The organism is Pelagibacterium lacus (genome assembly GCF_003345525.1).
GTDB lineage: Bacteria > Pseudomonadota > Alphaproteobacteria > Rhizobiales > Devosiaceae > Pelagibacterium > Pelagibacterium lacus.
This window is the reverse complement of sequence record NZ_QQNH01000002.1, coordinates 114,927-171,111: the sequence shown is the minus strand read 5'-3', so window position 1 is coordinate 171,111 and position 56,185 is coordinate 114,927. Positions and strand designations below refer to the sequence as shown.

Annotated in this window: 55 protein-coding genes, 2 tRNA genes and 1 pseudogene (2 of these 58 only partly in view); 22 read left to right on the top strand and 36 right to left on the bottom strand. The window is 64.3% G+C overall.

What is annotated here, in order from left to right; all coding sequences use genetic code 11:
- The 4 genes from DVH29_RS02350 to flaF form a co-directional block, all read left to right on the top strand.
- On the top strand, nt 1–274 hold the 3' end of the coding sequence (locus tag DVH29_RS02350; protein WP_245944859.1) for a flagellin N-terminal helical domain-containing protein. 1,229 nt of this gene lie to the left of the window's left edge; 274 of the gene's 1,503 nt are visible here — the last part of the coding sequence; its start codon lies beyond the left edge, outside the window; the stop codon is at nt 272–274.
- A 174-nt stretch (nt 275–448) separates the two neighbouring features.
- Nucleotides 449–1,750 (top strand): flagellin N-terminal helical domain-containing protein, encoded by a 1,302-nt coding sequence (locus DVH29_RS02345; RefSeq protein ID WP_114644546.1) that lies wholly within the window; start codon nt 449–451, stop codon nt 1,748–1,750.
- A 100-nt stretch (nt 1,751–1,850) separates the two neighbouring features.
- Nucleotides 1,851–2,279: a flagellar biosynthesis repressor FlbT gene (flbT, locus tag DVH29_RS02340; protein ID WP_114644545.1), complete on the top strand. Its 429-nt coding sequence runs from the start codon at nt 1,851–1,853 to the stop codon at nt 2,277–2,279.
- Nucleotides 2,227–2,595 carry a flagellar biosynthesis regulator FlaF gene (flaF, locus tag DVH29_RS02335; protein WP_114644544.1) on the top strand — a complete coding sequence of 123 codons (369 nt, stop codon included), beginning with the start codon at nt 2,227–2,229 and terminating at the stop codon, nt 2,593–2,595. The genes flbT and flaF overlap by 53 nt, the downstream gene beginning before the upstream one ends.
- Nucleotides 2,596–2,616: 21 nt before the next feature.
- Here the strand turns inward: flaF and DVH29_RS02330 are convergent, their stop codons facing one another.
- The 3 genes from DVH29_RS02330 to DVH29_RS02320 all read right to left on the bottom strand — a co-directional run bounded on the left by DVH29_RS02330 (nt 2,617) and on the right by DVH29_RS02320 (nt 7,251).
- Entirely contained in the window at nt 2,617–4,095 is a 1,479-nt protein-coding gene (locus DVH29_RS02330) for a flagellin N-terminal helical domain-containing protein (protein ID WP_114644543.1), read from the bottom strand.
- An 8-nt stretch (nt 4,096–4,103) separates the two neighbouring features.
- The gene (flgK, locus tag DVH29_RS02325; protein ID WP_114644542.1) at nt 4,104–5,891 is read right to left on the bottom strand and encodes a flagellar hook-associated protein FlgK; all 1,788 of its coding nucleotides are present in this window, start codon (nt 5,889–5,891) and stop codon (nt 4,104–4,106) included.
- Nucleotides 5,892–5,955: 64 nt separating this feature from the next.
- Complete coding sequence (locus DVH29_RS02320; protein WP_114644541.1) at nt 5,956–7,251, bottom strand: flagellar hook protein FlgE; 1,296 nt, start codon at nt 7,249–7,251, stop codon at nt 5,956–5,958.
- A 253-nt stretch (nt 7,252–7,504) separates the two neighbouring features.
- Between DVH29_RS02320 and DVH29_RS02315 the strand changes: the two genes are divergently transcribed.
- The 4 genes from DVH29_RS02315 (at nt 7,505) to DVH29_RS02300 (ending at nt 12,362) form a co-directional block, all read left to right on the top strand.
- Nucleotides 7,505–8,386: an ATPase gene (locus DVH29_RS02315; protein WP_114644540.1), complete on the top strand. Its 882-nt coding sequence runs from the start codon at nt 7,505–7,507 to the stop codon at nt 8,384–8,386.
- A gap of 61 nt (nt 8,387–8,447) precedes the next feature.
- Entirely contained in the window at nt 8,448–9,368 is a 921-nt protein-coding gene (locus DVH29_RS02310) for a homoserine O-succinyltransferase (protein ID WP_114644539.1), read from the top strand.
- 520 nt (nt 9,369–9,888) lie between these two features.
- Nucleotides 9,889–11,346 carry a YcjX family GTP-binding protein gene (locus DVH29_RS02305; protein WP_114644538.1) on the top strand — a complete coding sequence of 486 codons (1,458 nt, stop codon included), beginning with the start codon at nt 9,889–9,891 and terminating at the stop codon, nt 11,344–11,346.
- Entirely contained in the window at nt 11,343–12,362 is a 1,020-nt protein-coding gene (locus DVH29_RS02300; RefSeq protein ID WP_114644537.1) for a YcjF family protein, read from the top strand. Before DVH29_RS02305 ends, DVH29_RS02300 begins: the two co-directional genes overlap by 4 nt.
- 50 nt (nt 12,363–12,412) lie before the next feature.
- On the opposite strand, the gene DVH29_RS02295 is transcribed toward DVH29_RS02300, so the two are convergent.
- The 9 genes from DVH29_RS02295 to cysG all read right to left on the bottom strand — a co-directional run bounded on the left by DVH29_RS02295 (nt 12,413) and on the right by cysG (nt 20,638).
- The gene (locus DVH29_RS02295; RefSeq protein ID WP_114644536.1) at nt 12,413–12,730 is read right to left on the bottom strand and encodes a hypothetical protein; all 318 of its coding nucleotides are present in this window, start codon (nt 12,728–12,730) and stop codon (nt 12,413–12,415) included.
- A gap of 95 nt (nt 12,731–12,825) precedes the next feature.
- Nucleotides 12,826–13,512, bottom strand: a complete 687-nt coding sequence (locus DVH29_RS02290; protein WP_114644535.1) for a class I SAM-dependent methyltransferase — start codon at nt 13,510–13,512, stop codon at nt 12,826–12,828.
- Between the two features lie 53 nt (nt 13,513–13,565).
- Nucleotides 13,566–14,180, bottom strand: coding sequence for a LysE family translocator (locus DVH29_RS02285; protein ID WP_114644534.1), 615 nt, complete (start codon nt 14,178–14,180; stop codon nt 13,566–13,568).
- A 22-nt stretch (nt 14,181–14,202) separates the two neighbouring features.
- Nucleotides 14,203–14,532 (bottom strand): 2Fe-2S iron-sulfur cluster-binding protein, encoded by a 330-nt coding sequence (locus tag DVH29_RS02280; RefSeq protein ID WP_114644533.1) that lies wholly within the window; start codon nt 14,530–14,532, stop codon nt 14,203–14,205.
- A gap of 57 nt (nt 14,533–14,589) precedes the next feature.
- Nucleotides 14,590–15,621 (bottom strand): NAD(P)/FAD-dependent oxidoreductase, encoded by a 1,032-nt coding sequence (locus DVH29_RS02275; RefSeq protein WP_114644666.1) that lies wholly within the window; start codon nt 15,619–15,621, stop codon nt 14,590–14,592.
- 123 nt (nt 15,622–15,744) lie between these two features.
- On the bottom strand, nt 15,745–17,049 hold the full coding sequence (locus tag DVH29_RS16330; RefSeq protein WP_158541529.1) for a phosphoadenylyl-sulfate reductase: 1,305 nt from the start codon (nt 17,047–17,049) through the stop codon (nt 15,745–15,747).
- A 203-nt stretch (nt 17,050–17,252) separates the two neighbouring features.
- On the bottom strand, nt 17,253–18,911 hold the full coding sequence (locus tag DVH29_RS02265; protein ID WP_114644532.1) for a nitrite/sulfite reductase: 1,659 nt from the start codon (nt 18,909–18,911) through the stop codon (nt 17,253–17,255).
- Nucleotides 18,898–19,209, bottom strand: a complete 312-nt coding sequence (locus tag DVH29_RS02260; protein WP_114644531.1) for a DUF2849 domain-containing protein — start codon at nt 19,207–19,209, stop codon at nt 18,898–18,900. Before DVH29_RS02260 ends, DVH29_RS02265 begins: the two co-directional genes overlap by 14 nt.
- A gap of 34 nt (nt 19,210–19,243) precedes the next feature.
- The gene (cysG, locus tag DVH29_RS02255; protein ID WP_114644665.1) at nt 19,244–20,638 is read right to left on the bottom strand and encodes a siroheme synthase CysG; all 1,395 of its coding nucleotides are present in this window, start codon (nt 20,636–20,638) and stop codon (nt 19,244–19,246) included.
- A gap of 343 nt (nt 20,639–20,981) precedes the next feature.
- On the opposite strand from cysG, the gene DVH29_RS02250 reads away from it, so the two are divergent.
- Nucleotides 20,982–21,320, top strand: a complete 339-nt coding sequence (locus tag DVH29_RS02250) for a YciI family protein (RefSeq protein WP_114644664.1) — start codon at nt 20,982–20,984, stop codon at nt 21,318–21,320.
- A 19-nt stretch (nt 21,321–21,339) separates the two neighbouring features.
- On the opposite strand, the gene DVH29_RS02245 is transcribed toward DVH29_RS02250, so the two are convergent.
- Together DVH29_RS02245 and DVH29_RS02240 are read right to left on the bottom strand one after the other, a co-directional pair.
- On the bottom strand, nt 21,340–21,819 hold the full coding sequence (locus DVH29_RS02245) for a DUF192 domain-containing protein (RefSeq protein WP_114644663.1): 480 nt from the start codon (nt 21,817–21,819) through the stop codon (nt 21,340–21,342).
- Between the two features lie 30 nt (nt 21,820–21,849).
- Nucleotides 21,850–22,452: a cold-shock protein gene (locus DVH29_RS02240; RefSeq protein ID WP_199562506.1), complete on the bottom strand. Its 603-nt coding sequence runs from the start codon at nt 22,450–22,452 to the stop codon at nt 21,850–21,852.
- A gap of 256 nt (nt 22,453–22,708) precedes the next feature.
- Between DVH29_RS02240 and DVH29_RS02235 the strand changes: the two genes are divergently transcribed.
- From DVH29_RS02235 to DVH29_RS02205, 7 genes are all read left to right on the top strand, one after another.
- Nucleotides 22,709–23,125 (top strand): VOC family protein, encoded by a 417-nt coding sequence (locus DVH29_RS02235; protein ID WP_114644529.1) that lies wholly within the window; start codon nt 22,709–22,711, stop codon nt 23,123–23,125.
- A gap of 111 nt (nt 23,126–23,236) precedes the next feature.
- Nucleotides 23,237–23,701, top strand: a complete 465-nt coding sequence (locus tag DVH29_RS02230) for a YcbK family protein (protein WP_114644528.1) — start codon at nt 23,237–23,239, stop codon at nt 23,699–23,701.
- 105 nt (nt 23,702–23,806) lie between these two features.
- Nucleotides 23,807–23,882, top strand: a tRNA-Glu gene (locus DVH29_RS02225).
- An 86-nt stretch (nt 23,883–23,968) separates the two neighbouring features.
- Nucleotides 23,969–24,043 (top strand) — tRNA-Glu (locus tag DVH29_RS02220).
- Between the two features lie 175 nt (nt 24,044–24,218).
- Nucleotides 24,219–24,674: an MBT domain-containing protein gene (locus DVH29_RS02215; protein ID WP_114644527.1), complete on the top strand. Its 456-nt coding sequence runs from the start codon at nt 24,219–24,221 to the stop codon at nt 24,672–24,674.
- Nucleotides 24,675–24,806: 132 nt separating this feature from the next.
- The gene (locus DVH29_RS02210; RefSeq protein WP_147275982.1) at nt 24,807–25,283 is read left to right on the top strand and encodes a hypothetical protein; all 477 of its coding nucleotides are present in this window, start codon (nt 24,807–24,809) and stop codon (nt 25,281–25,283) included.
- Between the two features lie 137 nt (nt 25,284–25,420).
- The gene (locus DVH29_RS02205) at nt 25,421–26,809 is read left to right on the top strand and encodes a dipeptidase (RefSeq protein WP_114644525.1); all 1,389 of its coding nucleotides are present in this window, start codon (nt 25,421–25,423) and stop codon (nt 26,807–26,809) included.
- Nucleotides 26,810–26,836: 27 nt separating this feature from the next.
- Here the strand turns inward: DVH29_RS02205 and DVH29_RS02200 are convergent, their stop codons facing one another.
- From DVH29_RS02200 to recJ, 6 genes are all read right to left on the bottom strand, one after another.
- On the bottom strand, nt 26,837–27,796 hold the full coding sequence (locus DVH29_RS02200; RefSeq protein WP_158541528.1) for an iron-siderophore ABC transporter substrate-binding protein: 960 nt from the start codon (nt 27,794–27,796) through the stop codon (nt 26,837–26,839).
- 8 nt (nt 27,797–27,804) lie between these two features.
- A complete protein-coding gene (locus DVH29_RS02195) occupies nt 27,805–28,668 on the bottom strand; it encodes an ABC transporter ATP-binding protein (protein ID WP_245944858.1) in 864 nt (287 codons plus the stop codon).
- Nucleotides 28,665–29,717: an iron-enterobactin ABC transporter permease gene (gene fepG / locus DVH29_RS02190; protein ID WP_114644523.1), complete on the bottom strand. Its 1,053-nt coding sequence runs from the start codon at nt 29,715–29,717 to the stop codon at nt 28,665–28,667. The genes DVH29_RS02195 and fepG overlap by 4 nt, the downstream gene beginning before the upstream one ends.
- Nucleotides 29,714–30,763 carry an iron chelate uptake ABC transporter family permease subunit gene (locus tag DVH29_RS02185; RefSeq protein ID WP_114644522.1) on the bottom strand — a complete coding sequence of 350 codons (1,050 nt, stop codon included), beginning with the start codon at nt 30,761–30,763 and terminating at the stop codon, nt 29,714–29,716. Before DVH29_RS02185 ends, fepG begins: the two co-directional genes overlap by 4 nt.
- Nucleotides 30,764–30,851: 88 nt before the next feature.
- Nucleotides 30,852–32,090 (bottom strand): SAM-dependent methyltransferase, encoded by a 1,239-nt coding sequence (locus tag DVH29_RS02180; RefSeq protein ID WP_245944857.1) that lies wholly within the window; start codon nt 32,088–32,090, stop codon nt 30,852–30,854.
- 141 nt (nt 32,091–32,231) lie between these two features.
- Nucleotides 32,232–34,022 (bottom strand): single-stranded-DNA-specific exonuclease RecJ, encoded by a 1,791-nt coding sequence (gene recJ, locus DVH29_RS02175; protein ID WP_114644520.1) that lies wholly within the window; start codon nt 34,020–34,022, stop codon nt 32,232–32,234.
- Between the two features lie 120 nt (nt 34,023–34,142).
- Between recJ and DVH29_RS02170 the strand changes: the two genes are divergently transcribed.
- Together DVH29_RS02170 and DVH29_RS02165 are read left to right on the top strand one after the other, a co-directional pair.
- The gene (locus DVH29_RS02170) at nt 34,143–34,679 is read left to right on the top strand and encodes a hypothetical protein (RefSeq protein WP_114644519.1); all 537 of its coding nucleotides are present in this window, start codon (nt 34,143–34,145) and stop codon (nt 34,677–34,679) included.
- Between the two features lie 201 nt (nt 34,680–34,880).
- Nucleotides 34,881–35,744 (top strand): EamA family transporter, encoded by an 864-nt coding sequence (locus DVH29_RS02165; protein ID WP_114644518.1) that lies wholly within the window; start codon nt 34,881–34,883, stop codon nt 35,742–35,744.
- A gap of 9 nt (nt 35,745–35,753) precedes the next feature.
- Here DVH29_RS02165 and DVH29_RS02160 read toward each other — a convergent pair whose 3' ends face one another.
- From DVH29_RS02160 to argC, 3 genes are all read right to left on the bottom strand, one after another.
- The gene (locus DVH29_RS02160; RefSeq protein WP_114644661.1) at nt 35,754–37,100 is read right to left on the bottom strand and encodes a homoserine dehydrogenase; all 1,347 of its coding nucleotides are present in this window, start codon (nt 37,098–37,100) and stop codon (nt 35,754–35,756) included.
- A 265-nt stretch (nt 37,101–37,365) separates the two neighbouring features.
- A complete protein-coding gene (locus tag DVH29_RS02155) occupies nt 37,366–38,580 on the bottom strand; it encodes an LL-diaminopimelate aminotransferase (RefSeq protein WP_114644517.1) in 1,215 nt (404 codons plus the stop codon).
- Nucleotides 38,581–38,746: 166 nt separating this feature from the next.
- On the bottom strand, nt 38,747–39,799 hold the full coding sequence (gene argC / locus DVH29_RS02150) for an N-acetyl-gamma-glutamyl-phosphate reductase (RefSeq protein WP_114644516.1): 1,053 nt from the start codon (nt 39,797–39,799) through the stop codon (nt 38,747–38,749).
- A gap of 140 nt (nt 39,800–39,939) precedes the next feature.
- On the opposite strand from argC, the gene DVH29_RS02145 reads away from it, so the two are divergent.
- Nucleotides 39,940–41,253: a glycosyltransferase gene (locus tag DVH29_RS02145; RefSeq protein WP_114644515.1), complete on the top strand. Its 1,314-nt coding sequence runs from the start codon at nt 39,940–39,942 to the stop codon at nt 41,251–41,253.
- Between the two features lie 11 nt (nt 41,254–41,264).
- On the opposite strand, the gene DVH29_RS02140 is transcribed toward DVH29_RS02145, so the two are convergent.
- The 7 genes from DVH29_RS02140 to DVH29_RS02110 form a co-directional block, all read right to left on the bottom strand.
- A complete protein-coding gene (locus DVH29_RS02140; RefSeq protein WP_114644514.1) occupies nt 41,265–42,026 on the bottom strand; it encodes an ABC transporter permease in 762 nt (253 codons plus the stop codon).
- On the bottom strand, nt 42,023–42,970 hold the full coding sequence (locus tag DVH29_RS02135) for an ABC transporter ATP-binding protein (protein WP_114644513.1): 948 nt from the start codon (nt 42,968–42,970) through the stop codon (nt 42,023–42,025). The genes DVH29_RS02140 and DVH29_RS02135 overlap by 4 nt, the downstream gene beginning before the upstream one ends.
- A gap of 133 nt (nt 42,971–43,103) precedes the next feature.
- On the bottom strand, nt 43,104–43,709 hold the full coding sequence (locus DVH29_RS02130; RefSeq protein WP_114644512.1) for an NADPH-dependent FMN reductase: 606 nt from the start codon (nt 43,707–43,709) through the stop codon (nt 43,104–43,106).
- A gap of 264 nt (nt 43,710–43,973) precedes the next feature.
- Nucleotides 43,974–44,717 (bottom strand): pyridoxine 5'-phosphate synthase, encoded by a 744-nt coding sequence (locus DVH29_RS02125; protein ID WP_114644511.1) that lies wholly within the window; start codon nt 44,715–44,717, stop codon nt 43,974–43,976.
- 100 nt (nt 44,718–44,817) lie between these two features.
- On the bottom strand, nt 44,818–45,372 hold the full coding sequence (ilvN, locus tag DVH29_RS02120; protein ID WP_114644510.1) for an acetolactate synthase small subunit: 555 nt from the start codon (nt 45,370–45,372) through the stop codon (nt 44,818–44,820).
- Between the two features lie 59 nt (nt 45,373–45,431).
- Entirely contained in the window at nt 45,432–47,192 is a 1,761-nt protein-coding gene (locus DVH29_RS02115; RefSeq protein WP_114644660.1) for an acetolactate synthase 3 large subunit, read from the bottom strand.
- A gap of 316 nt (nt 47,193–47,508) precedes the next feature.
- A complete protein-coding gene (locus tag DVH29_RS02110) occupies nt 47,509–47,778 on the bottom strand; it encodes a YMGG-like glycine zipper-containing protein (protein ID WP_114644509.1) in 270 nt (89 codons plus the stop codon).
- 318 nt (nt 47,779–48,096) lie between these two features.
- On the opposite strand from DVH29_RS02110, the gene DVH29_RS02105 reads away from it, so the two are divergent.
- Nucleotides 48,097–49,497 (top strand): MATE family efflux transporter, encoded by a 1,401-nt coding sequence (locus DVH29_RS02105; protein WP_114644508.1) that lies wholly within the window; start codon nt 48,097–48,099, stop codon nt 49,495–49,497.
- Between the two features lie 22 nt (nt 49,498–49,519).
- Here the strand turns inward: DVH29_RS02105 and pncB are convergent, their stop codons facing one another.
- Together pncB and pncA are read right to left on the bottom strand one after the other, a co-directional pair.
- Nucleotides 49,520–50,833, bottom strand: a complete 1,314-nt coding sequence (gene pncB, locus DVH29_RS02100; RefSeq protein WP_114644507.1) for a nicotinate phosphoribosyltransferase — start codon at nt 50,831–50,833, stop codon at nt 49,520–49,522.
- Nucleotides 50,830–51,429 carry a bifunctional nicotinamidase/pyrazinamidase gene (pncA, locus tag DVH29_RS02095; protein ID WP_114644506.1) on the bottom strand — a complete coding sequence of 200 codons (600 nt, stop codon included), beginning with the start codon at nt 51,427–51,429 and terminating at the stop codon, nt 50,830–50,832. Before pncA ends, pncB begins: the two co-directional genes overlap by 4 nt.
- Nucleotides 51,430–51,572: 143 nt before the next feature.
- Here pncA and DVH29_RS02090 point away from each other — a divergent pair, with 143 nt between their 5' ends.
- Nucleotides 51,573–52,049 (top strand): YbaK/EbsC family protein, encoded by a 477-nt coding sequence (locus DVH29_RS02090; protein ID WP_114644505.1) that lies wholly within the window; start codon nt 51,573–51,575, stop codon nt 52,047–52,049.
- Between the two features lie 60 nt (nt 52,050–52,109).
- On the opposite strand, the gene miaA is transcribed toward DVH29_RS02090, so the two are convergent.
- Nucleotides 52,110–53,039: a tRNA (adenosine(37)-N6)-dimethylallyltransferase MiaA gene (miaA, locus tag DVH29_RS02085; RefSeq protein ID WP_114644504.1), complete on the bottom strand. Its 930-nt coding sequence runs from the start codon at nt 53,037–53,039 to the stop codon at nt 52,110–52,112.
- 11 nt (nt 53,040–53,050) lie between these two features.
- On the opposite strand from miaA, the gene serB reads away from it, so the two are divergent.
- A complete protein-coding gene (serB, locus tag DVH29_RS02080) occupies nt 53,051–53,926 on the top strand; it encodes a phosphoserine phosphatase SerB (protein ID WP_114644503.1) in 876 nt (291 codons plus the stop codon).
- Here serB and DVH29_RS02075 read toward each other — a convergent pair.
- The 3 genes and pseudogenes from DVH29_RS02075 to hflK form a co-directional block, all read right to left on the bottom strand.
- Nucleotides 53,923–54,111, bottom strand: a complete 189-nt coding sequence (locus DVH29_RS02075) for a DUF2065 domain-containing protein (protein ID WP_114644502.1) — start codon at nt 54,109–54,111, stop codon at nt 53,923–53,925. The two genes, serB and DVH29_RS02075, sit on opposite strands and share 4 nt — an antisense overlap.
- A gap of 289 nt (nt 54,112–54,400) precedes the next feature.
- A pseudogene (hflC, locus tag DVH29_RS02070) lies at nt 54,401–55,291 on the bottom strand (protease modulator HflC); the annotation flags it as partial.
- Nucleotides 55,288–56,185 carry the 3' portion of an FtsH protease activity modulator HflK gene (gene hflK / locus DVH29_RS02065; protein ID WP_114644500.1) on the bottom strand. Its footprint extends 215 nt past the window's final position, so only the last 898 of its 1,113 coding nucleotides appear in the window; the start codon falls outside the window, past its right edge; its stop codon occupies nt 55,288–55,290. The gene hflK and the pseudogene hflC, both read right to left, overlap by 4 nt.

Genomic DNA, 56,185 nt, shown 5'->3' with positions numbered 1-56,185 from the left:
CAATGCGGTTCTCGACAAGCTCAAGGGCAGCCTCGACCAGCTCCGCAGCCGCGCCTCCCAGCTCGGCTCGAACCTCTCCGTGGTCAAGAACCGCGAGAACTTCACCAAGGAGATGATCAACACGCTGCAGACCGGCGCCGCCAATCTCACCCTCGCCGACACCAATGAGGAAGGCGCCAACATGCTGGCCCTGCAGACGCGCCAGCAATTGTCCCAGACCGCGCTGTCCCTTGCCAGCCAGGCCGACCAGGCGGTTCTCCGGCTGTTCGGCTGATCGTGAGCAGCTTGCAAGGCGATTGATCAAAGGCGGGCCCGGCCCGCCTTTTTTTGTTGCGCTGGCATTGATGCGAACGATCCATTTAACCAAACTTTAGAGGATATCGCCGCAGTGTCGCATCGGCCGCCTCAGGAAGAGGCGCTGAAATTATGATCCTAGAAAGGGATATAGATGTCCAACATCACGCTTTCGGCTGGCGTCCGCCAGAACCTGCTTTCTCTCCAGAGCACTGCCGATATGATGGCCTCGACGCAGAACCGGCTCGCAACCGGCAAGCGCGTCAACTCCGCCATTGACAACCCGACCAACTTCTTCACTGCCCAGACCCTGAACGGACGCGCCTCCGAACTCAGCAACCTGATGGACTCCATGTCCAATTCGATCAAGACGATCGAAGCGGCCGACAATGGTATCAAGGCCATCACCAAACTGGTCGAAAGCGCCCAGTCCACCGCTCGCCAGGCCTTGCAGAACGCCGAGTCGCAGACGACGATGATCGAAGGCGCGGGCCTGATCACTCCGAGCGGCACCGGCGGCACCTCCAAGGCTCAGGCGGAAAACCAGTCGCTGAGCGCCATCGGTTTCGATACCGGAGACACGCTGACCGTCACCACGTCGAAGGACGGGGTCGATCAGACCTTCACCTTCACCATGGGCACCACGACCAATGCCGATGGCTCGCCTGTGTCGACCGTCAAGGACCTGGTGGGCGCGATCAATGCTTCGGGCGTGGCCAGCGCTTCCGTAACCGACAACGGCAAGTTCAAGCTGACCACCACTTCGGACAAAGAACTCAGCGTTTCCGTGTCCTCGGCCGACGCTTCGGACTCCTCGACCGAAGTCGATGCCGCCGCGGGTCTTGGGCTGACCAATATCACGGCCGGCGACGTGACCCGCACGTTTACCGACGGCGCTGCGGCAGGTGATGCCGACGTCCTCACCCTTGCCAGCACGGCCGCCGGCAGCTCGGTCAATAACGACAAGCTGGTCGCTCAGTTCAACGACATTCTCTCCGAGATCGACAAGCTCGCGGGCGATGCCGACTATAACGGCATCAACCTTCTCAAGTCCGGCAATACCCTGAAGATTGCCTTCAACGAGAAGACCGGCACGGCAAAGTCGGAAATGACGCTGAACGGCATCGACACGACCTCCTCGGGTCTCGACCTGACGGCAGCGACCTCGCTCGATGCGACCGAAGCCGAAAGCCGCCTGGAAAAGCTCTCGGGCGCCCTGCGCACCCTCCGCGAGACCTCGTCCAGCCTCGGCTCCAACCTGTCGACCGTGCAGGCCCGCAAGGACTTCACCAACAACATGATCAACACCCTCGAAACGGGTGCGGACAATCTGGTGCTGGCCGATACCAACAAGGAAGCCGCAAACCTTCTCGCCCTGCAGACCCGTCAGCAGCTGTCCTCGACCGCCCTGTCGATGGCTTCGCAGGCCGATCAGGCCGTGCTGCGTCTGTTCTAAGCGAGCCGCTTCAAGCGATCACGAAAGGGCGGTCTTCGGGCCGCCCTTTTCATTTGCGGCCAGACCCGACATATTCTGGGAAAGTCGGAGGAACAGAATCATGGCGCTGAAAGTCGAGCTCAAGCCGGGAGAAAAGCTTCTGGTCGGCAGTTGCATCGTCACCAATTCCGATCAGCGCACCCGGCTGTTCATCGAGGGCCAGGCGCCGATCCTGCGCGAAAAGGACATCCTCTCCCCCAGCACCGCCGACACCCCCGCCAAGGCCGTCTATCTCGCCGTGCAGATCATGTATGTCGAAGGCGATGTCGAGAAAATCTCCAAGGACTATTTCGAGCTGATCAACCAGGTGATCAAGGCCGCGCCATCGACCCTCCCCTTTGTCGACGCAATCAATAATGAGATATTAACCGGCGATCTCTACAAAGCTCTCAGGGCAGCCAGGAAGCTGATCGACTACGAAAGGGAATTGCTGGGCAATGTACAATCAGGGGGCACTCGCATACCAGAAGACGGCTCAGCAAACCGCTGATCCCCGCACCCTTGAAGCCACGCTTTTGTCGCGTTCGGCTGCGCACCTGCAGGCCATTCGGGACACCTGGCCCGAGCGCCAGAACGAGCTCGAAGTCGAGCTGACCAAAAATCGCAAGATCTGGTCCATCTTCATCCAGTCGGTCACCCGCGAAGACAGTCCCCTCCCCCGGCAGCTGCGGGAGAACATCGCCAATCTCGGCATTTTCATCATGGGCCAGACCTATGAGATGCTGCTGACCCGCGATCCCGCCAAGCTCGATGCGCTGATCGACATCAATCGCCAGATTTCCGCCGGCCTGCGCGGCAAGGGCTGACCCCTCTCGCGCCTTGCTTTGCTATCGCAGATAGTTGACCAGGCTGAGCTGGCTCGCCATGGAGGTGGCCTGATAGCTCGCCTGCAACTGGATCTGCAATTCGAGCAGCATCATCGCCACTTCCTCGCGCGGCGCCACCGAGATATCGGCCAGCATGGTCTCGAGCTGCGCCTCATACTGGGTATGCCGCTGCTTGACCGTATTGACCGTCGAGGCGGCCAGCCCCAGTTCCATGGTGATCAGCTCGATCGATCCGGCCTGCGAATTGTTGCTTTCCGAAAGCCGGTCGCGCTGGATGGCCACCAGCGCGTCATATCTGCGGGCATTGGCGGGATCGAGATCGCTCATATCGTCCGATACGGCGAACACGGCCAGCCCCTTGATCAGTTCGACGAAGCCCTGCTCATTAGCCTGCACGCCATACTGGGCCTTGGTGTTCTCGTCCACATTGGCGCTGACGGCCTGCCGCGGATTGGCGCTCGATTGCCCGCGATACCATTCCGTCGCCCCCGCCGCTTGCGCCTCGCCATTGGCGTTAAAGAACAGATCTGCCGCCTTATAGACCGACGCCGATTTGAGGTCCGTCGCGCCGATGGTGACGAATTCGGCCTTGACGCTGGCCGCGAACGCCGCGGCGGTGTCCTCGGCCGTCCCGCCCAGGGCGAAGCTGTCGGCGGGCATCGGGTCGGTGCCCTCCGCCACCACCGTAAAACTCTTGTGGACCGGGGTATCGCTGTGCGGCAGCGTATAGCTGATGGTGATCATGTCGCCCACCGCCGGCTGGCTGTCGAAGGAGAGCGCGTGCCCGGCTCCGGTCGACTGCGGCACCGCCGCTGGATCGGCGGCGACATCGCTGCGCGAAATGCCAGCCGAGTTGATGGTCACGCCGGCGATCTTGATCCCTGTCCCGTCGGCAAAGCTCCCGGTCAGCGTCACCGTTTCCCCTGCCACGCCGAACCCCATGCCGCCCGGATGGTCCGCATCGCCGACCCCATCCAGCGCGTAGCGGTCGAGGGTGAACTGGCGGAACCCGTCCGGTCCGTTCATCATCTCGTCAAAACTGGCCACCGGCTTGGCGTCCGATCGGTTGCCGCCGAAAATATACTGCCCGGTGATGTCGGTGTTGAGAATATCGATCACCTCCATCAGCAGATTGGTCGCCTGGTTGCGCGAATTGACGAAATTGATCCCGTCCGTGCCATAGGCGCCCGGCACGGCCAGCGCCCGCGCATCGGCCTCGATCTCGTCCAGCCGCTCGAGCCCGTTGGTGTAAAAGCTCATCCGGTTCTCGACGGTGAGGATATTGGCCTGAAAACCCTCGATCCGCCCCAGCCGTGCCCTGAGGCTGAGCTCATGCACCCGGTCGCCGCCCATTTCCGCCAGCGTGTTGTGTCGCTTGCCCGTCGCCAGTTGCAGTTGCAGGTTTTCGAACTGCTTGTTCATCTGCGAGATGGAGCGCAGGTTCTGCGAGATCGGATAGAGGGATTTGTTGACGATCATGGCCGGCCTCACATTCTCAGCAGCGAGTCGATTAGTTCCTGCACGGTCGAAACGACCCGCGCGCTTGCCGCATAGGCATTCTGCAATTGCATGAGCCGCGCCATCTCCTCGTCCACATTGACCCCGTATTCGGCGCTCATGCGGGTGGTGATCGATTGCAGCGTATAACCGGCCGCCGCGTGCTGGCTCTGCGCCTTGGCGACCACATTGCCCTGATGGTTGATCATCTGGCCGATGAGTTCGGTCACCCGCCCCTTGAGCCGCACCCCGCCATCGCTGACGGCGGTGATCTTGTCGGAAACGAAGACCATGCCCTTGAGGCTGGCCAGAAGCTGGTTGGGGCGCGTGGCGTCGCCCAGCGACACGCTGGCATCGTCGCGCACCAGCCCTTCATTGTTGGCGATCAGGGCGGTGTTGACCGAGATTCGTCCGGCGAACCCCTGTTTCTGCCCCCCGCCATCCAGGCCGTTGCTGAACGGGGTATTGTGCGTATCGACGAACAGATTGACTGCCCCGCCCGCCCCGGTGCCCTTGGGCGTCGTGGTCGCCGTCAGCCCGGTGACCGTCGCGCCCGCGCCGACCACCTGCAGCCGGCCGGCGCTCGCCTGGGAGAAATCCACCCCGGGGAACAGCGCGTTGAGTGCGCCCGCCGCCGCATCCAGGTCGCTCAAATCCATGCGGACGATGGTTTCGCCCGCCGCATTGGGCGGCAGCGGCCCGGCCGTGCCTTCGCTCGAATGCACCACGCGATAGCTGTGGGTGCCCGTGCCGTCCGTATAGCTGAAAGTGAAGGAATTGCCCGGCGCGGGATCGTCCAGATCCACCGCGAACCCGCCCGGCACCGCCTCGCCATCGGTGGTGACGGTGTTCATCGCCTGCGCCAGCCCGGCGGCGATCTCGTCCAGCTGATCCTGCATGTTGGGAAGGGTCGTATCGCGCAATTCCAGCAGCGCCGCCAGCCGGCCCGAGCCCAACAGCCCCTTGCCGGTGAGATCGATCTCGAACCCCGAAGGCGTGCGCAGGGTGAGCTGCCCCACCGCCCCGGCTCCGGAATTGAGCGCACCGCCCGAGCGGAAATTGAACTGGGAGGCTTCGACGTCGAGAATGCCGATGCCGGTATCGGTCATCAGCGCGACGCTGCCATCGGCGCGATAGCTGGCCTTGACGTCGATCTTTTCCGAGATCGAGGCCACCAGCCGGTCCCGTTCGTCCATCAGCGACAGCCGCGCCTGCTGGTCCTGGCTCTGGTCCAGTATCCGCACATTGACATCGGCGAGCTGGGTCAGCTCGCGATTGAGCTCGGACACCGAATTGGCGATCTGGCTCTCGGCTTCCTGCCGCATTTCCTGCACGGCGCCGGTGAGCGTATTGAGCTGCTCGACGAGATGCTGGGCCGCGTTGATCACCCCGGCCCGCGTCGTCACGTCATTAGGATTAGTCGCCAGCGCCTGCAGCGCGTTCTCGAACCCGGCATAGAGCGTATCGAGCGAATTGGCGTCTCCCGGCTGGCCCATATGCATCTGCAGCCGGTCGAGAAAGCTGGCGCGGGTCGCGTGGTAGCTCGTTTGCGACACGGCGACGAGATGCTGCTTTTCCAGCGCCTCGGAGAAGGCCCGCGTGAGGGTCGAGGCGCGCACCTGCGCGCTCGTGCCATAGGCGGTTTCCTCGATGACCATGGACTGCCGGTGATAGCCGGGCGTGCCCTTGTTGGCGATATTGCGCGAGACCACGTCGATGCCGCGCTGGCTGGCATTCATGCCGCCCAGGGCATTGGACAGTGTCGAACTCAATCCCATCGCGTGATCTCCAAACCGGGTCGAAAGGCTGCATTTGCAGGCCGGGGCCTAGCGGCCCGCCGCGTCAGCGCACCATGTTGAGCGCTTCCTGCAGCATCTCGTCCGATGTCGAAACGATCCTCGTGCCCGCAGCATAGGCCTGCTGGGTTACGATAAGCTTGGTAAACTCTTCCGAGATGTCGGTATTGGACATTTCCAGCGCTCCCCCGGTCATGCCGGCATCGAGCGAGAAGATCGCCTCTCCCGAAGCCGCCGTCGCCGCATAGACGCCGCCATCCATGCGCTTGAGCTGGTTCTCGGCGTTGAAATTGGCCGTGACGATCTGGTAGAGCTCGATCTGCTTGCCGTTGGAATAGGTCGCCACCACGCGCCCGGAATCGTTGACCGCCACCGAGCTCAGCGTCCCGGCCGGATAGCCGTCCTGGTTGAGGGCCGAAACCGACGCCCGCCCATTGGCGTTGTCATACTGCGTCAGCCCGCCCGCCCCGAAATCGAACTTGACGTTGCCGATCGTCGTGCCATTGACCGTCAGCCCGGCAATATCCACCGACACCGCGTCCCCCGCCCCGATCGCCGTCGCGCTCTGGCGCACCAGCGTCCCGCCCGCATCGAATTCGAATTCCCCGTCCGGCACCGCCGCCCAGGTCTCGGGATCGGCGTTACTCATATAGTAGAGCTGCCAGGTATCGGGGGTGTCGGCGAGCTTGCCCCAGCGCAGCTGCACATTGGCCGCCGCGCCGTTCTCGGCATAGACGGTGATCGCCCCGCCTTCGATGGTCTGCTCGACGAATTCGGGATCGCCCACCCCCGCCACCAGCAACCCCACTTCATCGGGCAGGTTGAGCTGATAGTTCACTTTCTTGGTCGCGCGGGGGTCCAGAAGGCCGTTGTCCACCTTGATTTCCCCCGGCACCGAGCCCGAGACGTTGCCGGTACTCCTATCGACCGGCACGCCCATGAGATAGTACCCGGCGCCGTTGACCAGATAGCCTTCGCGATCGAGCTCGAAATCCCCGCGCCGCGTGAAATACTGGGTGTCGTTGAAAATCGCCTGCCCGTCCGAGGTGCTGGATTTTTGCGCCACCACGAAATAGCCCGACCCGCTCAGCGCCACATGCGTGCCGGTCTGCGAGGTTACGATGTCCCCGCGCACGTCATTGGTCGAGCGCGAATAGCCGAGCACCGCTCCGGGCACCTGCCGCCCCACGGCGGCATCGGGAATGAGGTCGATGAAGCCGGTCTCCATGCGCTTGTAGCCGGTGGTCTGCGAGTTCGCGATATTGCCCGAGATATTCTCCAGCGCGAAGGATTGCGCCGCCATGCCGGTCACCGCCGTCTGCAAGGCCCCATAGATACCCATTGATACTCTCCGTCATCCCGGCGCGCCGAGCACGCACATGTTCGAAAAGATCAAAGCAAGCCGAATGCCAAACCATCAACCATTTGAATTATCTGAATTTTTCCTCCGAAAATCGCCTCTCACCACTTCACGTGCCGGAATCTTTGTCCCTCATGCCGGCAAATTCTGCCGCCCCGCCGTCCTTCCCCCTCTGGACGCCTCCGGTCAATGACTCTAATCAAGCGCTGACCACCGTTATCTCGGGATCTGCCCCATGCTCTTTGCCTCTGCCGACCAGTTCCGTGCCCTGCCCGGCCGCGCCGTCACCGTTTTCGGCATGGCGGGGGTGGGCAAGACGCGGCTGGGCAACATCCTTCGCAAGGCCGACTGGTTTCATTTCTCGGTCGATTTCCGCATCGGCACGCGGCATATGGGCGAATACATCGTCGACAACTTCAAGCGCGAGGCGATGAAGGTGCCCTTCCTCGCCGAATTGCTGCGTTCGGATTCGATCTCCATCGCCTCCAATCTCAGCTTCGACAATCTCGATCCGCTCTCGAGCTATCTCGGAACGCCGGGCAATCCCGCCAAGGGAGGGCTTACCTTCGCCGAATACCAGCGCCGGCAGGAGCAGCACCGCGTCGCCGAGATCTATGCCCTGCTCGACGTCCCCTACTTCATCGGGCGGGCCAAGGATCTCTATGGCTATGACAATTTCCTCTGCGATACCGGGGGCTCGCTGATCGAGGTGCTCGATCCCAACGATCCGGAAGACCCCGTGGTCAAGGCCCTGACCCAGAACACGGCGCTGCTCTATCTGCGCGGCACCGAGGCCGATGCCCAGCGGCTGATCGACCGCTTCAAGTCCAATCCCAAGCCCATGTACTATCCGCCCGATTTCCTCATCGCCAAATGGGAGCAATTCAAGCAGTTGCACGGGCTGCGCCGCGACGACGACGTCGATCCCGACGCCTTCGCCATCTGGGGCTTCGAAGCGCTGCTGCGCGACCGCCTGCCCCGCTACCAGGCCCTGGCCGACAATTTCGGCTATCAGGTCGACGCCGCCGAGCTTTCGGGCGTGCGCGACGAACACGACTTCATGGAGCTCATGTGCAGGGCCATCGCCGATCGCCCGGCGGTGGCCGCAAGCCTCTGAGCCGCTCCTGCAAAAGCGGCAAGCCTGCACTTATATAAGTCTCCATTGAAGGAAGTTTCCCATGCCCATCCGCATCCCAGACCTGCTCCCGGCGCGCCGGACTCTCGAGGACGAGGGCGTCGTGGTGATGGACCAGACCCGCTCCATCCGGCAGGACATCCGTCCGCTCCAGTTCGGGCTGCTCAACCTGATGCCCAACAAGCAGCGCACCGAAACCCAGTTCGCCCGGCTGATCGCCTCCACCCCGCTCCAGATCGATCTCACACTGGTGCGGGTCAGCGATCATCAGTCCAAGAACACGCCCGAGGATTACCTCCAGTCCTTCTATTCCACCTGGGAAGAGGTGAAGACCCGCAAGTTCGACGGCTTCGTGGTCACCGGCGCCCCCATCGCCAACCTGCCCTTCGAGGACGTGCGCTACTGGCCCGAAATGCTCGAGATCATGGATTGGACCCAGACCAACGTCCATCACACCCTGTTCATCTGCTGGGGCGCCCAGGCCGCGCTGCATCATTTCCACGGCGTCGAGCGCTACCGCATGGACGCTAAGGCGTTCGGCGTCTTCCGTCACAAGGTGCTCGACACCCGCCACCCCTTCCTGCGCGGCTTTTCCGACGACCTGGCCGTGCCGGTCTCGCGCTATAACGACATCGACCGGACCACGCTTGGCGCCGACCTCGATATCCTCATCGACAGCGCCGAGGTCGGCATCTGCATGCTGGACGACCGCAAATACCGCGCCGCCTACATGCTCAACCATCTCGAATACGACAACACCTCGCTGGCCGACGAATACAAGCGCGACCTGGAGTCCGGGCTCGACACCCCTCTGCCCCTCAACCTGTTCCCCGACAACGATCCGGCCAAAACCCCGGAAAACCGCTGGCGCAGCCACGCCCATCTGTTGTTCCAGAACTGGATCAACGAAATCTACCAGACAACGCCCTACGACCTGGCCAAGGTCGGCACCGGCGAATGGTAGCTGCCTCCCTCCACACCCCGGAATCACCCTCCCCTTGACGGGGAGGGCTGGGGAGGGGTGGAGGCAGGCGCCAGTGCCGATTGGAAACCCGGGGCCTCCAAGAGCTCGCTCCGCTCGCACCCCCACCCCTAACCCCTCCCCGCAAGGGGCAGGGTGACAGGCTGATGGATGGAAACCGGTCGGTGGCACCATTTTCCCTCCCCTTGAGGGGGAGGGACCAAGGGTGAGGTGGAGCCAGGAGAACAGCGTCAACCGCTCTTTACCGTCGAGCCTTCCCCGCCCGCCACCTCAGTCCCCCTCATCCGTCTCGGACCTTCCGATCCGATCCACCTTCTCCCACCAGGGGAGAAGGGAGTCCCGTGAGGCGGGCGGAGGGCTTTCCTTCTCCCCTGGTGGGAGAAGGTGCCCCGAAGGGGTGGATGAGGGGGGCGCTGAGCTTCCACACCCATCACCCTCCCTCCCCTTCACATTCCCGCGCGCACCTCCTACCTTGTTCTCTGCCCCACCAGGAGACTGCCGCTTGCCCAGCCTGCCCACCACCATCACCGACGAGTTGGGCATAGCCCTGGGCAATCTCGCCGATGCCGCCACCGGCACCGTCACCCCCACCATTCGCCTCGGCGTCACCGGCCTGTCGCGGGCCGGCAAGACCATCTTCATCACCGCCCTCATCCACAATCTGCTCGCCGCCGCCCGCTTGCCCGGCTTCGCGCCCATGGCCGAGGGCCGGCTGATCAGCGCGCGCCTCGCGGAGCACCCCGACAACGCCACGCCCCGCTTCGCCTATGAAGCCCATCTCGAAGCCCTGACCGGCACCCCGCCGGTCTGGCCCGAATCCACCCGCCGCATTTCCCAGCTCAGGCTTTCCCTGCGCTACCAGTCCGGCAATTGGCTCAAATCCCGGTTCGGCCTGCACACGCTCAATCTCGATATCGTCGACTATCCCGGCGAGTGGCTGCTCGACCTGCCCCTGCTCACCCGCAGCTACGCCGAATGGAGCGCCGAGGCGCTGGAACTGGCCGGCCGCCCGGCGCGCGAGGCCGAGGCCCGTCCCTTCCTCGACGCCCTCGCGGCGGCCGACCCCGAGGCCGAAGCCACCGATGCCGCCGCCGAAGCCCTCGCCACCGCCTTCACCCATTATCTGCGCGCCTCCAAGGCCGATGCCCGCGCCCTGTCCACCCTGCCGCCGGGGCGCTTCCTCATGCCCGGCGATCTCGAAGGCTCCCCGGCCCTCACCTTCGCGCCCCTGCCCGCCCCCGCCGCCTCGCCCCGCCATTCGAGCCTCTATGCCATGCTCGAACGCCGCTACGAGGCCTATAAATCGGTCGTCGTGCGCCCCTTCTTCCGCGATCATTTCGCCCGCCTCGACCGCCAGATCGTACTGGTCGATGCCCTGCGCGCCCTCAATTCCGGCCCTGAGGCGGTCGCCGATCTCGAAACTGCCCTCACCGCGGTCCTCGAATGCTTCCGCCAAGGCACGTCCGGCCCGCTTTCGCGCCTCTTCAATCGCAAGATCGATCGCATCCTCTTTGCCGCCACCAAGGCCGACCTGCTGCACCACACCTCCCATGGGCGCCTCGAAGCCATTCTCAACCGGCTGGTCTCCGCCGCCGCGCGCCGGGCCAAATTCCACGGCGCCGAAACCCGCTCCATGGCCATCGCCGCCATCCGCGCCACCCGCGAGGGCTCGGTGAAGCATAACGGCGAAACCCTGCCCACCATCATCGGCACCCCCGAAAGCGGCCAGCGCCTCGGCGACATCACCTATGACGGAAGAACCGAAATCGCCTTGTTTCCCGGCGACTTGCCGGAAAATCCGGATTCATTGTTCAAAAGCGATGAATCGACACCTCAACTCAATTTCCTGCGCTTCCTGCCGCCCACCGTCATGTCTCCCAGCCAGTCGGGCGAGCCGGTCTTCCCCTATATCCGCTTCGATCGCGCGCTCGATTTCCTCATCGGGGACAAGCTGCAATGAGAGAGCCCCGCGCCATACCCACCCGGCCGCGCGATGAACCCATTGCCCCGGCCCGCCCGCCCCGCGCCTTCGAAACCGGCATCGCCGAGGAGAGCCCCGACGTCTTTGAGGCCAGTTCCACCGAACTCGCCAATGCCGATGTCGCACCAGCTCCGAAGCGGCGCGGCGGCTTCTGGCGCGGCCTGGCACTGTGGACCGGCGGCACGCTGATTTCCCTCGGCCTCGGCCTTGCCGCCGAGCGGCTGGTCCGCGACCTCTTTGCCGCCTATGAATGGCTCGGCTGGTTCGGACTTGCCGTCCTCGCCGTGTTCGTCGTGGCGCTGGCCGTCCTCATCCTGCGCGAACTGGTCGGCCTTGCCCGCCTGCGCACCCTCGATCGCCTGCGCGACCGGGCGGCGGCGGCCCTGGTGGCCGACGATCTGGACGCAGCACAAAAGCTCCACGCCGAATTGCAGCAGATCTATGCCGAGCGCGCCGATCTGGCCCGCGCCCGCGAGGGGCTGGCCGCCGATGCGGAGACGATCCTCGACGGCGCCGAGCTGGTCAAGACCGCCGAGCGCGCCCTCATGGCGCCGCTCGACCTGCGGGCCCGCGCCCTCACCGCCGCCAGCGCACGCCGGGTCGCGCTGGTCACCGCCATAGCGCCGCGCGCGGTGATCGATCTGGCCTTCGTGGTCTTCGAAAGTTTCCGCCTCGCCCGCAACATCGCCGATCTTTATGGCGCGCGACCCGGCCTGTTCGGCTTCATCCGCCTTATCGGCGCCATCCTCGCCCATCTGGCGGTGACCGGCGGACTGGTGCTCACCGATGGGGTCGTGGAGCAATTGATCGGACAGGGCGTGGCGGCCAAACTCTCCGCCCGCCTGGGCGAAGGCGTCCTCAACGGCCTGATGACCGTGCGCGTCGGCATCGCGGCGATCAAGGTGGTCCGCCCCCTGCCCCACGCCACGCAGAAATCCCCCGTGGTGGCCGATTTCGTCCCCGAACTGGTCAAGCTCGCCGGCACGCAAAAATAAACCCGCCCCTTGGGGGGGCGGGCATCGAACGACGACGACAGGGGAACGGCTTACCGCTCGATAAAGCCCGCCTCGATGCAATCGTCGCGCGAGACCTGGCTGAAGTCGAAATTCTCGAACGTCACCGGCTGATCGGCACGGGCGGGCGGTTCGCTGTCCGTCCCTGCCTCGAAATCGGCCTGCAACTCATCGCAATAGGACTGCACCGAGGCCGCCTGTTCCGCGGTCAGCGCCAGACCATTGATCATCATGACGCCGTCCTCGATGGACATGGCGGATTCAGCCTCCGTATCCTGCGCAAGGGCGGCACCGCCCAGACCGAGGGCAAAAGCAAGGGCGAGAGGCGAGGCAAGAGATTTGAAGCGCATGATGCGTCTCCTTGGATTTTTGCTTGACTTAGCGGCGCACAGGCCGCTGCTTCGTCAAGTTTGATCCGCCCTAATCGTTCCTGCCGCAGTTTTGATCATTTCGTGGCATAGGCGACCCAGCCGCGGATGCTCAATCCCACATGGATCAGCGTCACACCGGCGAACCCCGCCGCGCGCAGCATTGCCTCGTCATCCTCGGGCGCGAGGATGGTCAGCCGGCTGCCGATGGTGTCTCTCGCCTTTTCCGCCGCCGCTCCTTCCGTCCCGGCAAAGGCCACATGCCGGGCGATCCAGCGCGAGCGCTCCGGCTCGTCCTGCGGAAAGCTGATATGAGCGATGACCAGCGGAGCCCCCGGCTTCAGCCGCCGGCGCAGGGCCTCGAGCGTCGCCAGCCGCGCGTCCCGGTCGATGAAATGGAAAACCAGCAGCGAAACCGCCCCGTCGAACGGCCCGGACGGCGCGTCCGCGATATAGCCCTGCTGCAATCGCACCCTGTCGCGATAGGGTTCCGTGACATGGGCGGCGGTGTCCAGCATATCCGCCGAAGGATCGATCCCGACGAAATGCCAGCCCGCATGCGCCTCGGCCAGCGCCTGCAATTCCAGCCCGCCGCCGGCCCCCAGCACCAGGATCTGTGCCGCGTCGGGCACGCATTCGGCCAGCAGCATGCCGGTCATCCTATGCAGCCCGTCAAGGCCCGGCACCTGCCGCCGCGCGCCCTCGGCATAGCTTTGCGCGTGCGCCGCCCCGAAGGCGGCCCCTTCGGTCTTCTCGCTGCTCATATGTTCGTCCCTGCCATCGGGCAATCCAGAGCAATTCCAGGCGCCGATCGCGCCTACTGCTTGATCACGATATAAGCCGCCGCCCCGGCCATGGCGCCCGCCGCCCCGCGATTGAGAGTCTTGAGCGCGCGCGGATTGCGCAGGAAATCCCGCGCCTTGCTGGCAAGCGCGATATAGGGCAGCGTCACCAGATACAGCACCACGACGGTCGTCACCACCAGCCCGGCGAAACTCTGCACGGTCACCTCGTCGAGCTTCACCACCGTGGGCAGCAGCGCCATGTAGAAGATGATGGTCTTGGGATTGCCCAAGGTCATCGCATAGCCGCCAAGCACCGAGGCGAGAATCCCGTTGCCCTTGCGCGCCTCTACCTTGTCGGGATCGATTCCCGCCCGCCAGAAGCTCCAGGCAAGATAGACCAGGTAAATGGCCCCCGCGATCTTGATCACGACAAAAATGCCCGAAAACGCGGCCGCCACCGCCGCAAGGCCGAGCACGGCCAGCGTCAGATAGGTGAGATCGCCCAAGACCAGCCCGGTGGCGAAAAACACCGCCGGGCGGAAGCCCGAGCCCAGCGCCTTGCCGACACAGGCGGCGATCCCCGGCCCGGGAATGGCCGCGGCGATCGCCAGCGCGATGGCATAGGGAAGAAATTCAAGCACGTCCATGACGCCGCATCCCCCAGAGGCTTTACGCCGCCTCGTCCTGCCGGGCCGAATCCGCCAGCCGCACCCGCAGACCGTCCAGGTCCTCGCGCATCAGGATCTGGCAGGAAAGGCGCGAATTGGCCTCGTAGTCGGGCACCGAATCCAGCATGTCCTCTTCCTCGTCGGTGGGCGGATTGAGCCGCTCCTGCCATTCGGGATCGACGAAGATGTGGCAGGTCGCGCAGGCGCACGACCCGCCGCACTCGGCCTTGATGTTGAGTCCCCAGTCGCGGATCACCTCCATCACCCGCCAGCCCTCGAGCGCTTCGAGCTCATGTTCGATGCCGTTCTGGTCGGTGACGAATATCCGCATGTGAGGTCCTGTGAAATGGCGGCCGCCGGCCCCGTGCCGGGTCGCGGCCGTCTATAGTTAGGCCACGCCGAGCTTCTTTTGAAGATTGGTCGACGAGGTCGTGTACTGGAAAATCACCTTCTGGTCCGGATGTACGATCCGCTTGGCCGCCTGCGCCATCAGCGCGCCCTCGTGGAAACCGGAAAGGATCAGCTTGAGCTTGCCCGGATACCAGTTGATGTCGCCAATGGCAAAAATGCCCGGCACGCTGGTTTCGAACTTTTCCGTATCGACCTTGATCAGCGCGTTGTCGTGCAGGTCCAGCCCCCAGTCGGCGACCGGCCCCAGCTTCATGGTCAGCCCGAAAAAGGGCAGCAGCCGCGTCGCCGGAACCCCGATTTCCCCGCCTGCGGTCTTGAACACCACCTCGCTGAGCTGTCCGTCCTCGCCTTCCAGCCGCGCCAGTTGGCCGGTGATGAAGTTGATCTTGCCCTCTTCCACCAGCGCGCGCATCTTGTTGACGCTGTCCGCATGGCCGCGGAACTGGTCGCGCCGGTGAACGAGGGTCAGCGACCGCGCCAGCGGCTGCAGGTTGAGGGTCCAGTCGAGCGCCGAATCCCCGCCGCCCACGATGACGATGTCCTGGTCGCGGAAATCCTCCATCTTGCGCACGGCATAGAACACCGACTTGCCCTCATAGGCCTCGACATTGTCCACCGGCGGTCGCTTGGGCTGGAACGAGCCGCCGCCCGCCGCGACGACGATGGCCTTGGCCACGAACACCTCGTCGGCATCGGTGGTCACCCGGAAGGCGCCATCGTCGAGCCTTTCGACATTGGTCACCATCTGCGAGAAATGGAATTCCGCGCCGAAAGGGGCGATCTGCTTCATCAGATTGTCCGTCAGCCCCTGCCCCGAGATTTCGGGAAAGGCCGGAATGTCATAGATCGGCTTTTCCGGATAGAGCTCGGCGCACTGCCCGCCGGGCCGGTCGAGAATGTCGATCACATGGCATTTGAGATCCACCAGCCCCAGTTCGAACACGGCAAACAGCCCCACGGGCCCGGCGCCAATGATGACGACATCGGTGACGATTTCATTTCCGCTCATAAACAGGTCCTGGTCTTGGAAACGCATCCGGCGACAGATCGATACCATGTCTACGCCCGGATGCGCATATCTTCGCTTGTATTAACAAAGTCAACGCTTGGAATATATAGCTGAGCCCGACTGTCAAGTATCAGATCGGGCGCTGGCCGTCACCCGGGGCTCCGGGCGGCGCAGGAACGGTCGCGTTCCCGCCGGCACTTCCCGCCGCGCCCCGACCGGCTGGTAGTAATGGGCCACCTCGGCCAGGGCGTTGCTTTCCAGCGCCTTGCGCGTCGCCGCATTGGTCACCACCAGCGCGTCTATGCCGCAGCGGCGCATGAAGGGAATCTGGTCGGTGAGCACGTCCCCGACCCCGCGCAACTCGCCCGCATAGCCGAAGCGCTCACGCAACAGCCGCGCGCTGGAATAGCCGCGCCCATCGGTAAAGGCCGGGAAATTGATCGCGATGGAGGAGAACCGGTCCAGGTCCTCGGCCACGTCCTCCACCCGGTCGCCCGGATCGACCCGCAATCCGATGGGATGCGGGCTGGCGAGGAACACGTCGCGATAGTCGCGGAACACGGCGAGCGGCACATGGGTATAGCGCGCCTCCTCGGCCGTATCGTCCTCGGTCCAGGCCTTCCACGGATCGGTGCGGACCGCGCCGTCCTTAAACAGGGTGAGCGAGGCCTGGCTCACCGGCCGCGCGATGCTGCCGTTAAAATCGAAATGAATGCCGCATTCGCGCTTGTCCCGCCCGCGCCAGCGCCCGGCCCGGGGGTCCTCGCCCTCGGCCACCGCGCTGGTGCACGGCGCGCAACCAATCGATTTGTACCCCGCCTCGTAGAGCGGATGCTGCGGCAAGCCGTGTTTGGCCTTATAGGCCTCGATATCCTCATGGGTGAAATAGGCCAGCGGGTTGACCTTGATGCGGTCGTCGCTGGTCAATTCGAAATGCGGCAGCACCCCGCGCTCCGCCGTCTGGAAACGCTTGCGCCCGGTGACCCAGCCGCCATAGCCGTCCAGCACCCCTTCGAGCGGCTCGGTCTTGCGCAGATAGCAGCAGCTGTCGGGATCGGTTTCCCACAGGGTTCCATCCGGATCGAAGCGCCTGATATCGGCATCGGGGTGCAGAGCGATGACATTGCTCAGCCCCAGATGCGCCTTGAGCGTTTCGACATAGGCCAGCGTCTGCGGGAAGTGCTTGCCCGTCTCGAGGAAATAGACCGGCAGACCCGGATCGACCTTGCTCACCAGATGCAGCAGCACCGCCGAATCCGCCCCGAAGGACGAGACCAGGGCGATCGAGCCGGGCAGCAAGTCCTCCACCGCCTGCTTGAGCACCCCTTCGGCGTCCATCTCGTCATACATGCCGTTGAGCGCCACGATGCCAAGCTGCCGCAGCTTGTCGTGTTTCGGCTCCGCAATGATCGGGCTAGCCAAGGCCATGGGAAGTCTCCTGGTATCGTGTGGCGGGCAGGCTCAGCGCCCCCCTCATCCGCCCCCCCGGGGCACCTTCTCCCACCAGGGGAGAAGGCAAGCCGAGGCTGTGGGACCTTTCGGGGCCTAACAAAAGAGCCCCCTTCTCCCCTGGTGGGAGAAGGGTCGGGGATGAGGGGGGCGCTGCCTCTCGGCCTCCGCCAACGCTCCTGTTACCCATTGCCATACAGCGCCTCCTTGAACGGCGCGTCCCCCAGCCGGCGATAGGCCGCGATGAACGTCTCGCCGGGGTCGCTGCGCTCGGCGATATAGGCATCCACCAGCCGCTCGATCGCATTGGGCACCTCATCGGCCACGAAGCCCGGCCCGAGGATTTTCCCCACCGCCGCGTCTTCGCTGCCGTCGCCGCCCACGGTGATCTGGTAGAGCTCGGTGCCCTTCTTCTCCACGCCCAGGATGCCGATATGGCCCACATGGTGGTGCCCGCAGGCATTGATGCAGCCGGAAATCTTGATCTTGAGCTTGCCGATCTCCCGCGCCCGTTCCGGTGCGGCGAACCGGCGCGAAATATCCTGCGCGATCGGGATGGAGCGGGCATTGGCCAGTGCGCAATAGTCCAGTCCCGGGCAGGTGATCATGTCGGTGATCTCCCCGGCATTGGCATCGGCCAGCCCAGCCGCCGCCAGCCCGTCATAGACCGCCCGCAGATCGGTGAGCGCCACGTGCGGCAGCACCAGGTTCTGCTCGTGGCTCACCCGCAATTCGTCGAAGGAATAGCGTTCCGCGAGGTCCGCCACCGCCTCCATCTGCTCGGCCGTCGCATCCCCCGGCGCCCCGCCGATCGGCTTGAGCGAGATCGTCACCGCGCTGTAGCCGGCCCGCTTGTGCGGAAAGGTGTTGTTTTCGAGAAACCGCCCAAAGGCCGGATCGAGGATTTTCTCGCGCTCCACATCGATGGCCACCACGCCGTGATCGGCATAGTCGGGTTCGGCGAAATAGGCTTCGATCCGGTCGAGCTCTTCCAGCGGCAGGGTCAGGACGCCGCCACGGATTTCCGCGAATTCCTGCTCGACCTGGCCCTTGAAATTCTCCAGCCCCTCCTCATGCACCAGGATCTTGATGCGCGCCTTGAACTTGTTGTCGCGCCGTCCATAGCGATTGTAGACGCGCAGGATCGATTCCAGATAGGCGAGGAGGTGCTCATGGGCCACGAAGCCGTTGATCAGCTTGCCGACCATCGGCGTCCGCCCCAGCCCGCCCCCGACATAGACCGCCCAGCCCACCGCGCCCTCGCGGTTGGTCTGCGCCATCAGCCCGATATCGTGGAACTTCACCGCCGCCCGATCATTCGGCGATCCGGTCATGGCGATCTTGAACTTGCGCGGCAGGTAGATGAATTCCGGATGCAGGCTCGACCATTGCCGGATGATCTCGGCCACCGGGCGCGGATCGATGATCTCGTCGGCCGCCGCCCCGGCGAACTGGTCCACCGTGACATTGCGCACGCAATTGCCCGAGGTCTGGATCGAGTGCATCTCGACGCTGGCCAGGTCGGAGAGGATGGCCGGGACGTCTCTCAGCTTGGGCCAGTTGAACTGGATGTTCTGCCGTGTGGTGAAATGCCCGTAGCCACGGTCATAGGTGCGCGCAACATGCGCCAGCATACGCATTTGCCGCGCACTAAGCGTGCCATAAGGTACCGCAATCCGCAACATATAGGCATGAAGTTGCAGGTAGAGGCCGTTCATCAGCCGCAGGGGCCGGAACTGTTCCTCGGTCAATTCACCCGCGATGCGCCGCCGCACCTGGTCGGAAAACTGGGTCACCCGCTCGCCGACAAAGGCGGCGTCGAACTCGTCATATCGATACATATTCGTCCTCGGCCAGCGTCTGGCGATCAAAAAAGCGTGGCGCTGTAGGGCCTTGGGCCCGGATGCGCTCGCGGATGCGCAAGGGGTGGATCCCCGCTTCGGTCATCTGCACGTCTTCGCTTTCGATGCTGATCACCCGGCCCGTCGCATGGGTGGCGGCGATCGCCGCCTCCAGCGCCTCGGCCTCGTCCTTGCCGAACACCCGGGCCTCCTGCAGCGCCTCGCGCCAATTCCCCCGCGCATCGAGATACACCGCCGCCCCAGAGAGCAATTCATTTCCCGTGAGGATTTTCATCATCGCCTCGCTTCAAACACACCAACGCCGCCAGCCATCACGCCACCCGCGCCGTTTCCGCCACCATGGTCCCGGCGCTGGCCCAGTCTCCTGCCGCCACCGCCTCGCCGATAAGGATCACCGCCGGCCCGTCGACAAAGGCGATCTCGTCGCGCGCCAGCGCCCCCAGCGTGCCGGCGTAAAGCACTCGATCCGCCCGCCCTGCATTGACGACGATGCCCACGGGCATCCGGGCGCCGAGCCCTTGCGCCAGCAGGTCCCGCGCCACCCCGGCGGCGATCGATTTGCCCATATAGAGCCCCAGCGTCATGCCGGCTCTGGCCAGCGCTGCCCAATGGACCAGTTCGGTATTGTCGGCCCCATGTGCCGTGGCCAGCACCATGCCGGGAGATACCTTGCGCAGCGTCACCGGGCTGGCCGTATCGGCGGCCGCCGCCAACGCCGCCGTGACGCCGGGCACCACCTCATAGCCGATCCCTGCCGCTCTGAGCGCCGCGATTTCCTCGCCGGCCCGCCCGAACACCATCGGGTCGCCCGATTTCAGCCGCGCCACCCGCTTGCCCTCGCGCGCCAGCCGCACGATCAGCGTATTGATCTGCGCCTGCGAGAAGGAATGATGCCCCTTGGCCTTGCCGACCGAGATCCGCGCCGCGTCGCGCCGTCCCATCTCGATCACCGCCACCGGCACCAATTGGTCGTGGACGATCACATCGGCCTCCTGCAACAGCCTTAGCGCCCGCAGGGTCAGAAGATCTTCGGCTCCCGGCCCCGCACCGATCAGCCAGACGACGCCACCACCGGCGCCGGCCGCCGCATGCCGGGCGAGCAGCGCCTTGGCCACCTCTCCGCCCCTTCCCTCCGCCAGCGCGTCCTCGATGCCGGGCGCGGTCACCAGTTCCTCGTAATAGCGCCGCCGCGCTGCGCCATGGGGCAGAAGCCGCGTGGCCGTCTCGCGCATGGCGCCGGCCAGACGCGCCACAGCGCCCAGCCGGGGCGACAGCATCGCCTCGATCCGCGCCCGCACCAGCCGTGCCAGGACCGGCGCATCGCCTTCCGTCGAGATGGCGATGGAAAGCGGCGCCCGCTCGACAAGGGCCGGCGTGAAGAAGTCGCAATTTTCGGGAACGTCCACCTCGTTGACCGGCACCCCGGCCGCCCGTGCCAGGGTGCGTGCCCGCGCACCGTCCGGACCGTGATCGGCGATGAAGGCAAGCGCCGCATTGGCGAAGTCTTCCGCCTCCACTGCCCGCCGGTTCAGTTGCACCTCCAGCCCGGAGAAATCCGCCTCGAACTGCGGCGCGAACACGACGATCTCGGCGCTGGTCTTGGCCGCCAGCCGTGCCTTGGCCAGCGCCTCGTCATCGCCCCCGACAATGACGATCCGCTTGCCCTTGACGGCGACCGAAACCGGGAATGTGTTGAGCCGCGCCACGGGAAGGGCCTCATGCAGGATCAATCGGGTGAAAGGTTGGAATGGGCATGAACCTCATGCGGCCTTTCCATGAAACACCTTGGAAAATATGGGGTTTTGGCTACCCCGGCAAGCGCGTGCCGCGCGATCGGAGACATATTTCCCTTGCGCTTTCCGGCATAGAACGCATGGCTGCCGGCCGCCCGGTTTGACGCTATAAAAATTCTGTCCGGCGCCGCCCGCTCAAAATGCCCGGATGCGCATCAGGGTCGGATTTTTCGCGGATCCTGTCGGAATTGGGGCGTGCCCTGCGTCATATTCGGCATGGTGCCCCACAATGCCCGAACCGAGAAAGGAAATGATCATGCCCCAATATCTGGTCGCCATTCATCGTCCCAATGCCTACGATCCTTCCACCGAGGACGAGGCGATGACCGGGGAAATCCGGGCCCTCAACACCGCAATGTCCGCAGCCGGCGTCAGGGTGTTCGTCGGCGGCCTGCGATTGCCCGATACCGCCCGCGCCCTGCGCCCGCAACCGGATGGCGAGGTATTGGTCACCGATGGACCCTATCTCGAAACCAAGGAATATATCGGCGGCTTCTGGGTACTTGAGACCCCCGACCTCGACACCGCGCTCGACTGGGGCCGCAAAGCCGCCCTCGCCTGCCGCGCGCCGGTGGAAGTTCGGCCGTTCTTCTGATCGCAGGGCTGGAAACGGCCTATTGCCTGCCCTGCCCTGCGGCCGTGCCGTCGCCCACCCGCGCGTGCTCCAGCCTGTCCCCGGCCACGATCCCCAGTTCGGCGGCCCGACCGCCGGGGATTTCCAGCACGAAGCGCACCGGCTCGCCAGAGGGAATTGAGGTGGTGTCCATGGGGATCGCATCGGCATGGACGCGAACGATCTCGCCACTATCCTTGATGAACAGCAGGTCGAGCGGGATCAGCGTGTTCTGCATCCAGAAGGCCACCGGACGCTCGTCGAAAAAATCGAACAGCATGCCCGCATCAGGCGCCAGTTCTTCGCGGAACATCAGGCCCCGCGCCCGCTCGGCATCGTCATCGGCGACTTCAACGGTAAAGACGTGCCGCTCTTCGCCCGAAACGATCACCGCCTCCGCCTCGTCCGACTGGGCCGCAACCGGCCCCGCCGCCAGGCCAAGCATCAGGGCAGCGGCACAAACTGACTTGAGGATGTTCATCGCGCGGTCCATTTCACCGTCCGCCCCGCGTCAGTGCGAAGAGGGCGCGTCGCCCCAGCCATCGGGACGGATTTCGGCCACCATGAGGCCCTTCGATCCGTCGCCATAGCGCGCGAGGACGAACTGGCCCGGCCGCAATTCGGTGAAGCCATAACGGCGCAGGGTTTCCATATGCACGAAAATGTCCGGATGTCCTTCGCCGGCCGAGAGGAAGCCGAAACCGCGCACGCGGTTGAACCACTTGACCTCGAGCCGCTCGAGCTTGGAGGTCGGCTCCACCTGCACATGGGTACGCGCGGCGGGCAATTGCGAAGGGTGCCGCGCCGTCGATTCGTCCATGGACACGATGCGGAACGCCTGCAATCCGCCGGGTCGGTTCAGCGCCTCGACGACGATGCGCGCCCCCTCATAGGCCGTCTGGTATCCATCCCGACGCAGGCAGGTGACGTGCAACAGCACATCGGCGCCTCCGGCGTCGGGGATGATGAACCCGAATCCCTTGCCCGCGTCGAACCATTTGATGGTCCCGCTGACTTCGATAACGTCGAAATCGCCACCGGCATCCGGGAACTGACCATCCGCTCCGCGTGACCGCCCGTCCTTGCGAGCTTCCCCCTCGGCGGTGTGTTCCATGCCGGAAGTGTCCTTCGCCCCCATGGTCTACGCCTTTTCAACTCACTGCCGAAAGCGGCAGATACTCTGGATACTATTGCGGCCACTGTGGCCGATTCAAAAGCAAAAGTTAAGAACCCTTCACCATTTTATTGCCCGCTGTTAACCATGACCGGCCCTTTTTCCGGCAATTGGCACCGCCCATGCACGTCTGATACGGTCCCTCCGCACCGCCCGACGGGTGGTGCGCGACCACAAATCAACAGGGAGCCTTGCCGTGAAATATCTGCACACCATGGTGCGCGTATCGGACATCGAGGACAGCCTGCGCTTTTACCGTGACGGGCTCGGACTCGTCGAAGCCCGGCGCACCGAGAACGAAAAGGGCCGCTATACCCTCGTCTTCCTCCACGCCCCAGGCGACGAGAGCGCCCAGGTGGAACTCACTTATAACTGGGATCCCGAGAACTATTCGGGCGGCCGCAATTTCGGCCATCTCGCCTATCGGGTCGACGATATCTATGCCCTATGCCAGCACCTGATGGATATGGGCTACACCATCCACCGTCCGCCGCGCGACGGGCATATGGCCTTCGTCAAATCCCCGGACGGGATTTCGGTGGAACTGCTCCAGGACGGTCATCTCGATCCCAGCGAGCCCTGGGCCTCCATGCCCAACACCGGCACATGGTAAACGGGTAACCGGCAATTAACCACTTTGGTTGACCGGCGGTTAGGCAACCGCCGGTATTTTTATGCCCAAAGGTTTGGGATCGCTCACCCAGAATCGAAGTGGTTTGCCTTCATGCGCACTCTTGCCAGTCTCGTTGTCATGGCCTGCCTGCTTGCGGCCTGCGCGCCCATGGCAATGTTCGCCTCCTCCTCGGGCTCGGCCTATTCCGGCTTGCGGACCGATTGGGGAACATTCGTTTCCAGCGACAACGTCAATGCCCTGTGCCTTTCCCCCAAGCTGCGCCTGCTGATCTGGGATTTCGAAGGACATTTCGGCAAGAAGGTCGTGATGAATTCGGGCTATCGGAACAATTGGCACAACGCCTCGGTGGGCGGGGCGGAAGCCTCCTACCACACCAAATGCATGGCGGCCGATTTCTACGTTCCGGGCATCGAGAAATCCAAGCTCATCGCCTATGCGCGCTCCAACGGGCTGGTCGGCGGGCTGGGCTGCTATCCGGGCCGCAACTTCATCCATGTGGATGTGCGCGACCGCCCGCGCGGCTACAATGGCCCCGTCACCTTCAGCGGTTGCTAAAAAAAGACAATTTTTCGATTTGGGTATTGCGCATCGATCACGCCCCCCCTATACACCCGCTCACCGGTCGGAACGGTTCGGCTTTGCCGAGCTGGGTCGACCAGGGCGCCCTTCGTCTAGCGGTCTAGGACGCCGCCCTTTCACGGCGGAAACACGGGTTCGAGTCCCGTAGGGCGCGCCACTTCTTTCCGGGAAAGACGATCTCGCGCAACCCCGTTGCCACCTTGGCTGCGGCTCGCTATTGTCTCCGGCGACAAACGGTCCTCCGCGCCCTTCGTCTAGCGGTCAGGACGCCGCCCTCTCACGGCGGAAACAGGGGTTCGATTCCCCTAGGGCGCGCCATTTTTTTCAATGATTTGATGGTTTTTTGCCGCCTATGGCGCGGCGGTGGGGTCTGTCCGTGCGCAAATGTAGTGGCCTGCTCATGCTCCTCGCCCTGTCCCTTTCCGGGCCGGCCCTTGCGCAAACACCACCTTCCGGCGCGTCGATGGCGCAATTGTGCATTGCCGGAGGGGCCGTGTCCGTTCTGTTTGCCGGCGAATGGTATCCGGCCCGGGTGCTCGACAGCGCGGATGGTTCCAACACCTGCCTCATCTCGTATGACGGCTATGATGCTTCCTGGGATGAATGGGTGGATGCCAGGCGTCTGCGCGCCGCCGAGGCTCCGACCGAACCGGTTGCGCCCCAGGCCAAGCCCGCGGACCCCGGGCCCGGCGTCTACAATTGTTATGCGATGGAGAGCGGCACGCTTGCCTACACCTATACCGACGTGCGCATCCTCGACAAACGGTCCTATGCGGTGGGCGATGCGACCGGCACTTATACCTTCGACCGGGACGGCGCCATGACGTTCACCGGAGCCCTGGCCAATGCCGCCGGCAAATTCTCGGTCAAATCCACAGGGACGCCCCAGATCGATCTCGCCTTCGATGACGAAGCCAGGGCCTCCATGTCCTGTTCCCTGGCCCGTTGAGAGAAAAACAGTCGGCCAGGCACAAAAGCGGCAATTTGTTCAAATGCGTAAGGTATCCTGCCACGCCTTTGCCCCATTCCCGGCCGATCCCTCCAGTCTCACGATATCGTGATTTCCGGAAGGACGTTGAGAATGAAAGCCATAGTTTTACCCATTGCCGTTGCCTCTTTGCTCGCGCTCGCTGCGTGCAGCGACCAGAATGCCGAAGCGGAGACCAGCGCACCCGCCGCCACCGAGGCTCCCGCGGAAGTTGCCCCGGTCGAAGCTCCTGCGGAAGACACTGTGACGGCGCCCGCCGCCGTTGAGGAAGAAGCCGCCGAAGCGATCGCCGACGAAGTCACCGAAGCCGTTGAGAACACCACGCCGAGCATTCCTTCCGGTGACGCGATGGCCACCAACGCCATGCAGATGATGAGCCCGGAAATGCAGAGCGCGCTGCAGGACCAGATCGCCACCATGAGCGATGAGGAAAAGAGCGCCGCCGTGGCCGAAGCCCGGACCACCGCCGAGGCCGCCGCCCGTCAGCAGGGCCTCGCCGACGATCTCGTCCAGCGTGTGGGCGACGAGGCCGAAGCCGCCGCCCGCCAGATGTTCGGCCTCGCCGACTGATCTGTCGCGGACTGGAAATGAAGGGGCCGCCGATTGCCGATCGGCGGCCCTTTTCGTATCGATCCCGGGTGCTTCCCTTTGCCCGAGAACGGCTCTAGGTTCACTGCCATCATGTCAACGACAACAGGACGTTTCGAATGGCCAATCCCGCCGCTTCGCTCGACGCCGTGCTCTCCCACGTCGATGCCAATATCGACGCCAGCCTCGAGCGGCTGTTCACCCTTTTGCGCATCGCCTCGATCTCGACCGACCCCGCCTATGCCGGGGAATGCCTCAAGGCGGCGGAATGGCTGACCAACGAGCTCAAGGGCCTCGATTTCGATGCCGCGGTCCGGCCCACGGCGGGCCATCCCATGGTGGTCGGGCATCAGCGTGCCGCGGACCGGAACCTGCTGTTCTACGGCCATTACGACGTCCAGCCGGTCGATCCGCTGGAATTGTGGACCAGCGAGCCCTTCGAGCCCCGCATCGCCGAGGAAGACGGCCGCAAGGTGATCCTGGCGCGCGGCGCTTCGGACGACAAGGGCCAGTTGATGACCTTCATCGAGGCGTGCCGGGCCTATAAGGCGGTACGCGGCGCCCTGCCGGTCGGCGTCTCGGTCCTGCTCGAGGGCGAGGAAGAATCCGGCTCGCCCTCCCTCGATGCCTTCCTCACCGCCAATGCCGAGGAGCTCAAATCCGATATCGCGCTGATCTGCGATACCGACATGTGGGACACACGAACCCCCTCGATCATCACCATGCTGCGTGGGCTTGTCGCCGAGAACGTCACCATCGCGGCCGCCAGCCGCGACCTGCATTCGGGCATGTATGGCGGCGCGGCGCGCAATCCCAACCAGGTGCTGGCCGAAATCATCGCCTCCCTGCGCAACCCCGACGGCTCGGTCGCCGTCGAAGGCTTTTACGACGATGTGGAGGAATTGCCCGAAACCGTTGCCGAACAATGGAAGCGCCTGCCCTTCGACGACAAGGCCTATCTCGGCGGGGTCGGGCTTTCCGAGCCGGCGGGTGAAGCCGGCCGCTCGGTGCTCGAACAGATCACCTCGCGCCCGACTTGCGAGATCAACGGCATGTGGGGCGGCTATACCGGCGAGGGGTTCAAGACCGTCATCCCGGCCAAAGCCTCGGCCAAGATTTCCTTCCGCCTCGTTGCCAGCCAGGATCCGCACAAGATCCGCGCCGCCTTCCGCAAGCATGTGGAAGCCCGCGTTCCCGCCGACTGCACCGTGACCTTCCACGAGCACGGCGCCAGCCCGGCTTCGGTGGTTCCCGCCGATGGTCCCCTGCTACAAAAGGCGCTGGGCGCCCTTTCGGACGAATGGGGACGCGAGGCGGCCGTCGCCGGCTCGGGCGGCTCGATCCCCATCGTGGGCGATTTCAAGCGCAAGCTGGGCATGGATTCGCTTCTGATCGGCTTTGCCCAGACCGATGACCGCATCCATTCGCCCAACGAGAAATACAATCTCGAAAGCTATCACCGCGGCATCCGCTCATGGGTCCGCGTGCTCGACGCCCTGGCCGGATAGCCGGAGCGCGAGGGAAGCCGAAGCGCGCTACTCCAGCGCTTCGGCCAGTTGCGGCACGAACTGGTCCATCACCCAGGGCAGCGACAGGGGCGAAGGCGCCGAGAGCGCCAGCGATTGGAAAGCCTCGGGCAGCGCCACGAACCGGCCCGCCGCGATGGGCGCCCAGCGCGCGAACAGCGGATGGGCGAGCGCCGCCTCCACCTCTTGCTCGCTGTTGAACCAGCCGACATAGACATCGGCCTCCAGCGTCCCGATCTGCTCGGCGCTCACCGACTGGTAGAACGTATCCTGGGACAGCGTATCGAGCGCCGGAGCCGGCACCAACCCCAGATCGGCGAGCAACTGCACCCGAGGATCGAACGGCAGGTAGATATCGACCGTATTGGTCTCGACGATCCCCCCGCCCCCGAAAATGAAGGTCGGGCCCTCGATCTGCGGATAGGTGTCCTTGTAGCTCTCCAGACGGTCCTGCGTCTCAGCCACCAGCGCTGCCGCCTCCTGCGGCTGTCCCAGCGCAGCGCCGACGGTTTCCACCACATATTGCCAACTTCCGCTCCACGGGCCGTCCACATAGGCAACCGTGGGCGCGATAGCGGCGAGGCGGGCATAATCGCTGTCGGACAGATCGCTATAGGGCGCGAGGATCACATCGGGATCGAGCGCCAGAATCTGCTCGAAGGGGATGGCCTGGTCGGTGTTGATCAGTTCGGGCAGGCTCTCGCCGCGCGCCTCCAGAGCCTCGACCACCCAGGGCACATAGCCGTTCTCATCCCCGCCCCAGCCCTGGAAGGGGATGGCGACCGGGGTTTCGCCCAGCGCGATCACCGCGTCCTGGGTCATCCACCCGATGGTGACGATGCGCTCCGGCTTGGCCGCGATCACCGTTTCCCCGAACGCATGCTCGAGGGTCACCGGAAAGCCATCCTGGGCAAGGACCGGCGCGGCAGCGCAGAGCGCCAGCACCGGAAGCGTCGCAAATATCCTCATCTCAGTCCTCATTCCTGCAAGACCGGATCGCCGTGGGAGATCGACCCGCGGGGTATGACCATCGGCGTCTTGGCCAGCGGATCGTCGATGATGATGCAGGCGAGGCCGAACACCTCCTCCACCAGTTCGGCGGTGATGATCTCGGCCGGCGCGCCTTCCGCCACGATCGCCCCGTCCCGCATGGCGATGATGTGGCTGGCATAGCGGCACGCATGGTTGAGGTCGTGCAGGACCGCCACCACCGTATGGCCATCGCGCCGGTTGAGCGTCGCCAGCAATTCCAGCAATTCGATCTGGTGCGCGATATCGAGATAGGTCGTGGGCTCGTCCAGCAGCAACATCGGGGTCTGCTGCGCCAGTACCATGGCCACCCAGACCCGCTGGCGCTGTCCGCCGGACAATTCGTCCACCAGCCGGTGCGATAGCGGGGTGATCCTGGTCGCCTCCATGGCGTCGATCACCGCCGCCTCGTCCTCAACCGACCATTGCCGGATGAACTTCTGGTGCGGATAGCGCCCCCGCGCCACCAGATCGGCCACCGTGATGCCCTCGGGCGCGATCGAGGTCTGCGGCAGCAGCCCCAGCCGGCGCGCCACCTCCTTGGCCGGATAGTGCGAAATGGCCTTGCCATCCAGCAGCACCTGTCCCGAGGATGGCTGGATCAGCCGCGACAGCGCCCGCAGCAGCGTCGACTTCCCGCACGCATTGGCCCCGACGATGACAGTGAACCCGCCATCGGGAATATCGACCGAGAGGTCCCGCGAGATCACCCGCTGGTCGTAGCCGAACGTCGCCTTCCGGGCGGAAAGCCGCGTCGTGCCGCCAAGGGCGGTGGGATCGACATGCCTGTTCATCTTGTCCTGTCCGCTCATTGTCTCCGCGCTTCTCGCACCAGCAGCCAGACGAAATAGAGCCCGCCGATCGATACGGTGACCACTCCGACCGGCAATTGCGTGGGCGCGAAGGCGCGCTGCGCGAGAAAATCCGCTGCCGCCAGCATCAGCGCCCCCATGGCCGCCGAAGGAATGAGAGCGACGCCGGCCGCCCCGGTCACCCGCCGCGCGATCTGGGGGGCTGCCAGCGACACGAAGGCGATGGGTCCGGCCACCGCCGTCGCCGTCGCCGTCAGCGCCACTCCGACCACCAATAGCGTCAGGCGTACCGGCTCGACGGTGATCCCCAGCGCCCGGGCTGCGTCGTCGCCCATTTCCAGCTGCTTCATGGGCCGTGCCAGGATGAATGCGAGGGGGATGAGCACGCCCATCACCAGCAGCGTCGGCCAGAGCTTGTCCAGCCCCAACCCGTTGAGCGATCCCGCGCCCCAGACGGCGGCAGCCATGGCGACTTCCAGATCGGCGCGCAGCATCAGCCAGGTGTTGAGCGAGGAGAGCATAGCGCTCATGCCGATGCCGACGATGATCAGCCGGAACCCCTGCACCCCGCGCCGCCAGGCCAGGAGATAGACCGCCAGCGCCGTAACCATACCGCCGAGCAGCGCCCCGCCCGCCACCTGATAATAATTGCCCGAAAAGACGATGATGACGAGCAGCGCCCCGGTATACGCCCCCGAATTGAACCCGATCACATCCGGGCTGCCCAGGGGATTGCGGGTCAGCGACTGGAAGATCGCTCCGCTGATCCCCAGCGCCGCGCCGAAGATCAGCGCCAGCAGCGCGCGCGGCAATCGCCATTCGACGACCACCATGTGGATTCGCCCCTCCGCCTGCCCCACAAGGGCCGAGATCACATCGGTAAGCGCGACGGGATAGTCGCCGCTGGCCAGCGTGAGCAGCATGACGACCAGCGCCAGCGCGGCCATCAGCCCTGAAAGCAGCAGAACCGGCATGTCCAGCCGGAAATTCATCCGCCCGTCCAGCACGCGGACGATCCGGGTCCGGCGTCCGAAATCGATCGCGCTCATAACCCGCTCACCCTGCGTCTGCGGGCCAGCATGATCAGCACCGGCGCGCCGATGAACGCCGTCACGATCGCCACCTGAATTTCCCCCGGCCGCATGACGACGCGCCCGACGATGTCCGAGGCCAGCAGCAATGTGGGCGACAGCACCATGGTATAGGCGAATATCCAGCGCTGGTCCGGCCCCACCACCCACCGCGCCACATGCGGCACCATCAGCCCCACAAAGCCGATCGGGCCTACTGCCGCGGTAGCACCCCCGGCCAGCAGCGTTACGGCGATCACCACCACTACCCGAACCCGCATCACATTGGCGCCCAGCGAGCGCGCCAGATCGTCCCCCAGGGCCACGGCGTTGAGCGGCCGCGCCACCAGCGCGGCGAGCAGCAGGCCAGTGAGAATGAACGGCGCCGTCGTCACCACCGCTTCGTAATTGCCCCCGCTCAGCGCCCCGGCGCTCCAGAACCGCATGCGGTCGAAGGCGGTGGGATTGAGCAGGGTAAGCGCGGTGGAAATCCCACCGAGAATGGCGCCGATGGCGACCCCGGCCAGGGTGAGCGAAACCGGGGTCGCCCCGCGCCGGCCGGAGGAGCCGACGAGATAGACCACCACGGTGGTGACGATGGCGCCGAGAAAGGCGAACCAGATATAGGATTGCAGCGAGGTCATCCCCAGATACCCCACCGCGATCAGGACGAAGAAGCTCGCCCCCGCATTGACCCCCAGAATGCCGGGATCGGCCAGGGGATTGCGGGTCAGCGCCTGGATCAGTGCCCCCGAAATCCCCAGCGCCGCACCGATCATCAACCCCAGCAGCGTGCGCGGCAGGCGCAGGCTCTGGATGATGGCGTGATCGTTGGAATCGTCATAGGCGACCAGCGCGTCGATGACGGTTGGCAGCGGTATGTCGCGCGACCCGACCGCTATGGTGGCGAGAATGATGAGGCCGAGCACCCCCAGCGCGACCAGAAGCCCCGTCGATCGCCTTGCATTGCTTGCAGCAACGCCGGGCCGCTTGGCAGCTTCCACGGTTTCGGCAATGGCGGTCACGGTTTTCGATCGCTCCGATCTGGATCGTCGGCGAGTGAAAACCTAGCTATATTTTATGATTTGTGCGGTCAAGTTAATTAGGCCGCGGTCACGGCTCCACCGGCCGGCGATACTGGTAGATGCCGACATCGATCATGCCTTCGGTGAACCCGGCCTCGCAATAGGAGAGATAATACACCCATTTGCGCTTGAAAGCCTCGTCATAGCCGAGCTTTTCGATGATCGGCCAGCGCTCGAGAAAGGCGTCGCGCCACAGCCGCAGCGTCTTCGCATAGTCGAGGCGGAAATTGTCGATCTGTTCCAGCACCAGCCCGGCCTTTTCCCCCGCTACCCGCATCGCCGTCTTGGTCAAGAGCATGCCGCCGGGAAAGATATAGCGCTGGATGAAATCGGGGCCGGATTTATAGTGGTCGAAATCGGCCTCCTCGATGGTGATCGCCTGGATGGCCGCGGTCCCGCCGGGCTTCAGCCGGTCGTGCACGGTCTGGAAATAGGCGGGCCAGTTCGCCTCCCCCACGGCCTCGATCATCTCGATCGAAGCCACATGGTCGAACGCCCCCCGCGTGTCGCGATAGTCCTCGAAGGCCAGCACGCCGAACCCGTCGAGCCCCAGTTGCGCCAGCCGCTCCCGTCCATAGTTCAACTGCTGCTGCGAAAGCGTGATGCCGCGCACCAGCGCGCCGCGCTTGGTGGCGGTTTCGGCGAACCCGCCCCAGCCGCAGCCGATCTCGAGGATATGGTCGCCACGCTGGATGTCGGCCATCACCATGATGCGCTGGTATTTGGCGCGCTGCGCCTCTTCGAGCGAAATGTCCTGTCCGGCGAAATAGGCCGAGGAATAGGTCATGGTCGGGTCGAGCCATTCGGCATAGAAATCATTGCCGAGATCGTAATGCTCGGCGATGTTCTTCCGGCTGCCCTCGCGCGTATTGGGACGCGACAGATGGTAGGCGAGGTCCTTCGCCGCGCGGCGGAACAGGCCGGGATTGGCCTTGTCGAAAGTCTCCCGGTTTTGCAGGAAGAAGCGGAACAGGGTGGTGAGATCCTTGATCTCGATATCGCCCCGCATATAGGCCTCGGCAAACCCCACGGTGCCGCGCCGCATGGCCGCCTTGATCACCCCGAAATTCTTGAGATGCAGCACCGCGTGCAGTCCGGTGCGCTGGTCGCCCAGCGTCCGGCTGCGGCCGCTCGGCAGGGTGACGGTCAGTGCACCATGCCTGGGAATGCCGATCAGCGCCGCCCCGATCTTTTCGAGCAGCATCGACTTGAACCGCGTGCCAATGCCAGCCGGAAACTCATCACGCTCGAACGCCGTCTGACTCATGGATTATCCTTGCTTCCGCCGCCCCGGGCGCCACGGATCGGCGCCTTCATATTCCGTGCGGAAACCGACTCCCCGCAATTCCGGATCGCTGAAATCGACAACGATCTTAACGGGCTAGCGGGGGGATGCAAGCCCACCTCTCTAGCCGGGCACCGCCGCGTCGATGATCCGCAATTGTACGCTCTCGCGCCCCTGCCAGTTGTCGATGCTGAGCGAGCCGGCCAGATGCAGCCTTTGCCCGTCGCGCGCCTTGAGCAGCGCTTCGCCCAGGGGCGTGGACGCCGCGCGAAACGCGATGGCCTTGAGGTTGGCGCCATCCCCGGCCCCGATCGAGCAGCGCACATGCCCTCCCGTCCCGACGATCTCGGCGAACTTGACCTGATGTGATGGAAAGGCAAAGACCGGCGTGGGATTTCCGGCCCCGAACGGTCCGGCCTTCTCGATCATGTGCACGAAATCGGTCGTCGCCGCCCGCGCCGTCAGCGCCGCATCAATGCGGCAGCCATCGCTCGAGCGCGCCGCCGCAACGTCATCGGTCAGCATATCGATGAGATATTGCCGGAACGGACCCAATTGCCCCGGCCCGATGGTCGCTCCCGCCGCCATGGCGTGCCCGCCGCCCTTGAGGATGATCCCCCCGCTCGCCGCATCGACCACCGCCTTACCCAGATCCACCCTGGGGATCGAGCGTCCGGAGCCTGTCCCCCCGCCTCCGGCCCCAAGCGCGAAGGCGAAGGCCGGGCGCGAGAACCGCTCCTTGAGCCGCGCCGCCACCAGCCCCACAATGCCCTGGTGCCATTCGGACGAGCCTGTCACCAGCACCGCCGGCCCCGGCCCCTCCCCGATCTCCATCTCCGCCGTGGCCACCGCCTGCTCCACCGCCGCCACCTCGATGCGCTGGCGCTCGGCATTGAGCTCATCGAGGCGCTGCGCCAAGGTCAGCGCTTCATATTCGTCCTGCGTCGAGAGCAGCCGCGCGCCCAGTCCCGCATCCCCGATCCGCCCGCCCGCATTGATGCGCGGCCCCAGAAGGAAGCCCAGGTGATAGGGATTGAGCGGTCCGGACACTCGCGCCGCGATGGCGAGGCTCGACAGCCCCACATTCTCCCCGGCCCGCATCACCTCAATGCCCCGCTGCACGAAAGCCCGGTTGAGGCCGGTGAGCGGCACCACGTCGCAAACCGTCGCCAGCGCCACGAGGTCGAGCATGGCCATCAGGTCGGGCAGCGGCCCGATCCCCCGTTGCCGCAGGATGCGATTGGTGGCGACCAGCACCATGAAGGCGACGCCGGTGGCGCACAGATATCCCAGCCCGGAAATGTCGTCGCGCCGGTTGGGATTGACCAGCCCCCGCGCCTCGGGCAGCGTGTCCGGCGCCAGATGGTGGTCCACCACAAGCACTTCGGCCCCGCGTGCCTGCGCATGGACGATGGGGCCATGGCTGACCGTCCCGCAATCGAGCGTCACGATGAGCGTAGCCCCCCGATCCGCCAGCGCGTCCATCGCCCCATTGTTGGGACCATAGCCCTCGAAAATCCGGTCGGGGATGTGGCTGGGCGCCTCGAGGCCGAAATGGGCGAGATAACGCGCCATCAGCGCGACCGCACAGGCGCCGTCCACGTCATAGTCCCCGAAAAGGCCTATGGTTTCCTCGGCCGCGACGGCATCGGCCAACCGTTCGGCCAACCCGTCCATCCCCGCCAATGTCGACGGATCGGGCATCAGTTCGCGAATGGTCGGGGTCATGAAGCGCGCGGCGTCTTCCACCGCCACCCCGCGCCCCGCGATGATGCGGGCGAGGATTTCCGACAGCTCGGTCTGCTGCGCTATGGCTCCGGCCATGCGCGTCGCCGCCGGGTCGAGACGGTCGATCCACCGGCGACCGCATACCGATTGCTCAACATTGAGAAAGGCTTGGACTTCGATTTTCATGACTCGTTCTATATCGGGCCGCCGCGCGAAGATCGATAGCCCGCTGGCCGTCTCATGCGCCGGGGAACGCTCATGCGGCTCTGCCGTTTACCCCGGGAACACAGTTTCGAGGGATTTGATATGATCGTCCGTTTCGCCTTGCCCCTGGCCCTGGTCTCCGTCATCGCGCTCGCTGCCTGCGACAACCGGACCCCAGCCCCCGCCGAGCCCAATCCCGACGCCGGCAACCCCGAATCCTTTGCCGAGCCGGTGGAAGACGAGCCCGTCGACACCGACGAATTGATGTCGCCCCAGGAAATGCAGCAGCGCCGGGAGGAGATCGAGCAGGACGCCCAGCAGACGTTCGAATCGATCATGGAAGAAACCAACCGGGCCGGCGACGATCTCGTCGAAATGGGCAATGAAGCCCTCGACACGCTGACCAACCAGATGTCCTCGGCCTCCAGCGCCATCGCCGTGCAGATCGACGCCCTGGTCGACAACGCGGCCGAATTGCGCGACGAGAACCTCACCGATGAGCAGAAGCTCGAAATCGTCGCCAATGTGCGCAACGCGGCCGAGGAAGCGGCCCGCGCCCTTGGCCAGGACAGCGCCGGGGTCATCCAGGCCGGCAACACCGCCGAGGCCCGCACCCGTGAGGTCCTCGGCCTTCCATAAATCCTGGCTTCCGGCGAGGGCTTGCCCCTCGCCACCCCTTCCGATTAACATCACACAGCCTGTCCATGTGCGGCTAGGGATCCATTTGCAGGACCGAGCGCCGTTATGAGCCGAGACGGCGGACACCCGAGGACGAAAAGACCAGAGGGGATGGAACGGGCGCGATGAGTCGCGTCTGTTGTTCGAAACCCAAGGTCTGCCATGCCGATTTCTGGTCTCTCCCTCGTCCTCCTTGCCGCGTGCTGTCACGCCACCTGGAACCTGTTCGTCAAGCGCATCAATGGCGGTGCCGAACTGATCTGGCTGTTCTCCACCATTTCCAGCCTGCTCTATTTGCCGCTGCTGCTCTGGGTGGTCATCGCCGAGCGCCCTGAATTCGGCCCGCTCCAGATCGGCTTCACCCTCGGCAGCGCCCTGATACACCTAGGCTATTTCCTGATGTTGCAAACCGGATACCGCAAGGGCGACCTGTCGCTGGTCTATCCCGTGGCCCGCGCCACCGGCCCGCTGCTCTCCTCGAGCTTTGCCGTCCTCGTCCTCGGCGAGGTCATGACCCCGCCAATGGCCGTCGGCGCCGCCATCATCGTCTTCGGCGTGCTGATGCTCAGCGGCGGAATCAAGGCAGGGGCCCGTCGCCCCTCTTCCTCTCTAGCCTTCGGACTGTCGACCGGCGTCCTGATCGGCAGCTATACGGTGTGGGACGCCTATGCCGTCTCCATCCTCCTCGTGCCGCCGCTGATCCTCGATTACGCAACCAATATCAGCCGGGCCGTGCTGCTGGCCCCCATCGCCCATCGCCGCCGCGCCCTGGTCCGGCAGCACTGGCGCGATCACCGGGCCGGCGTGCTGGCCATCGCCATCCTCTCGCCCCTCGCCTATATCCTGGTTCTGTATGCCATGACCTTCACCCCGGTCGCCTATGTGGCGCCCACCCGCGAGCTCAGCGTGGTGCTTTCGGTCCTCGCGGGCAGCATCCTTCTGGGCGAGGGCCGGCTCAAATGGCGCCTCGCCTGGGGGCTGGTGATCGTCTGCGGCACGGCCATCCTCGCCCTTTCGGGGGGATGACCGGCCAGATCAGAATTCCTCGATGCGGATCAGTTGCGGCTGTCCCACGATGAACCCGTCCCTGGCGATCCTCTCCAGGGCGTCGCGCACGGCGCTTTCCAGCGTTTCATGGGTGATCAGCACCACGGTGCGCGAATTCTCCTCGGGAACCCCGGGCTCGCTCGCCCGCAAATCGGGCCGCTGGATGACGCTTTCGAGCGAGATATTGCCTTCGCCCATGCGTGTCGCGATCGCCGCCAGCGCTCCCGGCACGTCCTTGGCGTTGAGCCTAATGTAATAGCCGCCCTCGTGAATGCGCATCGGCGCGCGCTGGCACGGGTCGAGCTCAGCCACCGGCACGCCGAGCGGCGGCACATGCCCCCCGCGCGCGAAATCGAGGATGTCGGACAGCACCGACGCCGCGGTCGCCTCGCCCCCCGCCCCCGGCCCGGCCAGCAGCAATTCCTGCACATGGTTGGTTTCCAGCGCCACCGCGTTCAACACGCCATCGACCCCGGCAATGGCGCTCGACTTGCGCACCAGAGTGGGGTGCACACGCTGCTCGATGCCGTCCTCCACCTTGCGGGCCATGCCCAGAAGTTTGATCTTGTAGCCCAGATCGGCCGCCACCTTGATGTCGGCCTGGGTGATGCGCGAAATCCCCTCGACCATCACCTGGTCCGCGGCGATCTCGGTCTCGAAGCACAGGCTGGCCAGGATGGCGAGCTTGTGCGCCGTGTCGAACCCCTCGATATCGAAGGTCGGGTCGGATTCGGCATAACCCAGATCCTGCGCGTCCCGGAGGCACTCCTCAAAGCCGATCCCCTCATTGCCCATGCGGGTGAGGATATAGTTGCAGGTGCCGTTCATGATGCCGTAGACGCGGGTGATCGCCGCCGAACCCAACCCCTCGCGCAGGGTCTTGATCACCGGGATGCCACCCGCCACCGCCGCCTCGAACCCAAGCTGGACATGGCATTTTTCCGCCAGTCCGGCCAGCGCCGTGCCATGGCGCGCCAACAGCGCCTTGTTGGCGGTGACCACCGAGGTCCCGCGTTCGAGCGCCGCCGTCACCGAGGCGAGGGCCGGCCCGTCCTCCCCGCCGATCAGCTCGACATAAAGGTCGATATCCTCGGACTTGGCGAGAGCCACGGGATCGTCGAACCAGGTGAAGCCGGAGATATCCACGCCCCGGTCGCGGGAGCGCGAGCGGGCCGAAACCGCCGTCACCACCACCCGGCGCCCCAGCTTGCGGGCGATAGCCTCGCCGTCTTCGGTCAGGATGCGGATGAGTGCGGCGCCCACCGTGCCGAGCCCGGAAATCCCCACCCGCAGCGGACGACGGTCGTCGCCATTCCCGCTCTCATGGCTGGCCATGGCCTTGGCGATGCGCTCGCGCGTATCGGTGCGCGGCTCGCGCCCGTCCCGCAGGTCGAAGACGAACAGCGGATCGCCGGCGATCTCGCGCCCGAACCGGGTCGGCGACCAGCCCGTCCTGCTCAGAAAGCTCTCCACCGCCGCCCTGAAATTCTCGATATCGCCCATGGCCTCGCGCCTGATCCTGACTGTCTTCGGCACACCTCAATAGGAAATTGCCTACACGGTCAAGAGACCGTGTAGCAACCGGGCAATCGGAGAGTGGTCAGCGCTGGGCGATGAGCACCACATTGTGATGGGTCGCACCGCCGGTCAGGAACTTCTTGATGGCGCGGGCCGCCTGGCGGATGCGCTGTTCGTTCTCGACGAAGGCGAGGCGGATATACTGGTCGCCATATTCGCCGAAGCCCACCCCCGGCGCCACCGCGACACCGGTTTCGCGGATCAGGAGCTTGGCGAATTCGAGGCTGCCCAGATCGGCATACTGAGCCGGAATCGGCGCCCAGGCGAACATGGTGGCCTTCGGCGAGGGGATTTGCCAGCCGGCGCGGCCGAAACTCTCCACCATCACGTCACGGCGATGCTTGTAGATCTTGCGCACCTCCTCGATGCAGGAATCATCGCCATTGAGAGCCGTCGCCGCCGCCACCTGGATCGGGGTGAAGGCGCCATAATCGAGATAGGACTTCACCCGCGCCAGCGCGGCGATCAGCCGCTCATTGCCCACCGCGAACCCCATGCGCCAGCCGGGCATGGAGAAGGTCTTGGACATGGAGGTGAATTCCACCGACACCTCCATCGCCCCGGGGATTTCCAGGATCGAATGCGGCGGCTCGTCATCGAAATAGATTTCGGAATAGGCAAGGTCCGACAGGATGAAGATGCCGTGCTTGCGGCAATAGTCGACCACCTCCTTGTAGAAGTCGAGCGAGGCCACATAGGCGGTCGGGTTGGCCGGGTAGTTGAGGATCAGAGCGATCGGCTTGGGGATCGAGTGGCGCACCGCGCGGTCGAGCGAGCGCAGGAAATCCTCATTGGGGTCGGCGGGCATCGAGCGCACGACGCCGCCGCTCATGATGAAGCCGAAGGAATGGATGGGATAGGTCGGGTTGGGCACCAGCACCACGTCGCCCGGCGCGGTGATCGCCTGGGCCATGTTGGCAAAGCCCTCCTTGGAGCCCAGCGTCGCCACCACCTGCGTGTTGGGATCGAGCTTCACCCCGAAGCGGCGGCCGTAATAGGACGCCTGCGCCTTGCGCAGTCCGGGAATGCCGCGCGAGCTCGAATAACGATGCGTGCGCGGATTGGCCACGGTTTCCTTAAGCTTGTCGACGATGTGCTGCGGGGTCGGCAGGTCGGGATTGCCCATGCCCAGATCGATGATATCGACCCCCTCGGCGCGCGCCTTGGCCTTGATGGGGTTGATGTGCTCGAACACATAGGGCGGCAGGCGGCGGATGCGATGGAATTCTTCGCTCATTTTGTCCTCGTCCGGGATAGCGATCCTATCCCACTGGCCCGCGGCGCAAAGCCCGCGCGGGATGATAAGATTATCGGAGTATCATGGTGTCGAAACTATGAACGGGGCGTCCGCATCGCTGAAAAGACCGGCCGCTCGCCGTGGTTTTTACCGGCCCTGTCGCTGATCACGGGAACAGCGGCAGAGCCTCGATAGCGGTCGCCTCGGGAAAGCCGAAGGCCACGTTGAAGTTTTGCAGCGCCTGCCCCGCGCTGCCCTTGACCAGATTATCGATGGCCGCGATCACGATGACCCGGCCGGAAATGCGGTCGTCGAACACGTTGATGAGACAATAGTTCGACCCGCGCACATGCCCAGTCGAGGGGATGGCGCCCGTCTCGGCGATCTTGACGAAGGGCTCGTCCTCATAGGCGTCGCGCAGCACGGCGCGCACCGCGTCGGCATTGGCGGCCGTGCCCAGCTTCACATGCGCGGTGATCAATTCGCCGCGTGCAATGGGAATGAGGTGGGGCGTGAAATTGACCGCTACCGGCTGTCCCGCCGCAAGGGCCAGTTCCTGCTCGATTTCCGGCGCATGCCGATGCACGCCCACCCCATAGGCCGTGACGCTCTCGCCGGCCTCGGCCATCAGCGTGTTCTGCTTGGGCGCCCGCCCGGCACCGGAGACGCCGGATTTGGCGTCGATGATCAGGTCCTCGGTCGAAATCGCGCCGGACGCGACCAGCGGCAGCAGCGCCAGCAGCGTCGCCGTGGGATAGCATCCCGGACAGGCGATGATGCGCGCCTCGCGGATCGCATCGCGATTGTGTTCGGTCAGCCCATAGGCCGCCACGTCCTGCAACTCCGGGGCGATGTGATCGGCGCCATAGACCGGACCGTAATCGGCGGCATTGCGGAAGCGGAAGTCGGCCCCCATATCGATCACACGAATGGAAGGGTTTTGCCCGATGATCTCAGCCACCAGCTTCTGGCTCGCCCCGTGCGGCAGGCCGCAAAACACCACGTCGATGCCGGAAAAATCCACATCCTCATTGGCGACCAGATCGGGCAGCCCGGCCCAGCCCAGATGGGGATAGACCGAGGCCATGGGCTTTCCCGCATGGGTATTGGCGGTGAGCGCCACGAATTTGAGCCCCGGATGACGGACGCCCAGGCGCAGCAGGTCAGCCCCGGTATATCCGGAAGCACCCAGAAGTGCGGCTGTCTTGGGCGGCTGCATGTGACTTGCTCTCGTTATCCGATTGTGTAAATGACGCGCTATGGGGTCCTCTTACTGCTCTGTATGTGCAAAGTAAATGACCCCTCTTGCCTCCCGGCCGTTCCTTTCGCTCCGGGTTGCGGCAGCCAGTTGAGGTGAAGATGACCAAGCGCATTGCGATGGCCACGATCGGCACGCAAGGTGACGTTCAGCCCTATGTCGCGCTTGCCCGCGCCATGCAGGATCAGGGCTATTCGGTCATCCTGGGCACGACCCGCGATTTCGAATCCATGGTCACCGGCTATGGCATCGAATTCTGGGACCTGGGCGATTCCATCCAGGATTTCGTCAAGCAGTCCCAGTTCGAGCGGGCCATGAGCCAGAGCCTGCTGGTCAACGCCCCTACCCTGCTCAAGCAGGGCCAGCGCATCGTCAATCAGGCGGCGCGGGCCGCCTGGGACATGGCGCAGGGTGCCGACTGCATCATCCTCAACATGAACACCAGCTTTTCCATCGACATCGCCGAAGCGCTCGATATCCCGGCCATCGTCGCCGCCCTGCAGCCGCTCAATTCGACCAGCGAATTCCCGCTCTGCATCTATTACGGCCCCACCTTCGGCAAGACGATCAACCGCCTCACCTATTCGACGATGACCGTGCAGCAAATCTATTACAACCTGCCGCGCAACAAGCTGCGCCGGGAGCTGATGGGGCTCGGTCCGCGCCGCAATGGCGGCTTTTTCAAGGATACCGACGGCACCCCGCTGTGGACGCTCAACGCCTATTCGGAAATCCTCTCCCCCCGCCCGCGCGACTGGCCCAAGACGTCCATCGTCACCGGCTACTGGATGCTGCCCGACAATTCGGGCTGGCAGCCCAGCGCCGAGTTCATGGACTTCCTCGGGGCCGGCCCCCAGCCCATCTATGTCGGCTTCGGCTCCATGCCCTTCGGAGCCGACCGCAACACCGACATCTTGCGCGAAGCCATCGGCATCTGGCCGGGGCGCGTGGTGGTCGGCCGCGGCTGGGGCGGCATCAAGCCCGACGAACTGCCCGCCGATCGGGTCTATGTCATCGACCGCGCGCCCCACGACCAATTGTTCAAGCATGTGAAGGCCGTGGTCCATCACGGCGGCGCCGGCACCACGGCGGCCGGGCTGCATCTGGGCAAGCCCACCTTCATCGTCCCGCAAATGGTCGACCAGCCCTATTGGGGCCGCCGGGTGCACGATCTGGGCTGCGGGCCCAAGCCGGTCCGCCGCCGCAAGCTGACCCCCGAACTGCTGGCCGATGCCCTTTCCCAGCTCGACACCAACGCCGACTACGCCCGCAATGCGGAAAAGATCGGCGAAATGCTGCGCGCCGAGGACGGCACCGGCAAGGCGATCGCCGTCATCGAGCGGGTCATGGCCAATTACACCCCCAAGGGCGTTCGCAAGCCCGCCCTCCTCGCCCAGGACTGGCGGCCGCTTTAGTTCCGTTTATTCTAGCTGCGCAGCTTGTAGCCGGTCTTGAAAATCCAGGTGATGATGGCCAGCGCCACCGCCATGAACACCAGCGTCATCCCGAGGCTGATGGCGATATCCACATCGGCCACGCCGTAAAAGCTCCAGCGGAATCCCGAGACGAGATAGACCACAGGATTGAAAAGCGCCACCGTCTGCCAGGTCTCGGGCAGCATGGAGATCGAGTAGAACGTGCCGCCCAGAAAGGCCAGCGGCGTCACGATCAGCAGGGGAATGAGCTGCAGCTTCTCGAACCCGTCGGCCCAGATGCCGATGATGAAGCCGATCAGCGAGAAGGTCACCGCCGTCAGCACCAGAAAGACCACCATCCACACCGGATGCTGGATATGAATTTCGACGAAGAGATTGGCCGTCACGAGGATGATCAGCGCCAGGATGATCGATTTGGTCGCCGCCGCCCCCACAAAGGAGATCACCGTCTCCACATGCGAGATGGGCGCCGAGAGGATTTCATAGACCGTCCCGGCAAATTTGGGGAAATAGATGGCGAAGGAGGCATTGGAGAGCGATTGCTGCAACAGCGACAGCATGATCAGCCCCGGCACGATGAAGGCGGCATAGCTCACCCCTTCCACCGATTCGATCCGCGAGCCGATGGCCGCCCCGAACACGACGAAATAGAGCGAGGTCGACACCACCGGCGAGATGATCGATTGGGTGACGGTCCGCCACCAGCGCGCCATTTCAAAGGTATAGATGGCCTTGATCGCATAAAAATTCATGTCCGGTCCCTCAGCAGGCCGATAAAGATGTCCTCGAGCGAGGATTGGTGCGTCGAGAGGTCCTTGATGCGCACGCCGCGCGCGTTCAGCGCCGCCATGAGATTGGCGATCCCCGTGCGGTCCGACTGGCTGTCATAGCTGTAGCGCAATTCGTCGCCCGTTTCCGCGAGGGTCAGCCCCATGGCCGCGAGGTCGCCCGGCAGTTCGGCGATCGGCTCCTGCAACTGGATGGCCAGGTATTTCCGGCCCAGCTTGCGCATCAGCTCCGCCTTTTCCTCGACGAGGATGATCTGGCCATTGGAGATCACCCCGATCCGGTCGGCCATCTCCTCGGCTTCCTCGATATAATGGGTGGTGAGGATGATGGTGACGCCCCCTTCGCGCAGTTCGCGCACCACGTTCCACATGTCGCGCCGCAATTCCACGTCCACCCCCGCCGTGGGCTCGTCGAGGAACAGGATGGAGGGCTCATGGCTCAGTGCCTTGGCGATCAGGACGCGCCGCTTCATGCCCCCGGAAAGCGCGATCAGCTTCTCGTTGCGCTTGTCCCAGAGCGAGAGGTCGCGCAGGATCTTTTCGATGACCTTGTCGTTGCGCGGCTTGCCGAACAGGCCGCGGGTGAACGATACCGTCGCCCACACGGTCTCGAATCGGTCGGTGGTGAGTTCCTGCGGCACCAGGCCGATCATCGCGCGCGTCTTGCGGAATTCGGTGAGCACATCATAGCCGCCGACCAGAATCTGGCCGCCTGTCGGCCGCACCAGTCCGCAGATCGTCCCGATCAGCGTGGTCTTGCCCGCTCCGTTCGGGCCGAGCAGCGCGAAGATTTCCCCGCGCCGGATCGTGAGATCGACGCCTCGGAGCGCCTGGAAACCCGTGTCATAGGTCTTGTCCAGACTCGTTATGGAGACCGCGGGAGCGGTGGTCGATGTCTGTATGTTCATGGGATTCGCCCTCCGGCCGGAGCAGCCTATATAGGCGCGATCTGCGCGGTGGCTACCCCTTGGATGCCTCTCGCGGCAAAAAAAGGGCCGCCCCGAAGGACGGCCCTGTTCGAGACTGAAAAGCTGGCCGGGCTTATTCGGCAGCCTGCCGAACGTCGTCCTCGCGCGCCGTCTTGGTGGCGTTGGTCCACCAGACGAGATTGTCGAACATGTCGTTGACGCTGGGTCCGACCGGGCCTTCGATGGCCGACATGGGCTCGTTCTTGCCACCGCCCCAGACGGTGAAGAATTCCGAACCGCTGATATGGACGCCCTGGCGCACGGGAACCATCTGCAACTCTACGTTGATCAGGCGGAGCTGTTCGATGGCACGAGCGGCGCCCACCGAGCCATAGCCCACATAGGCGGCCGGCTTCTTGGTCCACTCCACATAGGCCTGGTCGAGCGCGTTCTTGAGCGCGCCGGTGATCGAACGGTTATACTCGGCAACGATGAAAATATAGCCGTCGAATTCGGCGATCTTCTTCTGCCAGGCGACCGCCTTGGGGTCCTGCGAGGGCACCCAGGCATTGGAGGCCACTTCGTCGAAGAACGGCAGGTCGAAATCGCGCAGGTCGACCAGCTCGTAATCCGCGTCGCCGCGCTGCTGCGCCTTTTCCAGAATCCACTGGGCCGGCTTGTCGGCAAAGCGCGCCGCGCGGGTGGAGGAGATGATGATGCCGATCTTGGGCTTGGACATTTGAGCATTCCCTTTGGGATTGGTTACGAAAGGTAAGTACCGCTTCCATATGTGGCTTTGCCCCTCGACCTCAAGTAGGCACATGGGTGTTAGCAGTTGCCGGCCCGCGCTTCGCACGCGGGAAGACAAGCCCGAAGGCCTCCCAATCAACCTATTGAAAATACTCGTATTTTACCGATATTGCGCGAACGAACTCGACGCTTCACCGTCAATGTTCAACGGAAGCGAACAGTCTTCTTGTGGTGGGGAAACGACGCCTGGGGCCTATTGCTGCAACACGCCGAGATATTTCCGCACGGCCTCGGCAAACCCGAACACCAGCGCATCGGCGGTGATGCCGTGGCCGATCGAGACTTCGTCCACGTCCGGCACGCTGTCCATGAAGGCAGGCAGATTGCTCAGCGTCAGGTCATGGCCCGCATTGACCCCCAGGCTGGCGGCCCGTGCCGCGCGCGCCGTCGCGGCAAGATCGGACAGCGCCTCGACGGCCGCAGTGCTGTTGGCGTAGCACGCGCCATAGGGCCCGGTGTAAAGCTCGACCCGATCAGCTCCCACCTCCCTTGCCGCCGCGATCGCCGCGGGGCTGGCATCGGGATCGCAGAACAGCGAAATCCGCCGCCCCGGCGCCTTGAGATCGGCAATGCTCCGCGCCAGGAGATCGTGCTCAGCGAGGAAGTCCCAGCCATGGTCCGATGTCGCCTGCTCGGGCGCGTCGGGGACCAGGGTCACCTGATGCGGATTGGCCGCCGCCACGAGGTCGAGGAAGGCGCCGCTCGGATACCCCTCCATGTTGAACTCGGCCGCCGGATATTCGGCCCGCAGGAAGTTGACCAGATCGAACACGTCGGAGCGCCGGATATGGCGCTCGTCGGGGCGCGGATGCACGGTGATCCCCACTGCGCCCGCATCGAGCACGATCCGCGCGATCTCCACGACGCTCGGCCAGGGCAGGTTGCGGCGATTGCGCAATTGCGCGACGGCATTGAGATTGACGGAGAGCTTGGTCATGAAAACGCTTGATCGAAACGGTGAAGGGCCATGCGCATGAAACGCACGGCCCTTCATCTAGCGTGAAACGGGTTCGTGGCAAACCCGAACTTTGGTCGCTCTACATACCCTCGGGTCCGCGGGTGATCGCGGCCAGCCCGGTGCGCACCACCTCGACCAGCCCCAGCGGCACCATCAGCGCCACGAACTGCTCGACCTTGGAGGATTTTCCGGTGATCTCGAATACGAAGCTCTCGGTGGTCGCGTCGATCACCTGCGCCCGGAAGGCATCGGCCAGCCGCAGCGCCTCGACGCGGCTATCCCCCGACCCGGCGACCTTGACCAGCGCCAGCTCGCGCTCGATGGCGCTGCCTTCCTGGGTGAGGTCATGGACCTTGTGCACCGGCACCAGCCGCTCGAGTTGCAGCTTGATCTGCGACAGAACCTTCGGCGTTGCCACCGTCACCACCGTGATGCGCGAGCGGTGCTTGTCGTGCTCGGTCTCGCTGACGGTGAGCGAGTCGATATTGAACCCGCGCGCCGAAAACAGCCCCACAACCCGGGCCAGCACGCCGGGCTCGTTATCGACCAGCACCGTCAGGGTCCGCCGCTCCTCGGCCTCGGTCTGCGACGGCATGAAATAGACCGACCCGGTCGGCAGCAAATTTGCGTTCATGACTATTGTCCCTTTTTCAATCCCTTAACCGCGTCACCCCTGGCGAGCGCGGCACATCCCTAAACCAGCACCTTGCCGCGCTCGTCGATGATCGAACCGATATCGGCCGTATCGGGCAGGATCATCTCGTTATGCGGCTTGCCCGAGGGGATCATCGGGAAGCAGTTCTCTTCCTTGCTCACACGGCAATCGAAGATCACCGGCTTTCTGATATTGATCATCTCGTCGATCGCTGAATCGAGTTTGGCCGGATCGGAACACCTTATGCCGTGCCCGCCATAGGCTTCGGCGAGCTTGACGAAATCGGGCAGCGCGTCCGAATAGGAATGCGAATAACGCCCGCCATGCAGCAATTCCTGCCACTGGCGCACCATGCCCATATATTCGTTGTTCAGAATGAAGATCTTGACCGGCAGTTCATACTGCAGCGCCGTGCTCATCTCCTGCATGGTCATCTGCACGCTGGCCTCGCCGGCGATGTCGATGACCAGCGCGTCCGGATGCGCCACCTGCACGCCGATCGCCGCCGGCAGGCCATAGCCCATCGTTCCCAGCCCGCCCGAGGTCATCCAGCGATTGGGCTGATCGAAATGGAAATGCTGCGCCGCCCACATCTGATGCTGGCCCACTTCGGTGGTGATGTAGACGTCGCGGCCCTTGGTCGCCTCATAGAGGCGCTGGATGGCGTGCTGGGGTTTGATGATGGTGTCGGAATTGGTGAAGCCCAGCGAATTGACGCGCCGCCACTTCTCGATCTCCTTCCACCACGGCGCGATGGCCTCGGTGCGCGGCTGGTTGGTCTTGGCCCGCCAGATGCGGATCATCTCCTCCATCACCTGGTTGACGTCGCCCACGATGGGGATATCGACCATGATGTTCTTGTTGATCGAGGAAGGATCGATATCCACATGGATCTTGCGGCTGTCGGGCGAGAAGGCGTCGATGCGCCCGGTGATCCGGTCGTCGAACCGTGCGCCGAGGCAGATCATCAGGTCGCAATCATGCATGGCCATATTGGCTTCATAGGTGCCGTGCATGCCCAGCATGCCCAGCCACTGGCTGCCCGAGGCCGGATAGGCGCCCAGCCCCATCAGCGTCGAGGTGACCGGAAACCCGGTCAGTTCCGCCAACTCGCGCAAGGTCCGGCTGGCCTCGGCTCCCGAATTGATCACCCCGCCGCCGGTATAGAACACCGGCCGCTCGGCCCGCAGCATCAGGTCGACCGCGACCTTGATCGCCTCCAGATCGCCCTCGATCTGCGGCTTGTAGGTGGGATGGCTCGGCCTGGCCTGCGGCTTGTGATAGGTGCCCAGCGCGAACTGGACGTCCTTGGGAATATCGATAACAACCGGCCCCGGTCGGCCCGAGGTCGCGATATAGAAGGCCTCGTGCAGGATGCGCGGCAGGTCCTCGATCGATTTGACCAGGTAATTGTGCTTGGTGCAGTTGCGGGTGATCCCGACCGTGTCGCACTCCTGGAACGCATCCGAGCCGATCAGAGGGGTCGCGACCTGTCCCGAGATGCAGACCAGCGGAATGGAATCGAGCAGCGCGTCGGTCAGCCCGGTCACCGCATTGGTGGCCCCCGGCCCCGAGGTCACCAGCACCACGCCGCATTTGCCGGTCGATCGTGCATAGCCCTCGGCCATATGCGTCGCGCCCTGCTCGTGCCGGACGAGAACGTGCCTGACCTTGTCCTGCTGGAAGATCGCATCATAGATGGGCAGCACCGCACCGCCGGGATACCCGAACATGTGCTCCACGCCCTGATCGATCAACGCCTGGACCACCATTTCGGCGCCGGTCATCTGTTCGGCCATTTCAGCCACTCCCTGCTTCTTCGCTTCGCTCCCGCCGGAAAACGGGACTCTGGAAAATAAAAAAGGCCCCGTTTGGGACCTGGATCAGCGCACCGCAATTGGCATGAGGGTCAGTCCCTCATGTTGCGATGCGCCTGCCTACTACGAGAATAAGTGCCGTCTTCACGGGAAGTCTCCGAATTTAGCCGGTATTGGTAATCGCGGGTACGGCAAGGGTCAAGCCCAAAATCGACAGGGAGCGCGAATCGATGGCCTCGAATCAAAAGAGCCCGCGCCGGGAAAGCACGAGCCCCTTTGTTCAGCCTTGAGCCGGCGCTTAGCTGCGCGGGCAGGCATCCTTGTAGAGAGTGCCGTCGGACGCACGGTAGTAGCACTGGTTCGGCTCACCGGCGACCTGACCCACAAGCGCGCCGGCAACGCCGCCGACCACGCCGCCCACGATCGCGCCCTGGACCGATCCGGTCGTCACGCCACCGATCACCGCACCGGCACCTGCGCCAATGGCAGCGGTTTCCTGGGTGCGGGTACACGCCGAAACGGCCAGAAGGGACGTCATGGCAATACCGATAATCAAAAGTTTCTTCATTTCTCACAAGCCTCCTGCGACTTTAACTCTGGAGTTCCCTCGCGTTAAAATGCGCTTCGCCGCTTTTGGTTCCGCCGCGAGGGGCCCTTGGCCTTACATGTCTCAACCTGAAGCGAAACTGAACGCCGCTGCACTTTCTTAACCTTTTCCATTTCAGGCGCTTTTTCAAGACTCTATCTGCGCGTCCGTTGCGATAGTCGGCCTGTACCGATGGCCAGCACCTATCCGGGCATCAGGCTGACATCGGAGCGATTCGGGTGTATCGAGATCGGTCCGCCGGTATCCGGACCGCGCGGGGGCGTGGGAAGGTCATGGACGATGAACGAACGACAAGCCTTTGGGGCGGCGGGTTGGCAGGCTGAACTGCGCGCCACCTTTGTACTGGCCTGGCCGCTGATCATCGCCCAACTGGCCCAGAATGCGCTGCTGACCACCAATGTCATCATGCTCGGCTGGCTGGGGCCGGAATTTCTCGCCGCTGCGACGCTGGCCACCGCCTTCTATCACCCGCTGATGCTGCTGGGCGGCGGCATCGTCTCCGCCGTCGCGCCGCTCGCCGCCCAGGCCATCGGCGCGCGCCAGATCCGCAATGTGCGCCGCACCGTCCGCCAGGGCCTGTGGGTAACCCTCGTCGTCGCCGCGCTGCTGGTGCCGATCATCTGGCAGATCCGCCACATCCTGCTCGCCACCGGACAGACCGAACGGCTCGCCGAGATGGCCGAGAGCTATTTGCACATCTCGGTCTTCGCGCTCTTTCCGGCCATCGGCATTTTCGTCTTTCGTTCCTTCCTCTCCGCCGTGGGCACCACCACCATCATCCTCGTGGTCACGGTGATCGGCGTCGTGGTCAACGCGGCCGGCAACTATCTCCTCATCTTCGGCAATTTCGGCTTCCCGGCCATGGGGTTGCAGGGTGCAGCGACCATGTATGTCATCGTCAACCTCACCATGTTCCTGGCCTTGCTGGCCTATGTACTGACCCATCGCCGCTATCGCCGCTTCTATATCCTCGCCCGCTTCTGGCGCCCCGACTGGCCGCGCTTCCGCGAGATCTTCCGGGTCGGCACGCCGATCGGGCTCACGCTGATGGCCGAAGTGGGCATGTTCTCGGTGGCCGCCGTATTCATGGGCTGGCTGGGCACCGACGAACTGGCCGCCCATGCGGTGGCGTTGCAATGCGCCTCGCTCACCTTCATGATTCCCCTCGGCCTTGCCGCGGCCACGACGGTGCGGGTCGGCCTCGCCTTCGGGCGCGGCAACGAGCACGGCATCGCGCTCGCCGGGTGGACCTCGATGCTGCTCGGCATCGGCTTCATGGCCATCGCCTGCTTCCTGTTCGTGACCATGCCGTCGATCTTCGTGCGCCTGTTCCTTGACGCCAGCGATCCCGGCAACTCCGCCGCCCTCGGCCTCGCCAGCACCTATCTGGCCATTGCCGGCCTGTTCCAGATCGTCGATGGCGCGCAGGTCGTCGCCGTCAATGCCCTGCGTGGGCTCAGCGACACCACCATTCCCATGTGGATCGCCCTGTTCGGCTATTGGGGCGTGGGCATCCCGACCGCCTGGTTCCTGGGCGCAGAGCATCGCCTGGCCGGGGTCGGAGTGTGGATCGGCCTTGCGGTGGGGCTCACATTCTGCGCCGTGGTACTCACCAGCCGCTTTACGCTCCGCCGCCGCCTGGGGCTCACCGACCGGCGGCGCATGATCTCGGCCCATTGAGGGCGGCGGGGTTGGCTCCGCCTCAGACCAGCACGGCCTGTTCGGCCATGTCCTCGCTGCCGAACACGCGCAGGTAGCGGGCGATTTCCCTCGGATCGCCCACCGCCTTGGCCGGATTGTCCGAGAGCTTCACCGCCGGGCGCCCATTGGCGCTCGAAACCTTGATCACCAGGGAGATCGGCTTGAGCTGCGGAGTGTTCATCGGTGCGGTGCCGGCAAAATCATTGGTGAGATTGGTGCCCCAGCCAAAGCTCATCCGCACCCTGCCGTCGAAATGCCGGTAGGCCGCCTCGATGGTCTCGATGTCGAGCCCGTCGGAAAAGATCAGGAGCTTGTCGCGCGGATCGCGCCCCTGCGCCTTCCACCAGTCGATGATCTTTTCGCCCCCCGCAATGGCCGGCGCCGAATCGGGCCGGAACCCGGTCCAGTCGGCGACCCAGTCCGGCGCGTTGTCGAGGAACGAGCTGGTACCGAACGCATCGGGCAGGACGATCAGCAGATTGCCATTGTAATAGCTCTGCCAGTCCTTGAGCACCTTGTAGGGTGATTGCCGCAGCGCTTCGTCGCCCTCGGCCAGCGCGGCGGCCACCATGGGCAGCTCATGGGCATTGGTGCCCAGCGCTTCGAGATCGGTGTCCATGGCCAGAAGCACGTTGGACGTACCGGTCAGCGCATCGCCCAGCCCTTCCTTGAGCGCTTCCACGCACCAGCGCTGCCAGAGGAAGGAATGCCGCCGCCGCGTGCCGAAATCGGAGATCTTGAGGTCGGGTAACATTTTCAGCCGCTCGACCTTCTCCCACGTCTTGGCCTTGGCTCGTGCATAGAGCACGTCGAGGGCGAACCGCCCCATGCCGCGCATCGCCGCCCGCGAGCGCAATTCGTTGATGATCGCCAGGGCGGGGATTTCCCACATGGAGGTCTCGACCCATTTGCCATGGAAATGCAATTCGAACTGCCCGTCCCGGGTCGACAGCTCGTAATCGGGCAATTGAAAGCCTTCCAGCCAGGCGAGAAAATCGGGCGAGAAAATCTGCTTGGTGCCGTAAAAAGTATTACCCGCCAGCCAGATCATCTCTTTTTTCGAGAACCGCAGTGTGCGGGCATGGTCGAGTTGCTCGCGCAGCGCGCCCACATCGACCTCCTCGGCCAGCCGCACCGCCGTGGTCCGGTTGGTCAGCGAGAACGTCGCGTCCACGTCCCGGTACAGCCCCCAGATCATCTGCAGCATCAGGAGCTTGTAGAAATCGGTATCGAGCAGCGACCGGATGATCGGGTCGAGCTTGAAGGTATGGTTGAAGACGCGGCGCGCGATATCGGTCTTGGACGAGGAGCTCAACGCAGGTCCACCCCGGCTTCGCGCATGCGGGCGATCATCGCCGCGAGCGATCCGTCCACGTCGATTCCCCGGCTCGCATCGAGCAGCACCGTTGCGGCGAAGCCTTGCGCCCGCGCGTCGATGGCCGAAAACGCGACGCAGAAATCGGTCGCCAGCCCGGCCAGCGTCAGATCGGTAATTCCCCGCTCCCGCAGATAACCGGCCAGCCCGGTCGGCGTCCGGTGATCGTTCTCGAAAAAGGCCGAATAGGAATCGATCTCGCGACGGAACCCCTTGCGGATGATCAGTTCCGCCGAACTCACATAGAGCTCGGGGTGGAACTCGGCGCCCGCGCTCCCCTGGATGCAATGGTCCGGCCACAGCCGCTGCGGGCCATAGGGCATGTCGATTTCCTCATAGGCCGCCTTGCCCTTGTGCTGGCTGGCAAAGCTGGCGTGGTCGGCCGGATGCCAGTCCTGGGTGAGGATCACATGGTCGAAATCGGCCATCAGCGCATTGATCGCCGGCACCACCGCATCGCCATCGGCCACCCCCAGCGCCCCGCCGGGACAGAAATCATTCTGCACGTCGATAACGATAAGCGCCTTGCCGGCCATGTCGATCTCCCTCGCTGATGCGTGCGACCGCACCGATTCAAACCGGGCGGACTTTAAAGCCTTTGCGGCGGAAGTGGAAACCACTTTGGCTCCCTTACGCGATCCCTCTTGACCTGTGCCCCATATTTCGCAACCTCGGTCCCATGACCGACCTGCGCTCTTCCGAACTGCGCGTTGCCGCAGCCCTCTCCGAACACGCCCTGCCCGGCCGCGTGACCGTCCTCACCCAGCTTGCGACCACCGCGCAAATGGCTGCCGACGCTCTTGGCATCGACCTGGGCCGCATCGTCAAGTCGCTGGTTTTCACCGGCGGCGACGCTGGCGAGCCGGTCATGGTGCTGGTGTCCGGCGCCAATCGCGTGCATGAGCGCCGCACCGGCCGCGCCATCGGGTTCAAGCTCGAACGCGCCGATGCGGATGTGGTGCGATCCGCCACCGGTTTTGCCATTGGCGGGGTCTCCCCCTTCGGCCATCTCAAGCCCATGCCGATCTATATGGACGAGGATCTTTTCCAGTACGACACCGTCTGGGCCGCGGCCGGCGATCCGCGTTCGGTGTTCGAAATCGCCCCGCCCGACCTGCAACGCACCACCGCCGCCACCCGAATCGCGGTTACTTAGAGTGTTTCCAGGATAAGTGGGCACCACTTATCCGGTTCGGAGACGCGACAAAACAATGACTTAGAGCGCCTGATCTGATTCAGTCAGATCAGGCGCTCTAACCAACGGATCGACGAGATCCCAATCGGCGAACCGGTTGCGGAACCAGGTCGATTGCCGCTTGGCATATTGCCGCGTCGCGGTGACCGCCCGCTCGATGGCCTCCTCGCGCGTCATCCTGCCCTCCAGCATGGCGGCGATCTCCGGCACCCCGATCGCCTTCATGGCCGGAAGAGAGGGATCGAGCCCGAGCGCCAGCAATTCCTCCACCTCCGCGATCGCGCCCTTCGCCATCATCGCCACGAACCGGTCGGCGATCCGCCGGCGCAGCACCGCCCGTTCCGGCATCAGCACCAGCTTTTCCAGCCGGTAGCCCGCCAGCAACGGCGGCGCGTTTTCCCCCTGATAGGCGCTCAACGGCTTCCCCGTCGCCAGCAGCACCGACAGGGCCCGCACCACGCGCTGCGGATCGGCCACCCCGATGCGTCTCGCTGTCTCGGGATCGCGCGCCGCCAGCACCGCCGCCCGACCCGCGACATCGAGCCCCCGGATCAGACCCTCTGCTTCGGCCACATGACGGGGGTCGACGGGCGGAATCTGCGCGAATCCCTTCGTCAGCGCTTCGAAGTAAAGCCCTGTTCCGCCGACGAAAATCAGCTCCTGATTCAGAACTTCAGCCTCTTGAATCTGTTTGTTCACATCGGCCAGCCACGCCCCGGTCGAATAGCGCTCTCCCGGCGCAACATGGCCGAACAATTCATGCTGCGCCGCCGACAGTTCCCGCGCATCGGGCCTGGCCGTCAGCCGGTCGAGCACGCCATAGACCTGCATGGAATCGGCATTGACGATCCGCGCGCCCGTGCCCTGTGCCCGCGCAATGGCAAGCGCCGTCTTGCCGCTGGCGGTCGGACCCGCTATCAACACCGCGCGCTTTTTTTCGCCTCCAGCCATGGTTTTCGCGTATGTCCGTTCTCGTCCTCGTCGCCAATCCCAGTGAACCGGCGCTCTCGCACAGCCTCGTCGAGGCCATTCACCGCGACACCCATGGCGAAATCAACTGGCTGGCGCAAGGCATCGCCTGCGAGATCACCGCGCCCCGCGCCGCCGATCCGCTCGAAATCGCCCGTGACCGCATCGGCCGCCTGCCCATCGATGCGGCCCATGTGCCCCTCGCCCACCGGCGCAAGCGGCTTCTGGTCGCCGACATGGATTCCACCATGATCGAGCAGGAATGCATAGATGAATTGGCCGATTCTCTCGGTCTCAAGCCGCAGGTAGCCGAGATCACCGAACGCGCCATGCGGGGCGAGCTCGATTTCGAGGCCGCCCTCGATACCCGCGTGGCCCTGCTCAAGGGCCTCGAGCGCCGGATCGTCGAAGAAGTGCGCCGCGAGCGCATCACCCTCGCCCCGGGCGGCCGGGCGCTGATCCAGACCATGAAGGCCTATGGCGCCTATACCGCGCTCGTTTCAGGTGGCTTTACCCTCTTTGCCAACCATTTCGCCAAGCGCATCGGCTTTGACGAGGCGGTGGCCAATGTCCTTGAATTCTCCGCCGACGAAACCCTCACCGGCACGGTCGCAAAACCCATCGTCGACAAGGACACCAAGCGCAGCCGCCTGATGGCCCTCACCGCCGAAAAGGGCCTCACCCCGGCCCAGACCATGGCGGTGGGCGATGGCGCCAACGATCTCGATATGCTGCAGGCCGCCGGCCTCGGCGTCGCCATCCATGCCAAGCCCATCGTCGCCGAACAGGCTTCCGTCCGCATCGACCATGGCGATCTCACCGCCCTGCTCTATCTGCAGGGCTATTCCGACGAGGAGTTCGTGCGCTAAAAGCCGCGCACGACCGCCAGCAGCACCAGCCCCAGACCAGCCACGCCCAGCGCCACGATTCGCATCTGCCCGCTGGGCACGGTGAGCATTTGCGCGATCATCCTCTTCATCTGCTCGGGAAACGCCGCATAGAGCAGCCCCTCAAGCACGATTGCCAGCGCCAGCGCCGCAAACAAATCGCTCATCTCCAACTCCCATTCGGAAAAAATAAGGGCGCGCCCGGAAAAGGCGCGCCCTGTCACTGGATATATGTCCGGCTTACTGGACCGGAGCGGCGTCCGCCGGAGCATCCTCTGGCGTCTCGACCCCGAGGTTCTCGCTTTCGATCAGGCTTTCCAGATCCTGGACCTGGGTTTCGAGATCGACCGCACCCTCGCCCGAAACCAGAGAATCGGTTTCGAGCAAGGCATCGATATCGTCGGAGTCCACCGGCTGTTCGCTCGGCCCTTCGACCCCGATATCGATCGGCATCGCGGTGGGCGCTGAGAATTCCGGCAATTCGCCCGTCGACCCGAAATAGCGGAAGAAGCTCGAATCCGGCGACAGCACCATGGTGGTCCTGCCATCGGCCAGCGCCGTCCGATAGGCCTCCATCGAGCGGTAGAACTCGAAGAAGGACTGGTCCTGCGAATAGGCTTCGGCGAACAGGCGGTTCTGTTCGGCATCGCCCTCACCGCGGATGATCTCGCTGTCGCGATTGGCGGCCGAAACGATCTCGACGGCCTGACGGTCGGCGATGGCGCGCAGGATCTGCGCCTGTTCCTGCCCGCGGGCCCGGATCAGGGCCGCTTCGGCATTACGCTCGGCCTGCATGCGTTCGTAAGTCTGCTGAGAGACTTCCGGCGTGAGGTCGGTGACCAGCACGCGCACATCGACCACCTCAACCCCCAGTTCCACCATGTCGGTGGCCACGAGGTCTCGGGCTTCGCGCATCATCTCGGCGCGCTGCTCGGAGAGAGCAGCGTCGAATTCGCGCAGGCCGTAGACCGCACGCAGCGCCGATTCCAGACGGGTGGCGATACGCTGTTCGGCCAGTTGCAGGCTGCCCAGCACCGATTGACGGAACCGGATCGGATCGGTGATGCGATAGGTGATGAACGCGTCCACGATATAGAACTGGCCGCCCGAAACCTGCAGGCGGATGCGTTCCAGATCGTAGCGCAGGAGGCGCTTGTCGAGATATTGCACGGTCTCCACGAAGTCGGTCGGAATCTTGAAATAGACCCCCGGCTCCTGGATATCGCGAGTGATCTCGCCGAAGCGCATGACGATGGCCTGTTCGCGCTCATTGACCACGAACAGCGAGCTCAGCAGCACATAGCCCACGATGACCAGTGCGACGATGGCAATAATCAGCCTGTTCATTGCTGGTTACCTCCCACGCCCTGCGAGGGCGTTCCCGAGCTTCGCAACTCCGGCAATGGCAGATAGGGGATCACCCCCGAGCCCTGCCCGCCTTCGAGCAGCACCTTTTCGGTTCCGCCCAACACGTCTTCCATGGTTTCGAGGAAGATGCGCTGGCGCGTGACTTCCGGCGCGTTGCGATATTCGTTGTAGATGGAGACGAAACGGGCTGCCTGACCCTCGGCCTCGTTGATCACGCGGTCGCGATAGGCTGCGGCCTCTTCGCGGATCGCCGCGGCCTGGCCTCGGGCGCTGCCCAACAGGGTATTGGCATATTGCCGTGCTTCTTCCTGGAAGCGGTCCTCGTCCTGAAGAGCCCGCTGCACTTCGTCGAACGCGTCGGCCACCTCGGCCGGCGGCGCGACGTTTTCGATCGAGATGTTGGAGATCGTCACGCCCACCCCGTAGGAATCGAGGATAGTCTGGGTGATCTGCTGCACCTCGATGGCGATGCCGGCACGGTCGTCACGGAACACGTCCTGCGCCGTGCGGCGTCCCACCACTTCACGCATCGCGCTTTCCGAAGCCTGACGCACCATGTCGTCCGGGTTTCGCACATTGAAGAGATATTCACGCGGGTCGGAAATCCGCCACAGGATCGAAAAGCTCATATTGACGATGTTCTGGTCGCCCGAGAGCATCAGTCCATCGCTGGTGGCCGCATTAGTGCCTGATCCGACGCGGGTCTGGTTTTCCGTGGTCGAGGCGCGTTCGACGCGCTCGATCGGCCACCAATGGAAATGCAGGCCTGGATTGGAGAATTCGTCCTTGGGCTTGCCGAACAGCAATTCGACGCCGATTTCCTGCGGCGCGATCGTATAGATCGATTGCGAGGCCCAGAACACCAGCCCCGCC

Coding starts and splice junctions, on each gene's coding strand:
- DVH29_RS02145 (WP_114644515.1), top strand. CDS start 39,940: ATGACCAAGCGCATTGCGATGGCCACGATCGGCACGCAAGGTGACGTT.
- DVH29_RS02250 (WP_114644664.1), top strand. CDS start 20,982: ATGCCCCAATATCTGGTCGCCATTCATCGTCCCAATGCCTACGATCCT.
- DVH29_RS16330 (WP_158541529.1), bottom strand. CDS start 17,049: ATGGCCTTGGCTAGCCCGATCATTGCGGAGCCGAAACACGACAAGCTG.
- DVH29_RS02130 (WP_114644512.1), bottom strand. CDS start 43,709: ATGTCCAAGCCCAAGATCGGCATCATCATCTCCTCCACCCGCGCGGCG.
- ilvN (WP_114644510.1), bottom strand. CDS start 45,372: ATGAACGCAAATTTGCTGCCGACCGGGTCGGTCTATTTCATGCCGTCG.
- DVH29_RS02135 (WP_114644513.1), bottom strand. CDS start 42,970: ATGAACATACAGACATCGACCACCGCTCCCGCGGTCTCCATAACGAGT.
- DVH29_RS02170 (WP_114644519.1), top strand. CDS start 34,143: ATGATCGTCCGTTTCGCCTTGCCCCTGGCCCTGGTCTCCGTCATCGCG.
- DVH29_RS02310 (WP_114644539.1), top strand. CDS start 8,448: ATGCCCATCCGCATCCCAGACCTGCTCCCGGCGCGCCGGACTCTCGAG.
- DVH29_RS02105 (WP_114644508.1), top strand. CDS start 48,097: ATGAACGAACGACAAGCCTTTGGGGCGGCGGGTTGGCAGGCTGAACTG.
- flbT (WP_114644545.1), top strand. CDS start 1,851: ATGGCGCTGAAAGTCGAGCTCAAGCCGGGAGAAAAGCTTCTGGTCGGC.
- DVH29_RS02245 (WP_114644663.1), bottom strand. CDS start 21,819: ATGAACATCCTCAAGTCAGTTTGTGCCGCTGCCCTGATGCTTGGCCTG.
- recJ (WP_114644520.1), bottom strand. CDS start 34,022: ATGAAAATCGAAGTCCAAGCCTTTCTCAATGTTGAGCAATCGGTATGC.
- DVH29_RS02210 (WP_147275982.1), top strand. CDS start 24,807: ATGAAAGCCATAGTTTTACCCATTGCCGTTGCCTCTTTGCTCGCGCTC.
- argC (WP_114644516.1), bottom strand. CDS start 39,799: ATGCAGCCGCCCAAGACAGCCGCACTTCTGGGTGCTTCCGGATATACC.
- DVH29_RS02115 (WP_114644660.1), bottom strand. CDS start 47,192: ATGGCCGAACAGATGACCGGCGCCGAAATGGTGGTCCAGGCGTTGATC.
- DVH29_RS02265 (WP_114644532.1), bottom strand. CDS start 18,911: ATGTATCGATATGACGAGTTCGACGCCGCCTTTGTCGGCGAGCGGGTG.
- pncA (WP_114644506.1), bottom strand. CDS start 51,429: ATGGCCGGCAAGGCGCTTATCGTTATCGACGTGCAGAATGATTTCTGT.
- miaA (WP_114644504.1), bottom strand. CDS start 53,039: ATGGCTGGAGGCGAAAAAAAGCGCGCGGTGTTGATAGCGGGTCCGACC.
- DVH29_RS02280 (WP_114644533.1), bottom strand. CDS start 14,532: ATGCGGATATTCGTCACCGACCAGAACGGCATCGAACATGAGCTCGAA.
- DVH29_RS02295 (WP_114644536.1), bottom strand. CDS start 12,730: ATGCGCTTCAAATCTCTTGCCTCGCCTCTCGCCCTTGCTTTTGCCCTC.
- DVH29_RS02200 (WP_158541528.1), bottom strand. CDS start 27,796: ATGAGGATATTTGCGACGCTTCCGGTGCTGGCGCTCTGCGCTGCCGCG.
- DVH29_RS02195 (WP_245944858.1), bottom strand. CDS start 28,668: ATGAGCGGACAGGACAAGATGAACAGGCATGTCGATCCCACCGCCCTT.
- DVH29_RS02140 (WP_114644514.1), bottom strand. CDS start 42,026: ATGAATTTTTATGCGATCAAGGCCATCTATACCTTTGAAATGGCGCGC.
- DVH29_RS02090 (WP_114644505.1), top strand. CDS start 51,573: ATGACCGACCTGCGCTCTTCCGAACTGCGCGTTGCCGCAGCCCTCTCC.
- DVH29_RS02320 (WP_114644541.1), bottom strand. CDS start 7,251: ATGGGTATCTATGGGGCCTTGCAGACGGCGGTGACCGGCATGGCGGCG.
- DVH29_RS02275 (WP_114644666.1), bottom strand. CDS start 15,621: ATGAGCGGAAATGAAATCGTCACCGATGTCGTCATCATTGGCGCCGGG.
- DVH29_RS02315 (WP_114644540.1), top strand. CDS start 7,505: ATGCTCTTTGCCTCTGCCGACCAGTTCCGTGCCCTGCCCGGCCGCGCC.
- DVH29_RS02075 (WP_114644502.1), bottom strand. CDS start 54,111: ATGAGCGATTTGTTTGCGGCGCTGGCGCTGGCAATCGTGCTTGAGGGG.
- DVH29_RS02345 (WP_114644546.1), top strand. CDS start 449: ATGTCCAACATCACGCTTTCGGCTGGCGTCCGCCAGAACCTGCTTTCT.
- DVH29_RS02155 (WP_114644517.1), bottom strand. CDS start 38,580: ATGAGCGAAGAATTCCATCGCATCCGCCGCCTGCCGCCCTATGTGTTC.
- DVH29_RS02110 (WP_114644509.1), bottom strand. CDS start 47,778: ATGAAGAAACTTTTGATTATCGGTATTGCCATGACGTCCCTTCTGGCC.
- DVH29_RS02125 (WP_114644511.1), bottom strand. CDS start 44,717: ATGACCAAGCTCTCCGTCAATCTCAATGCCGTCGCGCAATTGCGCAAT.
- DVH29_RS02230 (WP_114644528.1), top strand. CDS start 23,237: ATGCGCACTCTTGCCAGTCTCGTTGTCATGGCCTGCCTGCTTGCGGCC.
- DVH29_RS02290 (WP_114644535.1), bottom strand. CDS start 13,512: ATGAGCAGCGAGAAGACCGAAGGGGCCGCCTTCGGGGCGGCGCACGCG.
- serB (WP_114644503.1), top strand. CDS start 53,051: ATGTCCGTTCTCGTCCTCGTCGCCAATCCCAGTGAACCGGCGCTCTCG.
- flgK (WP_114644542.1), bottom strand. CDS start 5,891: ATGGGATTGAGTTCGACACTGTCCAATGCCCTGGGCGGCATGAATGCC.
- DVH29_RS02165 (WP_114644518.1), top strand. CDS start 34,881: ATGCCGATTTCTGGTCTCTCCCTCGTCCTCCTTGCCGCGTGCTGTCAC.
- DVH29_RS02260 (WP_114644531.1), bottom strand. CDS start 19,209: ATGATGAAAATCCTCACGGGAAATGAATTGCTCTCTGGGGCGGCGGTG.
- DVH29_RS02300 (WP_114644537.1), top strand. CDS start 11,343: ATGAGAGAGCCCCGCGCCATACCCACCCGGCCGCGCGATGAACCCATT.
- DVH29_RS02180 (WP_245944857.1), bottom strand. CDS start 32,090: ATGAGTCAGACGGCGTTCGAGCGTGATGAGTTTCCGGCTGGCATTGGC.
- DVH29_RS02205 (WP_114644525.1), top strand. CDS start 25,421: ATGGCCAATCCCGCCGCTTCGCTCGACGCCGTGCTCTCCCACGTCGAT.
- DVH29_RS02330 (WP_114644543.1), bottom strand. CDS start 4,095: ATGATCGTCAACAAATCCCTCTATCCGATCTCGCAGAACCTGCGCTCC.
- fepG (WP_114644523.1), bottom strand. CDS start 29,717: ATGAGCGCGATCGATTTCGGACGCCGGACCCGGATCGTCCGCGTGCTG.
- flaF (WP_114644544.1), top strand. CDS start 2,227: ATGTACAATCAGGGGGCACTCGCATACCAGAAGACGGCTCAGCAAACC.
- DVH29_RS02285 (WP_114644534.1), bottom strand. CDS start 14,180: ATGGACGTGCTTGAATTTCTTCCCTATGCCATCGCGCTGGCGATCGCC.
- DVH29_RS02160 (WP_114644661.1), bottom strand. CDS start 37,100: ATGGCCAGCCATGAGAGCGGGAATGGCGACGACCGTCGTCCGCTGCGG.
- DVH29_RS02240 (WP_199562506.1), bottom strand. CDS start 22,452: ATGGAACACACCGCCGAGGGGGAAGCTCGCAAGGACGGGCGGTCACGC.